Source organism: Ruegeria sp. C11, assembly GCF_056537725.1.
In genome coordinates this window covers 1-57,671 of record NZ_JBQFSB010000008.1, presented here as the reverse complement: position 1 = coordinate 57,671, position 57,671 = coordinate 1, and the positions used below count along the sequence as shown (strand labels likewise).

Below are 57,671 nucleotides of genomic sequence, written 5' to 3'. Positions count from 1 at the left end.
TTCGTTCGCCTGTGTCATGGGGTCCGCCTTTGCCCTAGATGTCCCGCAGCAGGTCAGCAACTGCCGAGCGATAGGCAGGGATGATCGTATCCCGCGCGATATGCCGTCCTTCCCGCACCATGTGACGGCCTGCGGCCCAGACGTCGGTGACAACAGTATCAGGCGCGGCAAAGGAAATCCCATCCAGAATCTGGTGATCAGCCAAAGCGCAAAGCGATGGGTGATCCCGGTCTATGGCCACAAGATCGGCCAGATTGCCCACCGATATCTCGCCTGCCCGCCGTCCCAACGCCTGCGCCCCGCCCTTTGCGGCACCAGTGTAAAGCGTGCGACCGACCGACCCTTCGCCGGGCACCAGAACGTTGCGCGCCTTGTCCCGCAGACGTTGCGAATACTCCAGTGTTCGCAGCTCTTCGGTAAGTGAAATTCGCACATTAGAGTCTGAGCCGACACCAAACGCTCCATTGTTTTCGACATAGATCGAACCGTTGAAGATGCCGTCGCCCAGATTGGCCTCGGTAATCGGACACAGGCCCGCAACGGCGCCCGAGTTGGCCATCGCAATTGTCTCATCATCGGTCATGTGGGTTGCATGAATCAGACACCATCTGGCGTTCACATCCGCGTTGTCCAACAGCCACGCCACCGGGCGCTGCCCGAGCTTGGCGTTGACATCGGCAACTTCTTTTACCTGTTCCGAAATGTGGATGTGAACCGGCCCGTCCGGAACCTGTGCCAGTACGTGCCTCAGATCGCCCGGAGATGTGGCGCGAAGGGAATGGGGCGCAATGCCAACAGCCGTATCCGTGTTCGAAGTGGACAGCGCAAAGCGGCATTCATCAACCAGCCGCAGGAACCGATCCACATCGTTGCTGAACCGTAGCTGCCCTCCTGCAAGCGGCTCCTGATTCACGCCACCATAGGTATAGAGCACCGGCAAATGGGTCAGCCCAATTCCGGTTGTTTCCGCCGCTCCAAAGATACGCTGGCTCAGTTCCGGCAGATGCGCGTAAGGCACACCACCCGGTTGGTGGTGGACATAGTGAAATTCACCAACCGAGGCATATCCGGCCTCAAGCATCTCCATATAGACCAGCGCAGCTATGGCCTGAATCTGGTCAGGGGTAAGGCGATCAAGAAACCGGTACATCAACGTTCGCCAGGTCCAGAAGCTTTCCTTACCTGCTGCACGAACCTCGGTCATTCCGGCCATGGCGCGCTGAAAGGAGTGACTGTGCAGGTTCGCCAGCGCAGGCAACAACACGTCAACACAGGTGTCATCAGGCTGGGCCGACACCCCGGTTTCAAGATCAGCGATGTGCCCGTCCACAACACTGACGCGCAGGTCCTTTACCCAAGCAGATCCTATCAGGCCGGTTTTTGCATAGATCGCCATCGCATTTCCATTTTGTGTAGACTTTAAATTTATACCCGTATACGAAAAAACCACACGCAGGGGGAGCCCAAAAGAATCGCCATGACAAAAAAAACTGTTCTTTGCGGTGCCCGCATCGCGACATTTTCCAGCACATCTCTGCCTTACGGGATGATCGAGGACGCAGCTATTGTGATGAACGACGGGCGAATCGTCTGGGTCGGTGCGCAGAACGAACTGCCAGAAGAATATGACCAGTGGGATCGCGAGGATGCGGGCGGGCGGCTGGTAACGCCGGCGCTTATTGATGCACATACACATGTCGTTTTCGGCGGTAATCGCGCGGTAGAATTTGAAATGCGTCTGAACGGCGCATCCTACGAGGAAATCGCCCGGGCAGGTGGCGGCATCCTTTCCACCGTCAATGGCACCCGCGCCGCCAGCGAGGACGAGTTGCTTGAAGACGCCCTGAGAAGGGTCGACGCCCTGCTGGCCGAAGGGGTGAGCTGTATCGAGGTCAAGTCGGGCTACGGGCTGGATCAAGAAACCGAACTGCGCATGCTGCGTGCCGCCCGGCGCATTCCCGCAGTTCGGCCTGTGCGTGTAAAAACCAGCTTTCTGGGCGCCCACGCTGTACCACCTGAATACAAGGGGCAGGCAGACGCCTATATCGATGCGGTTTGTATCCCCACCCTACGCGCCGCCCATGCCGAAGGACTGGTCGATGCGGTGGACGGGTTCTGCGAAGGGATCGCTTTTGATCCGACACAGATTGCGCGCGTTTTTGACGTGGCGAAAGAGCTCGGCCTGCCCGTCAAGCTTCATGCCGAGCAGCTATCGAACCTCGGCGGGGCAAAACTGGCGGCATCGTATGGTGCATTGTCTGCCGATCACATCGAATATCTGGACGAGGACGGCGTGCAGGCGATGGCCGATGCGGGCACCGTTGCGGTAATCCTGCCGGGCGCGTTCTACACGTTGCGCGAAACACAGATACCACCCGTTGATCTGCTGCGCCGCCACAAGGTGCCGATGGCGCTTGCGACCGATTGCAACCCGGGTTCGTCGCCTTTGACCTCGCTTTTGCTGACGATGAACATGGCCTGCACCCTGTTCCGCATGACACCCGAAGAAACGCTGGCCGGGGTAACCCGCGAAGCCGCCCGGGCGCTGGGCCTGACCGATACCGGGGTCATCGCCGCAGGCAAACGGGCCGATTTGGCGGTCTGGGATATCGAACACCCGGCCGAGCTGTCCTATCGCATCGGCTTTAACCCTCTGCACAAACGTATTTTTGGAGGCATGTAATGAGCCCTCTTTCGCTCACTCCGGGCAATGTCACTCTGCCACAGCTTGCCGGGATTTATTGGGACGAAACGCCGATCATCCTGGACGGCAGCTGCAAACCGCGCGTTAAGGCAGCAGCGGACCGGATCACCGAGGCCGCTGCAGGCGAAACAGCGGTTTATGGTGTGAACACCGGGTTCGGCAAACTTGCCAGTCACAAGATCGCACCCGAAGATACCTCGACCCTGCAACGTAACCTGATCCTCAGCCATTGCTGCGGCGTGGGCGAGGCCGTGCCCCGGCGGCTGGCCCGGTTGATGATGTCGCTGAAACTGCTGTCGTTCGGACGGGGTGCATCCGGCGTGCGCTGGGAGCTGATCGAACTGCTTCAGGACATGCTGGCACGTGGCGTGACTCCGGTGATCCCGGCACAGGGTTCCGTGGGCGCATCGGGCGATCTTGCCCCGCTTGCCCATATGACCGCTGTGGTCATCGGCGCTGGTGAGGCCGAGGTTGACGGCAAAGTCCTGCCCGGGGCAGAGGCATTGAAATCAGTTGGGTTAGAGCCGATTCCGCTGGGTCCGAAAGAAGGCCTGGCCTTTATCAACGGCACCCAGTTTTCGACCGCGTTTGCACTGGCCGGGTTGTTCGAAGCATGGCGCGCCGCCCAGAACGCGCTGGTCATTTCTGCAACGTCGACCGATGCCATCATGGGATCGACCGCGCCCCTGCAGCCCGAGATCCACTCCCTGCGCGGCCATCGCGGGCAGATCGAAGCCGCCGGCACCATGCGGGCGACACTGGACGGCTCGGTGATCCGTGAAAGCCACCGTGATGGCGACACACGGGTACAGGACCCTTATTGCATTCGCTGCCAGCCGCAGGTCACTGGCGCGGCGATGGATGTGATACGGCAGGCCGCAGCCACTTTGACTGTCGAGGCCAATGCCGCCACCGACAACCCCTTGGTTCTGACCGATCCCGAAGCCATCGTTTCGGGAGGCAATTTCCACGCAGAACCCGTTGGTTTTGCCGCCGACATGATCGCCCTTGCGGTGTCCGAGATCGGCGCAATTGCCCAGCGCCGCATCGCCCTGATGGTGGACCCGGCGCTGAGCTTTGATCTGCCGCCCTTCCTGACCCCCGATCCAGGGCTGAATTCGGGACTGATGATCGCGGAAGTGACCACCGCAGCCCTGATGAGCGAGAACAAGCATCTAGCCAATCCCTGTGTCACAGACAGCACACCGACTTCGGCCAATCAGGAAGATCATGTTTCCATGGCAGCCCATGGTGCGCGTCGGTTGTCGCGGATGGTGAATAATCTGAACTACATTCTTGGCATCGAACTGATGTGCGCCGCGCAAGGCGTAGAATTCCGTGCGCCATTGACCACCAGCGCACCGCTGCAACGGGTCATCGCCCGGTTGAGGGCCGATATCCCGACGCTGGCCGAAGACCGCTATCTGGCCCCTGAACTGGAAACCGCACGGCGTCTGGTCGGCGACGGCGCAATCCTGCAGGCCGCCGGAATTTCCATGCCGGAGCTTGCATGATGCAGGTGTTCGATGTTCTTCGCGGTGATAGCCCCATCGTGCTGGGGCAACCGCATGGCGGCACCTATGTGCCCGATGCAATCACCGCGCGCCTGAACGAAAACGGGCGCGGTCTGACGGATACAGACTGGCACATAAACAGGCTCTATCAAGGGCTTTTGCCGGATGTGACCGTAGTGCAGTCGCATATCCATCGCTACGTGATCGACGCCAACCGCGACCCGGCAGGCGTGTCGCTTTATCCCGGCCAAAATACCACGACACTGGTTCCGATCACCGATTTCGATGGAACGCCGATCTGGATCGAAGGTCAGGAGCCATCGGAAGATGAGATCGAGGAGCGTCGCGCGGCTTATCACTCACCCTATCACACCGCACTGGAACAGGAGCTGGAGCGGGTGCGATCAAGGCATGGTGTGGCGATCCTGTTCGATTGTCATTCGATCCGCTCGCTGATCCCTTTTCTCTTTGAAGGCGAGTTGCCGGTCTTCAACACCGGTACCAACAATGGCACGACCTGCAACCCGGCCATCGAACAGGTTGTGCACGGCGTAGCCGATAAAGCGGCAGACATGCCTTCAGTTCTCAATGGCCGTTTCAAGGGTGGCTGGACTACCCGCCACTATGGCCGCCCTGATCAAGGGGTACACGCGATCCAGATGGAGATCGCGCAACGCGCCTATATGGACGAAACCCCACCCTGGAATTGGCGAGAGGACCGCGCAACAGCCCTCCGCCCGCATTTGCAGACGATGCTTGAACGCCTTCGCGACCTGGCCCTGTCGGGCGCATTGACCGAAAAAGGAGCCCTGAAATGAGCGACCCGCGCAAAAACACCCGTGATGTCTTTCCGCCCACCGGCCCAGAGCTGAATGCCAAAAGCTGGGTGACCGAGGCGCCCTTGCGGATGATGATGAACAACCTGCACCCTGATGTGGCCGAGAACCCGCACGAGCTGGTGGTTTACGGTGGCATTGGCCGTGCAGCGCGCACGTGGAACGATTTTGACACCATCGTCGCCAGTCTGAAGGATCTGGAAGAAGACGAGACCCTCATTGTGCAGTCCGGCAAGCCGGTGGCGATCATTCGCACTCACAAAGATGCGCCGCGCGTGCTGATCGCCAATTCCAACATCGTGCCGCATTGGGCCAACTGGGATCATTTCAACGAGCTCGATAAAAAGGGCCTGATGATGTATGGCCAGATGACGGCCGGTTCTTGGATCTATATCGGGACACAGGGCATCGTTCAGGGTACCTACGAGACCTTCGCCGAAGCCGGGCGCCAGCATTATGACGGCAACCTGACCGGCAAATGGATTCTGACGGGTGGTCTGGGTGGCATGGGCGGAGCCCAGCCACTGGCCGCTGTGTTTGCCGGGGCGTGCTGTCTGGCCGTGGAATGTAACCCGGAGTCGATTGATTTCCGCCTGCGCACCAAGTACCTCGACGAAAAGGCCGAGACACTGGACGAAGCGCTTGAGATGATCGACCGCTGGACCAAGGCTGGCGAGGCCAAATCGGTTGGTCTGTTGGGTAATGCCGCCGAAATCTTCCCTGAAATTTACCGTCGCATGCAGGCCGGAGGTATGCGCCCGGACATCGTCACCGACCAGACCTCGGCCCATGATCCGGTCAATGGCTATTTGCCGCTGGGCTGGACCATGGGGGAATGGCGCGAGAAACGGGAAACAGACCCAAAGGCGGTAGAAAAGGCTGCGCGCGCGTCGATGAAACAGCACGTCGCGTCGATGGTCGATTTCTGGAATGCGGGCGTGCCCACGCTGGATTACGGTAACAATATTCGTCAGGTTGCGCTGGACGAAGGGTTGGAGAACGCGTTCGACTTTCCCGGTTTTGTGCCCGCATATATCCGTCCGCTCTTCTGTCAGGGTATCGGACCGTTCCGCTGGTGCGCCCTGTCGGGTGATCCCGAGGATATCTACAAGACTGACGCCAAGATGAAGGAATTGTTCCCCGAGAATGAACACCTGCATCGCTGGCTCGACATGGCACAGGAGCGTATCGCGTTCCAGGGCCTGCCTGCGCGCATTTGCTGGATCGGACTGGGCGACCGGCACCGTGCGGGTCTGGCCTTCAACGAAATGGTTGCCAATGGCGAGTTGAAAGCCCCGGTGGTGATCGGCCGCGACCATCTGGATTCGGGTTCGGTCGCAAGTCCAAACCGCGAGACCGAGGCAATGCTGGATGGTTCGGACGCTGTGTCGGACTGGCCGCTGTTGAACGCTCTGATCAACACCGCGTCGGGTGCGACATGGGTATCGCTGCATCACGGTGGCGGCGTCGGCATGGGATTCAGCCAGCACGCAGGCGTCGTGATCTGTGCCGATGGCACCGAAGATGCCGCACGACGGCTGGAACGCGTTCTGTGGAACGACCCGGCCTCGGGCGTATGGCGTCACGCGGATGCGGGATACGACATCGCCAAGGACTGTGCTCGTGCGAATGGCCTGCGCTTGCCGGGTATCTTGGGATAACGAAAAGGGGCAGAGTTCATACTCTGCCCGCCCCACACGTGACCGTTTTTGCCATCTTGGATGGAGTGTTTTGCTTTAGCCGGACGAGCGCGACCTGATCCGCGTAAACGACGCCAGCATGAAGATCGCAGAAAGGCCGCCAAGCAAAGACCAGAGGCCCGCCGGCAGCGGGACCGGAGCGATCGTGTTCACCACGATATTGTCCACGTCGAAATGCAGGTCCGGACCAAATCCCGTCGCCAACGTCGCCGGAATGTTCGTGCTGATCAACAGACGGTCGATCGCCGAAAACGCCGCCCCGAAATTCAGAGAGCCCGGCAACCCCGAACCACCGGTCAGAGAGGCAACGACAGAATTGTTGCGATAGCCGGTGAACGAAATGAAATGTTCATCCTGCGGGATAAAGCTTGCGCCCGAATAAAACAGCAGGTCCAGCGACGACAGGGAAAACAGACTTCCGGCGATATTGCTCAGGTTAATCCCGCTTGAAAAAGGGCCACAACAAACATCCATGTGCACCCCGTTCCCTACGAAGCTTCCGAAACTTGCCGACGTTGTCGGAGTCACTTCGTACCCGGATTCCTGATGGACCAGCGGTTGGCCGACTACCATATAAGGAAGGCTGTCAAAGGTAATCGTTGTTGCGGTCGCTTTCGAAGGTGCGGAAAAGACAAAAAGCGCCAAGGCAATAAGCGCGCAAGAAGCAGAACGAATTAATCTCATTTCACTACCTTTTTCTCAGGGTGAAAACTCACATCTCTCGATTGTACCACAATTCCTGAATTCCCCAAGCTTGATTTCCGCCACGCCCGTCAGTTCCAGTCCAGCACGACCTTTCCTGACAGCCCGGACTTCATTACCCTGAAGCCTTCCGCGAAGTCGTCAACGCCGAAACGATGCGTTATCACCCGGCTCACATCCAGACCGTTTTGCAGCATGGCAATCATTTTGTACCACGTCTCGAACATCTCGCGGCCATAGACACCTTTGATGGTGATTGCCTTGAAAACAATGCGGGACCAGTCCACCGGAGATTTGCCCGGCGGGATGCCGAGCAAGGCGATCTTGCCGCCCATCACCAGTGCCTCGACCATCTGATCAAGCGCGGCCTGCGAACCTGACATTTCCAGCCCGACGTCAAAACCTTGCGTCATTTCGAGCTCGGATATCACATCCTGCAGATCTTCGCGGGTCACGTCGACCGTGCGTGCCGTCGGCACCACGTGTTCAGCCAGTTTCAGGCGGTCTGCGTTGATATCGGTGATCACCACATGGCGGGCACCCGCATGGCGAACGACCGCGGCAGCCATGATACCGATAGGGCCCGCGCCCGTGATCAGAACATCCTCGCCCAGCAGATCAAAGCTGAGTGCAGTGTGAACGGCATTGCCCAATGGGTCGAGAATGGCGCCGATCTCGTCCGGGATATCATCCGGCAGGGGCACCACATTGAAGGCAGGCAGTTTCAGGTATTCAGCAAAAGCACCCTGTTCATTCACACCGATCCCGCGCGTGCCGGGGTCAAGATGGAACTTGCCCGCGCGGCTCTGACGGCTGTCAGTGGTGATCAGATGCCCTTCGCCCGAACACCGCTGGCCGATGTCCAGACCGGTCACATTGCGCCCGATCTCGACGATTTCACCGGCGAATTCATGGCCGGTAATCATCGGGACAGGAACGGTTGAGGCAGCCCAGTCATCCCAGTTCCAGATGTGGATATCCGTGCCGCAGATACCGGTCTTGTTGATACGGATCAGAACTTCATCCGGCCCGATTTCGGGGACCGGAGCCTGCACCATCCACAGGCCTTCCTGAGGTTTGGACTTTTCCAACGCCTTCATCGTGTTCGCACGCATCAGATCACTCCCAATTCCTTGCCGACCTTGCCAAAGGCTGCCAGCGCGCGGTCCAGTTCATCCTTTGTCAGGGCCGCATTCATCTGCGTTCTGATCCGCGCCTGACCGCGCGGGACAACGGGAAAGAAGAAGCCCGAAACATAGACGCCCTCGTCAAACAGGCGGCTGGCCATGTCTTGCGCCAGCGTGGCCTCGCCCAGCATGACCGGGATAATCGGATGCTCACCCGGCAGCAGGTCAAAACCAAGCTTCTCCAATCCGGCCCGCCAGTACTTTGCGTTACCGAACAGCTGGTTGCGCAGCATGTCACCTTCTTCGACCAGACGTATGGCCTCGAGACCAGCAGCAACGATTGAAGGCGGCAGCGAGTTCGAGAACAGATAGGGCCGCGCCCGCTGCCGCAGCAGGTCGATCACTGGCTGCGGCCCGGCGATGTAGCCGCCGATTGCCCCCCCAAGTGCCTTACCCAAGGTTCCCGTCAGAATGTCTACATCAACACCGAAGTGATCCGGTGTGCCTGCGCCATTTGGCCCCATGAAGCCGGTGGCGTGGCAGTCGTCGACCATTACGATGGCATCGTACTTGTCCGCCAGTTCCCGGATTTTCGGCAGGTTGGCCAAATAGCCGTCCATAGAAAACACGCCATCCGTCGCGATCATGATGTGCCGCGCGCCATCCTCGCGGGCCTGTTTCAACCAGGCTTCGAGGTCGTTCATGTCATTGTTCAGATAGCGATAGCGTTTTGCCTTGCACAGCCGCACCCCGTCGATGATCGAAGCGTGGTTCAGACTGTCAGAGATAATAGCGTCTTCCGGCCCCAGCAAAGGCTCAAACAACCCGCCATTGGCATCGAAACAGGCGGCGAACAGGATCGCGTCATCCTTGTTCAGGAAATTTGCCAATCGCTGCTCCAGTTCGCGGTGAATGTCCTGCGTGCCGCAGATGAACCGGACCGAAGCCATTCCAAACCCCTTAGGCTCCATCGCGCCTTTGGCGGCGTCGATCAGCGCCGGGTGATCCGCAAGCCCAAGATAATTGTTGGCGCACAGATTGATGACCCGCCTGCCGCCCACCGTGATCTCACCGCCCTGAGGCGAGGTGATCATTCGCTCACGCTTATAAAGACCTTCCGCTTCGATCTGCGCGAGGGTGTCCGTGATGTGGGACAGGAATGCATCTGCCATGACGATCTCCTTTGCTGAGTCGCACATCTAACATAACGGACAAGAATCCGAAATAGGAGATTTTCACTATATTGGAAAACCGTCCGTGGTGGCGGAAAATTGCTGACTGCGACTGTGTGTGTTTAATGGCAGATCGATTGCCAACAATGTTCCATACTGACCTTCTGAGGCCACGGCAGATGGTTCGGCGCCGGGCCACTCCCGAAAACTGAAACTCACGAGGTGGTCAGGCGTTTTTGACAATCAGAAAAACACGCGCAGGCCCGTCTGTGGCCTGAATTGCGTGTGGAATGTCCGCGGCATAGCGTGCCGTATCACCGACGTTCAGATTGCTGACGGCAGAGCCCGATCTGACCTGCACGGCACCCTCCAGAACAGTAAGCTGTTCGCGTGCACCACGGGCATGGGGCTGGCTGTTCAACGCGCCGTCTTTTTCAAAGCTGATGTCGTAAACCTCGTGTCCGCCAGCCTCTTCCGGAGGAGAAAGGATAAGGATTCGACACCCCTGCCCCATATTGTCGATGCCTGGCGCCTCGGAACTCCGCAAAACTTCGATCCGGTCGACCGCATCGCCATCTTCAAGAAGACCCGCAAAATCCACCTGCAATGCTCGGGTGAGGTTCCACAGGGTTGCGATGGTGGGGCTGCTTTCGCCCCTCTCGATCTGGCTGACCATCGATCGGGAAACGCCGCTGAGATTTGCCACCGCTTCCAGCGAAAGCCCCTGCGAACGGCGCGCCTCTTTCAGGCGGGCAGGCAGACGCGTCAGGATTTCATCAGAGCTATCCGTCATGACGGATTCTCTGCCTTTTAAGCGGAGGTTTGTCAATTCCGGGTGTGACGGTACGTCCCGAGAGACAGGTTTATGCCGCAGGTGCATAATGCACCCAACCTCAGGAGGAGTGAAATATGACCGATATCGTAATTCTGGACGGGGCACGTACCGCAATCGGTACCTTTGGCGGCGCTCTGGCATCCACCGCACCCATTGATCTGGCAACTGTGGCGACCGAAGCGGCCCTTGAACGTTCGGGCGTTGAAGGTGGTCAGATCGGCCATGTGGTCTTTGGGCATGTCATTAATACGGAACCGCGGGACATGTATCTGTCGCGCGTCGCTGCGATGCAGGCAGGCATCCCGAACGGAACCCCGGCGATGAATGTGAACCGTCTTTGCGGTTCCGGCGCGCAGGCCATTGTATCGGCAGTCCAGTCGCTGATGCTGGGTGACGCCGAGTTTGCTGTGGCTGGTGGCGCTGAAAGCATGTCGCGCAGCCCGTACATCATGACGCAGTCGCGTTGGGGTGCGAAGATGGGCGATGTGACCTCGCTGGACATGATGCTTGGCGCGCTGAATTGCCCGTTCGGTACAGGACACATGGGTGTCACGGCCGAAAACGTTGCCGACGAACACCAGATCAGCCGCGAGCAGATGGATGAGTTTGCCCTGACCAGCCAGACCCGCGCGGCAGCAGCGACCGAGGCAGGCTACTTTGACAGTCAGATCACGCCGGTTCAGGTAAAGGTCAAACGGGATATGGTTGATTTCAAGGTCGACGAACATCCCAAGGCAACGACTGCTCAGGCATTGGCTGGTCTGAGGCCGGTTTTCAAGAAAGACGGTCGGGTGACGGCAGGAAATGCATCGGGCATCAACGATGGTGCCGCCGCTATGGTTCTGGCGACAGCAGAAGCGGCGGAAAAGGCCGGTCTGAAACCCAAAGCGCGCGTTTTGGGATATGCCCATGCGGGCGTTCGCCCCGAGGTCATGGGCATCGGACCGGTTCCGGCGGTGCAGAACCTGTTGGCCAAAACAGGCATGGCCGTTGACGATTTCGACGTAATTGAAAGCAACGAGGCATTTGCTTCTCAGGCTCTGGCTGTAAATCAGGAGCTTGGGCTTGATCCGTCCAAAGTGAACCCGAATGGCGGCGCCATCGCACTGGGTCATCCGGTGGGGGCGACAGGCGCGATCATCACTCTCAAAGCGCTGTACGAACTGGAACGCACCGGTGGTTCAAAAGGTCTGATCACGATGTGCATAGGTGGCGGTCAGGGTATCGCGATTGCCATCGAACGGTTGTGAAACTTAATTCGCAAAGGGGGGCTGTCTGCCCCCCAACGCGCGGTTCGCGCGATTTCCACTGAGAGTATTTCTGGCCAGATGAAGGGGTGGATCAGAACGCCATTCCGACCAGCAGAACAATCCCCCCGCCAAACACTGCGCCGGCCAGAGCGGTCCAGACGCCCACCGGAATTTTGGAGGGGGTCTCTTCGGTTTTGTGCGTTTGCGCGATCAGGGCGTTCTCCACCAGACTGGGAAGGCGCGGACCAAAGCGGGCCAGAACCAGTGCGGTCTTGCTGAAATCCCGGATGGCGGCGCGGGGACCGATGGATTGCTTGATGTAATCCTCGACCACGGGCCGGGCGACTTCCCAGATATTGATATGTGAATCCAAGGATCTCGCCACGCCTTCGACGACAACCATTGTGCGTTGCAGCAGAATCAGCTCGGTCCGGGTTTCCATACCGAAGCGTTCGGTCACTTCGAACAGATAGTTCAACAGGCGACCCATCGAGATGTGTGAGGCATCCATACCAAAGATCGGTTCGCCCACAGCGCGCAGGGCACGGGCGAATTCATCCACATCTCTGTCGGCGGGTACGTATCCTGCCTCGAAATGCACCTCGGCTACGCGTTTGTAGTCGCGCCGGATAAAGCCAAACAGGATTTCCGCATAGACCCGGCGCGTGTATTCGTCGATATGCCCCATGATGCCAAAGTCGTAGGCAATAATGTCACCGTTGGCCGCAACCTTGAGGTTGCCCTGATGCATGTCAGCGTGGAAATACCCATCGCGCAGGGCGTGCAATAGGAACAGGCGCAGCACGCGCTCTCCCAGATCGCGGCGGTCATGGTTTGCAGCATCCAGGGCGGCGTTGTCACCCAGCGCAATTCCGTCAGCCCAGCTGAGCGTCATGACCCGGCGGGCGCAGAGCGGCCAGATCACCGGTGGCAGCCAGAACCCACTGTCATCCTTGGTGTTGGCGGCATATTCGGATGCTGCTGCACTTTCCAGACGCAGATCCAACTCGCCCCGTACAACGCCGTCGAAATGCTCGATCACGTCCATTGGACGCAGGCGGCGCGCGCCCGGAGCAAAGAGATCGACAATGCGGGCCGCAAAGTAGAAGGCGTCGACGTCCTTGCGAAAGGCGCGCTCGATCCCCGGGCGGAGAACCTTGACCGCAACGTATTCGCCGGTGCCTGACAGTTTTGCGCGGTGCACCTGAGCAATCGAGGCTGCTGCTATCGGGTCGCTGAATTCTTCGAACATGTCATCGACGGGCTGCCCGAGTTCCTTTTCGACCTCGGCCATGGCTTCCGCTTTGGAAAACGGCGGAAGCTTGTCCTGTAACACGCGCAACTGCTCGGCCAGTTCGTCACCAACCACATCGGGACGGGTGGACAGCACTTGCCCGAACTTGATGTATGCCGGGCCAAGGGCGGTCAGGGCGCGGGTTGCGGGCGGCATCTCCGGATCGCCCTTGTAGCCCAGCCACTGGAAAGGCTTGCCCAGCGCGTGGGCAAGGATACGAATGGCGCGCGGGGCTTCGAAAGCGTCGAGCACCACGTTCATGGCGCCCGTACGCTCCAGCGTGGCGCCCGTCCGGATCAGACGGATGATGTTGTGAGGTCCGCGCATCTGTCAGATCTTCCAACCAGAATGCAGGGCCGCGATGCCCATACTGAGGTTGCGGTATTTGGCGTTTTCGAAACCCGCCTGCCGGACCATGCCCAGGAACGTATCCTGATCTGGGAAATTGCGGATAGATTCCACGAGGTACTGATAACTGTCGCGATCCCCCGCAATCATCTGACCCATGCGCGGGATCACGTTGAAGCTGTAAAGGTCATAAAGTTTTTGCAGCCCGTCATTCGGCAACTGGCTGAACTCAAGCACCATCAGGCGGCCGCCGGGTTTGAGTACGCGGAACGCCTCGTTCAAAGCCTCTTGCGGGCGGGTTACGTTCCGGATGCCAAACGAGATCGTGTAGACGTCAAAGGTATTGTCTTCGAACGGCAGCGCCATCGCGTCGCCCACCACCCAGTCAAGACTGTCTGCGCGCTGTTCGGCATCCGCGCGTTTGCGGCCTTCGATCAGCATCGGCTCGGTCAGGTCCAGAACGGTGGCGTGGCCATGGCCCGCACGTTTCAGAAACCGGAACGAGATATCCCCGGTACCGCCCGCCACGTCCAGCAGGCGCTGACCGGGGCGCGGGGCCAGCCAGTCCATCATCGCATCCTTCCAGACCCGGTGGATGCCCATCGACATGACATCGTTCATCACATCGTATTTCGAGGCCACGGAATTGAAAACGCCCTGAACCCGGCCTGCCTTTTCGGCCTCGCGCACGGTTTCGAACCCGAAATGTGTGGTCTTGTCGTTGTTGTCGGACATTGGCCTTGCCGTTGCTTGAATTTCGCCTCTGTTATAGGGCGCTGGAACCGGGGCACAATGCGGCCCATTGGAATAGGAGCCGTGTAATGCCGGAATTGCCCGAGGTCGAGACAGTAAGACGCGGCCTGACCCCTGCCATGGAGGGCGTTTTGATCGAGCGGGCCGAAGTGAATCGCCCCGATCTGCGCTGGCCGTTTCCCGAACGGATGGCGGAGCGGCTGACCGGGCAGCGGGTCGAAAGGCTGCGCAGGCGGTCGAAATACATTCTGGCGGATCTGAGCAGCGGTGAAACGTTGCTGATCCATCTGGGCATGTCCGGGCGCATGACCGTGTCCGGAGACCCGCTGGGGCAATTCGTTCATGACCATCCGCAACCCGCCAAACACGACCACGTTGTGTTTCATATGGCCAACGGTGCCCGCGTGACATTTAACGACCCGCGCCGCTTTGGGGCGATGGATCTGCTGCAGACCGCGACAGCCGAGGCGCACCGGCTGCTGGCCGTTTTGGGGCCAGAGCCGTTGGGTAACGAATTTGACGAAAACCACCTGATTGATGCGTTCCGGGGCAGAAATACTCCGGTCAAATCTGCGCTTCTGGATCAGGGAATCGTTGCCGGTCTGGGCAATATCTACGTTTGCGAGGCCCTTTATCGCTCCGGAGTGTCGCCACGTCGCAAGGCTGGACAGATTTCCGAACACCGTGTCGCCAATATGGTTCCAATCATCCGGCAGGTGTTGCAGGACGCCATTAATGCAGGTGGTTCATCCCTGCGTGATTTCCGGCAAGCAGATGGAGAACTTGGATATTTTCAGCACAGCTTTGATGTTTATGGCCGCGAGGGAGAGCCCTGCCGCACCGCCGGGTGCACCGGAACGGTGAAGAGAATCACTCAGTCCGGTCGCTCATCCTTCTATTGCGCGCAATGCCAAAGATAGCTTGATCCAACTTTTTCCCGTGATAAGGAATCGTACCTGAACGGAACAACCGAAAGCTAAGACCCCATGGCCTTTGAGACGATCATCGTCAACATTGAAGACCACGTAGCCCTAATCAAACTGAACCGGCCGGATGCGTTGAACGCACTCAACACTCAGCTTCTGGGTGAACTGTGCACCGCACTGGAAGAGGCTGACCAAAACGACAAAGTGCGCTGCATCGTCATCACCGGATCGGACAAGGCTTTTGCTGCGGGCGCTGACATCAAAGAGATGTCCGAAAAGAGCTTTGTTGAGGTGTTCAATGAAAACCTCTTTGCGGATGTCAATGACCGGATCGCGGCGATCCGCAAGCCGATCATTGCTGCGGTAGGTGGCTATGCACTGGGTGGCGGATGCGAACTGGCGATGATGTGTGATTTCATCATTGCTGCCGACACTGCCAAATTCGGTCAGCCCGAAATCAATCTTGGCGTCATTGCCGGAATGGGCGGCAGTCAGCGATTGACCCGCTTTGTCGGCAAATCCAAGTCGATGGATATGAACCTGACCGGGCGCCACATGGACGCGGAAGAAGCGGAACGCTCGGGTCTGGTCAGCCGCGTCGTACCTGCCAAGAAGCTGGTGGACGAGGCAGTGGGTGAAGCTCAGAAGATTGCCGAAAAATCCCTGATTACTGCAATGGCCGCAAAAGAAGCCGTAAATCGCAGCTTTGAGCTGCCGCTGAGCGAAGGCATGCTGTTTGAGCGCCGCGTGTTTCATTCGATGTTCGCGACCGAGGACCAGAAAGAGGGCATGGCGGCCTTTCTGGAAAAACGGGCAGCCCAGTTCCGCGACAAGTAATCCGGATCGGATGGCTGGAAACAGGGCGGGGATTGGCCCGCCTTTTTCATGCCGTATCCGGGTTGGAAAAGAATCAGCTTGGCAATCTTCCCAAACTTGGCTAATCAGCGCCGCTATACATGCGCGTGCGGCCCGCTTTGGCCAGAATCACACCCGTGATCCCTGATCCGGTGCGGCCTTGTCCGTCACGCGAACCGAAGACAACCGAACCGAACATAAACAAAGGTCAGAGACACAATGGCAAATTCGCCCCAGGCAAAGAAGCGCGCCCGTCAGAACGAGAAGCGTTTCGCCGTCAACAAAGCACGTCGTTCGCGCATCCGTACCTTCCTGCGCAAAGTTGAAGAAGCAATCGAATCCGGCGACAAGGAAGCAGCAACCGCTGCCCTGCGTGCGGCACAGCCCGAACTGATGCGCGGCGTAACCAAGGGTGTGTTCCACAAGAACACGGCATCTCGCAAGGTGTCCCGTCTGGCAGCCCGCGTGAAAGCACTGGGTTGACCTAGGGTCAATTGACTCAAAACCGATTCTGAATAAAAAAGGCGTTGCATCAGGCAGCGCCTTTTTTGCTGTTGCCAGAATGCCGCGCCTTCACAAAGGCGAGAGATTCTTTCCCGGAAAGACCCGAGTCAACATCAGAGTTTCGTTGCCGCGCCGTGCCGGGTCTTGCTACCACTGTCTCAGCGATTCACTCGCTTGGGGGGACAGGCTGTCCTTGGATCATCCTGACGGGCATCGGGTAGTTCAGGGACGAATGTCGTCAGCCGGTACAAACCGGTTTGCCGATCTGCTGCGGGTTTCGGGATATCCCGATTACCTTGGCCCTGTCGAAAATTGAGATTGTCGTGTGCAACTCGGATTCCGGGTGCGCCCCGATTTTTTTCGGGGAATGCTATGGATTTCGGAATGCAGCACGAAACCAGAGATGACACCGCCAAAACCGCGTTTTGGTGAACCGTTATCTATGTGTGAGTGAATCCCAACCGGGTAACCGGAAGCCAGTAATAAGGCCAAAGGCCAAAATGAATGGGATGCGTGAGGCGCTAGATGACACAAGAGAAATGGGGACAGCTTCGTAACAAGTTGCTCAAGACCGTTGGTCGCAACAATTACACCACCTGGATTGAACCACTCGAATTTCAGGAACTTCAGGATGGTGTGGCCGTATTTTCGGTTCCGACCAATTTTATGGGCAACTATGTCAGTCAGAACTTCGCGGACCTGATTCTCTATGAACTGAATACAGCTGGTGAGGCGGTACAGCGCCTGGCGTTTCGGGTCGCGGCCAATTCTCCGGTACGTCCAGCCAAATCTGCAAACCCCACGCCAGTGGAAGAACCGGCAAATTCCGTTGCCGCGCCTGCCGAGGCTGCGAATGGAGCTCTTGAGTCGCTACAGGCTGCGCCTCTGGATTCGCGTTTTACATTCGAATCATTCGTCGTGGGCAAGCCCAACGAACTGGCGCATGCAGCCGCGCGGCGCGTATCCGAAGGCGGACCGGTCACTTTCAATCCGCTGGTTCTCTATGGTGGCGTAGGTCTGGGTAAAACTCACCTGATGCATGCGATTGCGTGGGAGCTGAAGACGAAGCGACCGGAGCTGAACGTCCTATACCTGTCGGCGGAACAATTCATGTACCGCTTTGTTCAGGCCCTGCGTGAACGTCGAATGATGGATTTCAAGCATCTGTTCCGTTCGGTCGACGTGTTGATGGTTGATGACGTTCAGTTCATCGCAGGCAAGGATTCGACGCAGGAAGAGTTCTTTCACACGTTCAATGCACTGGTTGACCAGAACAAGCAGATCATCATTTCGGCCGACCGCGCCCCGGGCGAGATCAAGGATCTGGAAGACCGCGTTAAGTCCCGCCTGCAATGCGGTCTGGTCGTGGACCTGCATCCGACGGACTACGAATTGCGGCTCGGCATCCTGCAAAACAAGGTGCAACAATATGGCAGCACCTATCCGGACCTGAAAATCGCCGATGGCGTGCTGGAATTTCTGGCCCACCGCATCTCAACCAATGTCCGCGTTCTGGAAGGTGCCCTGACCCGCCTGTTCGCTTTTGCGTCGCTGGTTGGTCGCGAGATCGACATGGAACTGACGCAGGATTGTCTGGCGGACGTGTTGCGCGCATCTGAGCGCAAGATCACCGTCGAAGAGATTCAGCGCAAGGTATCCGAATACTACAACATCCGTCTTTCCGACATCATTGGCCCCAAACGCCTGCGGTCCTACGCGCGTCCCCGGCAGGTCGCGATGTATCTGTGCAAGCAACTGACAAGCCGGTCCCTGCCGGAAATCGGCCGCCGATTTGGTGGGCGCGACCACACCACGGTCATGCATGGCGTCAAACGCATTGAGGAACTCAAGTTGACCGACGGCCAGATCGCCGAAGACGTAGAGATGCTGCGTCGCGCGCTGGAAGCCTGAGGGCACCGCATCGAACCCCAATCGCCCCGAGCCCTGCGTTCGGGGCTTTTTCATGTGCGCTAATGCCCACGGTTACATCAGAACTGTGCCCCATGGGCCACGTGCCCCTTGACGGTTTGTGCATTCCAACCCAGAAATCCGTAAAAAATCCTTGTGCCTCAGGGCTGAACCGCTAACTTGCCAGTCCCGCCCATGTAAGCACTCATGTCAGAGGAATTGAGGGTATGAAGATCAGCATCGAACGCGGCACCCTTCTCAAGGCCGTGTCGCAGGCCCAATCCGTTGTGGAGCGCCGCAACACGATCCCGATACTGGCCAATGTGCTTATTGAAGCCGAAGGCGATCAGGTGCAGTTCCGGGCGACCGATCTGGATATCGAAGTCGTCGACAAGGCTCCGGCCCAAGTCGAACGCGCTGGTGCCACGACGGTGGCGGCGACCACGCTGCATGAAATTGTGCGCAAACTGCCGGATGGTGCTTTGGTCACACTGAATGCAGACACTGCTGCGGGCCGGGTGACTGTTGAAGCAGGACGGTCGAATTTCTCTCTGGCGACTTTGCCGAAAGAGGATTTCCCGGTCATGGCGTCCTCGGAATATCAGTCGAACTTCACCGCTTCCGCAGCCCTGCTGCGGCGCCTGTTCGACAAATCGAAATTCGCTATCTCGACGGAAGAGACGCGGTATTACCTGAACGGCGTCTATATGCATGTGGCTGATGGTGCGGAAGGTGGCAAGGTTCTGCGCTGTGTCGCGACGGATGGGCACCGGCTGGCCCGGATCGATGCTGATCTTCCCGATGGCGCTGCAGATATGCCAGGCGTAATCGTTCCCCGCAAAACCGTGGGAGAGCTGCGCAAGCTGCTGGATGACGATGAAATGGACATCGCCGTTTCGGTCAGCGAAACAAAAGTACGCTTTGCTACCCCTGACATTACACTGACATCCAAGGTGATCGACGGAACCTTCCCCGACTACACGCGCGTCATCCCGCAGGGCAATACCCGTAAACTCGAGGTGGATGCGGCTGAATTCGCTCAGGCCGTGGATCGCGTTGCGACCGTTTCGTCCGAGCGGTCGCGGGCGGTCAAGCTGCAGCTGGAAGGTGACAAGCTGGTATTGTCGGTAAATGCGCCCGACAGCGGTGCGGCTGAGGAAGAGTTGGCCGTGGCCTATGGGGATGAGCGGCTGGAAATCGGTTTCAACGCCAAGTATCTGCTCGAGATCGCCTCGCAGGTGGACCGTGAGAACGCGGTATTCCTGTTCAATTCGGCCGGTGATCCGACCCTGATGCGTGAAGGTAACGACCAGAGCGCCGTCTATGTGGTCATGCCGATGCGCGTTTGATCGCCTGACGGCGATGCCTCCGGCAGGGATATTTCTGGCAAGAGGAAAAGAGGTATGTTGGCGCTTACCTCTTTGACCATCTCTCACTTTCGCTCGCACAAGCTGGCGCGGCTTTCTCTGGATCACCGTCCGGTGGCCATCCATGGCCCGAACGGGGCCGGTAAGACCAACATTCTGGAAGCGGTTTCTCTGTTTTCACCAGGTCGGGGTATGCGGCGGGCAAGTGCTGCCGAAATGACCCGGCGACCGGAGGCTGTGGGCTGGAAGCTGACTGGGTTGCTGAATGCGCAAGGCCAGTTATATGAAATCGAAACCTGGTCCGAGGGTGGTGCGGCGCGGCAGGTTCGAATCGATGGCAAAGCAGCAAGTCAGATCGAATTGGGCAAACTGGCCCGCGTTGTCTGGCTGATCCCGTCCATGGACAGGCTTTGGATCGAAGGGGCGGAAGGACGGCGGCGGTTTCTGGATAGAATCGCGCTGAGCTTTGATCCGGCCCATGCCGAGGCATCGCTGACTTATGAAAAGGCCATGCGTGAGCGTAACCGTTTGCTGAAGGAACAGGTGCGCGATGCGCATTGGTACAGCGCGCTGGAAAGCCAGATGGCTGAGGCAGGCAATCGAATCCACACATCCCGCGTAGCGGCGCTGACCCATCTGTGGGCCGCGCAGGATCAGGCCGAAACAGCGTTTCCCTCGGCTGAACTGGAATTGACGCAAACCGAAGGTACGATGCCCGAATCCGCGGACGATCTGCGGGAAGCGCTGGCAGAGAGCCGGTTTCGCGATCTTGCTGCCGGGCGGAGTCTGGTCGGGCCTCATCGTTCGGACCTTTATGGTGTGTTTGCCGCGAAGGGAATCCCTGCAAAGGACTGTTCGACCGGCGAGCAAAAAGCACTGTTGGTCTCGCTAATCCTGTCCAATGCTCGGGCTTTGGCGCAGATACAGGGCGCGCCGCCGATCGTGCTGCTGGATGAGGTCGCTGCCCATCTGGACGCAGGGCGACGGGCGGCGCTGTATGACGAAATCTGCGCATTGGGTGCGCAGGCCTGGATGACGGGAACCGGGCCCGAACTGTTTTCAGAATTAGCTGATCGGGCACAGGTTCTGGAGGTTACGGAAGCCTCTGGCACGTCGCAAGTTTCACCTATCTGAATTCCGTCTGAAATTGCACGCCTGAACACACAAAATCTGGGGGGATCGCGTGACAATCCCCACCAGAGAACGTATAAGTTACCAAAATAATATAGGTACTGACGGCATGTCCGACGACACACAGGCACACCAAGAATACGGTGCTGATTCTATTAAGGTTCTCAAAGGGTTGGAGGCGGTTCGCAAACGCCCCGGCATGTATATCGGAGATACCGACGATGGCTCGGGCCTGCACCACATGGTCTATGAGGTGGTCGATAACGGCATTGACGAGGCTCTGGCCGGCCATGCCGATCATGTGACCGTCAAAATTCACGCCGATTCCAGCGTATCCGTCAGCGACAACGGGCGCGGGATTCCGGTGGATATCCATGCCGAAGAGGGTGTCAGCGCCGCCGAAGTCATCATGACCCAGCTGCATGCTGGCGGAAAATTCGACAGCAACTCGTACAAGGTCTCGGGCGGCCTGCACGGTGTGGGTGTCTCGGTCGTCAATGCGCTGTCCGAATGGCTGGAATTGCGCATCTGGCGCAATGGTAATGAACATGTCGCACGGTTTGAACGCGGCGAGACCGCAGAACACCTCAAGATCGTCGGGGAATGCGGCACACGAACCGGCACCGAAGTACGGTTTCTTGCATCGACCGATACGTTCTCGAATCTGGAATATTCGTTCGATACACTCGAGAAACGTTTGCGGGAGCTAGCCTTCCTGAACTCGGGCGTCCGGATCATCCTGATTGATGAACGCCCTGCCGAACGGCTTGAGACCGAGCTGTTCTATGAGGGCGGGGTCAAGGAATTCGTCAAATATCTCGATCGTTCCAAAACCGCAGCGATGCCCGAGCCGATTTATATCAAGGGTGAACGCGACGACATCGGCGTTGAAATCGCCATGTGGTGGAATGACAGCTATCATGAGACGGTTCTGCCATTTACCAACAACATCCCTCAGCGCGATGGCGGAACACATGTGGCCGGATTCCGGGGCGCATTGACCCGAACTATCAACAATTATGCGCAATCAAGCGGCATCGCCAAGAAGGAAAAGGTGAATTTCACCGGCGACGACGCGCGCGAGGGCCTGACCTGTGTGCTGTCCGTCAAGGTACCTGATCCAAAGTTCTCGTCCCAGACCAAAGACAAGCTGGTTTCGTCCGAAGTACGCCCGGCGGTCGAGGGGTTGATGAACGAAAAGCTGGCTGAATGGTTCGAGGAAAATCCCAACGAAGCCAAGACAATCGTCGGCAAGATCATCGAAGCCGCACTGGCGCGCGAGGCTGCGCGTAAAGCCCGGGAACTGACACGCCGTAAAACGGCAATGGATGTGAATTATCTGGCGGGCAAACTTAAGGACTGTTCGGAAAAGGACCCCTCCAAAACCGAAGTCTTTCTGGTCGAGGGGGATTCGGCTGGCGGTTCAGCGCAAACGGGTCGTGACCGACGGACGCAGGCCGTTCTGCCGTTGCGGGGTAAAATCCTGAACGTGGAACGCGCCCGGTTTGACCGGATGCTGTCGAGCCAGGAGATCGGCAACCTGGTTATGGCGCTGGGCACCGGGATCGGACGCGACGAATTCAACATCGAAAAACTGCGCTACCACAAGATCGTCATCATGACCGATGCAGACGTGGATGGCGCGCATATCCGCACGCTGTTGTTGACGTTCTTCTACCGACAGATGCCGGAGCTGATCGAAGGCGGATACCTTTATATTGCGCAGCCGCCCCTGTACAAAGTTTCGCGCGGCAAGTCCGAAGTTTATCTGAAGGACCAGATGGCACTGGATGACTACCTGATTCATCAGGGGGTCGAGGGTGCCGTGCTAAAACTTGGTTCCGGCGAAGAGATCGTTGGTCAGGATCTGACACGTGTCGTAGAGGAAGCGCGGCAGCTCAAGCGCGTGCTGGACGCCTTCCCGACCCACTATCCGCGTCATATTCTGGAACAGGCGGCTGTTGCAGGTGCATTTGTGCCTGGCGCCGTGGATACGGACCTGCAGGGTGTGGCGGACAAAGTTGCCGCCCGGCTGGATTTGATTGCGCTGGAATATGAACGCGGATGGCAAGGCCGGATCACTCAGGATCACGGTATTCGGCTGGCGCGTATTCTGCGGGGCGTAGAAGAAGTCCGCACATTGGACGGACCTATGTTACGGTCCGGTGAGGCACGCAAGACAGGCAGCTTCACCCAAAGCTTGCAAGAGGTTTACAACACCCCGGCAACTCTGATCCGGCGGGACCGCACCCAGGTCATCCATGGCCCTCTGTCCCTGCTCAAATCGATCTTGGACGAAGGCGAAAAAGGCTTGTCCCTACAGCGCTACAAGGGGCTGGGCGAGATGAACCCCGACCAGCTGTGGGAGACCACACTGGACCCGGATGCGCGGACACTGCTTCAGGTGCGCGTGGACGATATGGTTGATGCCGATGACCTGTTCACCAAGCTGATGGGCGACGTGGTCGAACCTCGCCGTGAATTTATCCAGCAAAACGCTCTAAGTGTGGAAAATCTGGATTTTTAAGCAGGTGTAGGTGCGCGCACATCACGTCGCACACCCCATAAATTTGCGTAGTGCACCTATGGTTTTGCGCTACGCGATTGTCTGCCATACCGATGAATTTGATCAGTTTATGGCGTAGTCCATACGGTTAGCGAACGCGTTCATAATTCAGTGGTTCCTTGGATTTGGTTGAAGCACCGTATTTTGCGTCCGAGTTACAGAGCTGCCTCGGCAGATCTATGTTGGCTTAGCCCGCGTTTTGAAATCTGCAAAGTCTAGTTGTGAATGTCTGCTGATAACTGCTGCGGGTTTCCAAGCATAGTCTATAGATTGTGGAACGTTGGGCATAGTTTGACGATGATTGACCAGCGCTTTGCTGAGGTGTGATGGTCCTAAAATGATTGACCGAAGAAAATTCGCAACCGCGTCTCTGGCGTTTGTGGCAACAAGCCCAACTGTCTTGCGAGCTCGCCAACCCAAACGCGTAATTGTTGTAGGGGCTGGTGCCGCTGGGATGACGGCGGCATATCATCTGAAGAGCGCTGGTATCGATGTGCATATACTTGAAGCATCAGACCGCTGGGGAGGTAGAATCCGACGCCTCTCGAATTTTGCTGATGTCCCGTTGGACCTTGGTGCAGAATGGATCCACGATGAACCTACGGTCTTAGGTGAAATCATAGGCCGAGGCCCAGACACGCTTGGTGTTGGTACACTTGAGTATCGGCCCGAAACCTACCGATTCTGGCACAACGGGCGGTTGCGCGATTTTGACTTGCTTCGGCATGCCTACGCCGAGGTCAAGTTCTACGATACGACCTGGTATGGGTTCTTTGAACGCTTCGTATTAGCAAGGATCAAAAACAATATTCGATTGAACACGCCAGTTAGCTATGTCGATTTGAATGGCGACGGCATCAAAGTTCGGACACATCGTGGACAGACATTCCATGCAGATAAAGTGCTTGTCACAGCACCAATCTCCATGTTGCAACAGGGGCAAATCGTGACCTCCTCAGCCGACGTCAACGCAAGGCTCGAGAACTTGCGTGATTTTCAATTTGGCGTCGGGTTCAAGGTCTTCATGAAATTCCGCGAGCGGTTTTACCCTGACATACTGTTTGAAGGATCTCGAAGGAGCGTGCTTTCCAATGGTTGGTCCGAAAAAATCTACTACGACGCTGCTTTTGGAAAACCGACGGATGAGAACCTGCTGGGGTTGTTTACGGCTTGGGACACAGCAATTCCGCGCTCTGAAATGAACCACTCGGAATTGGTGCAAGACGTCCTGCGAGAATTGACTGAGATCTTTGGTAAAGCCGTACGCGACAGCTTCGTTTCGACACAAGCGCTCAACTGGTCCAAGGTGCCGTTCATTGGAGGTAGCTATTCTATGTCCAATCAAGGTACTTCGGACATAGATGAAATTCTCCGGCCTGTATCGAACAAACTCTTCTTTGCAGGAGAGGCACTTGGCGGGGATGCTCAGTCAACAGTTCACGGTGCAGCATTCTCCGCGATCAACGCCGTGTCGCTCCTTCTTCAGACATAGTAAGTTCTGCGGCCTTAGTTAAATTTCCATTTCATAGCGCGGCTTGGAAACTGGAATCTCCGGTTTGAGCTGGGATGCCTGCCAATCGAGTTGAACACCAAGAACGGTCACACCGAACGCTAAGCACGCAGTTCGTCACACTCGCAAGGCGTCAACACGGAACACCATACCCAGAATTTTTGCAAAGCAGGCGCAGCGGCATACGGAATGCAGTATAGTCTTATTACGTTATTCCAAGATGCTTGCCGGTGGCTGCCATGACCGAGAATGATATCGCGGTTAAACCCTCCACAGTTCAAATTGGTGATCTACGTTTCGATGTGCAATCTCACGATCTGTTGGACGCGTCCGGCAATCGGGTCAAACTTCGGAACAAGAGCTTGGAAGTTCTCGCGTGTCTTGCCAAAAGACGCGGCCACGTCCTGACGAAGTCAGAAATTCTCGAATCCGTGTGGCCGGATGTGACTGTATCGGACGAGAACCTTACGCAGTGTATTGCAGAAATCCGGCGCGCAATTCGGGATCGTGAACAAACTCTCCTGACAACACATATTGGAAGGGGATATTGCCTAGAAGCAGACCAGCCAACCTTTCGACAGCATCACTATCGGATACAGGTTGCAGCGGCGGGCACGGTGATTGTAGCCGCTATTGCGGTTGTAGTTTGGCTGATGTGGCCAACATCTCAGGCGGGTGGGCCTCCGAGGATCGCAGTGCTGGCATTTGATGATTTGAGCGCCAGTGAAGACAGCGGATATCTTGGAGATGGTGTTGCAGAAGGTCTCTTGACGGAGTTGTCGCGATACCGCGAGCTCGCGATCATTGCCAGAAACTCCAGTTTCAGTTTCCGCGACAGCGGGCTTGGAATTTCGGAAATAGCTGACAAGCTGCGCGCCGACTACGTGATCGAAGGCAGCAAGCAAAAGGCAGGCAATCGGCTCAAGATTACAGTCCAACTCATAAACGGAAACGATGGGACGCATGTCTGGGCTGAAGATTATGAATCGGACATCGGCGATCTGTTTGATGTGCAAAATCGGATTGTACGCGAAGTCACCAACAAAGTCGGACGCGAAGTAACCCGCAAGCCCCCATTGAGGGGGGGAAGCGAAGCGGTCGGGGCACTTCACAGCTACATCAAGGGCATGCAGCACTTTCAACAGGACACAGTTGCGGGAACATTGGCAGCGCGTGATCTGTTTGACGAAGCCGTCAAAAATGACCCAACTGCGCCATTTGGCTATATTGGCCTGACGTGGGTTCACTGGCGCGACCTCTGGTCAAATGAGGTTGATCCAGATTTGCCGAGGAGCGAAAAATTAGCACGAGCCGAGGCCCTTGCCGACAAGGCTCTGTCGCTCGACCCAGAATATCATTTGGCCCACGTTGCGCGGGCAGATGTGCACATCGCCGCAGGGGAACTGGAAGAAGCGGTTGTACGATATTCGGTCGCGGGTGAATTGAACCCAAACGACGTTCTAGTGATGGTTGGCGCGACGGATGCATTGGTGTTCTTAGGTCGGGAAGAAGAGGCCATCACGCTTCTTGAGAAAGCAATCAATCTCGATCCGGTTACGCCTGGTTGGTATTTCCACCAGCTCGGCTGGGCTCAGTGGAGTGCCGGGCAGTGTGATGATGGCTTGGAAACGATGACGCGGATGCCGAGCATATCGAATAACGCCCTCAGGGTCCTTGCAGCGCTTCAGATTTGCAGTGGGGATACCGAGGCTGCAAAAAAGACGATGCAACGTTTCAGGAAAGCAAACCCCGGACGGACGGTTGCAGAAGAGATAGAATTTTTTGGTGAGAGTTGGCGGGACCCGGCCAAGATGGAGCGGTGGGCTGACGCTATGCGTTTGGCTGGCATGCCCTACGGCTCTTGATCAGCTTAAAGAAACTAACCTGAAAGCGGTACTTCCGCCATTTCTCATACAAATTTCAGACCAATTTCACGCTGATCTCACGACACTCTCGATCGCCGAACCTATTGGTTGCGGGTATCCGCGATCATATACGCGACGTTGCTTCAGCATGGCGCAGTTTCATTGCAGGTCGCGAAAGCAGATGATCCGCGGGGTGGCTGTCATGGGTAGGTTTGGAAAGAAAGTTGTATTTCTGACAGCCATTTTGGTCGTGGTTTCGTTTATGCCTCATGGTGGCAAAGGTCAGTCAATATTGCCGCCCGATGTTGTTGAAGCACTGGAATCGTGGATTGACCGTGAAACAGATTTGCCAAGGCGCAAAAACGCACCGAATGTAATATTTGCTGACAGCCTGCCCGCTGTAGACGCGAATGAGCCAGCAATGGCCATAGGGCGCAAAACTCGTGGGCTCTATGATCCCGATACTGCAACGATCACTCTGATAAATCCATGGAGCGTCGAAAATCTAAACGACCAGTCTGTGCTACTGCATGAGATAATACACCACCGGCAGTCGGCAGCGAACTGGACGTGCCTAGGTGCAATGGAACATCCAGCATATCAGCTACAAGAAAAGTGGCTGAACCAGTTCAATCTAGCGCTGGATGTGAATTGGATCGCTATCGTGCTTGCGGCAAACTGCGCACCACGCGACTTCCATCCCGACTGACATCGCGTAACATCTTCTGCATTAAACGGGAAAATTGGAAGTCGACGAGCAGCCGATTTGTCAGCACTATGCCTCATCTAGGAAAATGGGGGCATCCATGGTCAAGACGCGCAAAATTGTCATAGTGCGAGAGCACATAACGTCTGATGCCTTCGGTGAGCCATGTGAGGCGGTGTGCCGCGTTGCGGCTGCGGCAGTTTTTCCGAATCCGATGGCGGGCCGTTTCGACGCTGACCTCACTCCGCTTTTTGAAATCGGGGCTGAGCTTGGGCAACAACTCGCTGAACAAGCAGTGTCGCAGCTTAACGGTCCGCCAGTATCTTATGGAAAGGCTGCGATTGTTGGGGTTTCAGGAGATATGGAGCACGGCGGCGCAGTCATACATCCCAGGCTCGGCGCTCCGATGCGGGCCGCAGCAGGTGGTGGCGAAGCAGTCATTCCATCCAACGTCAAAATTGGAGCGGCTGGGACTTCAATCGATTTGCCACTAGGTCACAAGGACAACCCCTGGTCCTTCGATCATTTCGATACAATGACACTTTGTGTGCCGGATGGGCCTCGTCCCGATGAAATAGTCATGCTTTTGGCATATGCTGATCGCGGCCGTCCTATCCCGAGATGCGGAAGCGGACCCGTCAAAACATAGTAGTTTTGCAGTCATACACTTCCGATGAGCGGCCTTCGAAGTATCGGTGGGGACGTGTGTAAACACTTTCCGGACTTAGATGAGAGGTATCAAAGTAATGCACCCCACAGAGAAAATAGTTCGGCAATTTCATGAGTCCTGGGATTTGCGTGACCCGGACCGAGGCGCAGCCGTAATTGCCGAGGATTGTGACTTTGAGGACATCGCGCGTGGCGAGAAACTTCTGGGAAAGGAAGCATACAAAGCAGACTACCACCGCTGGCGCGAGGCATTCCCCGATGGGCTGTGCAAGGTTGAGAATGTCGTGGTTAGCCAATGCGGCGAGTGGGCTACTGTTGAGTTCCGAAACACGGGCACCCACACCGGGACGCTGCGTTCAAGCCTCGGAGATTTCCCGCCAACAGGAAGGCGGGCCGAAGTCCGTTATTGCTCGGTGATGCGCGTTAAGGACGGGATGGTGGTCGAGGGCCGAGATTACTATGACAGCGCCACGATTGCGCGACAACTTGGTCTGGTTGAATAGCGCATTGGATCAAGCTGCGGTTAAATCCACACTCAAAGATCGCTTCGCTCAAATAACTACTTTGTCCGAATATCGGAATCTGCAAAGCTGTTATTGTAATGTCCGCTAATGGCAGACCTCGTTCACCTGGCAAGGGCATCCACTTCGGTTATTGACGGCTCGCGGGAAGCATCCAGTGAAACACGTAGAGGATCACAGGAGTGGGTTCGGCGCTTCGCCGATGCCCTGAACGTCGCGCAGCCTCAGTTTGTTGCGCTTGCAGAAGTAGCAGATGCGTACCGCGAGCCGCGCAAGCTTATGCGCAAATGCAGCGCAAGATTTCTAGCGAGCACACTGTGGAATTACTTAAGCAGAGACAACTCTGCCTGTTGTATGAGGATAGCTGAAAGGCATTACCCGCACGTTTCGAGGCAGGCGTGTTTTTTGAATCCAAGACGCTACTCAAACCGGTATATGCACGCATCGATATCGCTACTGGCAACAGTGACACTTCGCTGTTCCTCAAATTCGAAAGTTCTGGTCAACCGTGACGCAAAATCCTCCGAAACCTGAACTGTACCGGGAACGCCGGTACTTTCCATTCTCGCCGCTATATTTACCGTTTCGCCCCAAATATCATAAGCAAACTTTGCTTTTCCGATAACGCCAGCGACGGCAGGGCCGGAATGCAATCCGATCCGGACGACAAGAGGGTTGCCGGTGTCAGGTCGATCAAAGTTTTTTGCAGCGGCCAGTACGCCGCGCGCAAGATCCATGGCCCCGTCTTCCGGGTTGGGATGAGGTGTCGGCGCACCGACGGTGATCATAATCGCGTCACCGATAGTCTTAATCTTTTCGGCGTTGTGTAGTTCGATGAGATCATCAACCGCCACGAAGAACTTGTTCAGGAACTCGACGATCTTTGCCGGTGCCTGACCTCGGCTCATTTCAGTAAAGCCAACGATATCGACAAACATGACAGCCACACGCGAATGTTCGTCTGCGATCTGATCTTCTCCGGCCTTTAACCTGTCAGCGACAGTCACGGGCAGAATGTTGTGCAATAAGCGCTCGCTTTCGTCATGCGCAATCTCAAGCTCTTTTTCCGCCTTTGAGGCCGCTCGAATGAATGGCACTACCATCGCCAGCATCAACATTGGCCATGTCACGACCCGCATAGCGAGATCCCCGGGCGTGACCTGAAAATGGGGATAAAGGGGCGCATGGGTCAGCATGTACTCCTGTGTGAACACGGCTGCCGCCAAAACGAGCGCAGAAAGAACCAGGGATAATATCAGCGGATAAAAAGGCTGCACATAAAGCAGAACGAGAACCAGTAGAATTGCATCCAGAGCACCAAACTCGGTGCCGACAGAAATCGTCGCAACTATCGCGTGGGATACAAGCTCGGCCAGTGCGAACCAATAGGCCGAACGGAACCATCCCCGATACAAAAGCAGCATGCATGTTGTGAAAACGATGACGCTGCCAACGTTGAACCAGGCCATGAGCCAAACTTCCCGGTCCAGGAAAAACAGTATCGACAGACCGTGAGTGACACCCGCAAGGAAATAAAAAATGCGCCAGTAAACGAAATATCTGGCGACTTCCCTGGAAACCCAACCGGGAGCTATGGTTACTGCGTTAAGTCCGCGCTGGATTTTGGGAGTGCCCCGGCCAGCAAAGCTGGGGGCACTCTTTCTTAGCAGATTCGATTGCCCGTTTTCTTTCACAAACCGATCTGCTCTTTGATGCCACCGATGAAGGTAGCATCGTCAGCAGCCTTCCGATTGGTCAGCACGAAATCGGCATCCTGCCCTGCGCGATATCGCAGAGTTTTGGTGCCATCGGTCACTGCCGTCCAGATCACTTCTGCCACGACTTCAGGAGGGGACGGCGGGAACGCCTGATTTGCGAAAGACCCCATTACGGCGGTTACGACACCTTGATACTCCTCAATGGCTGGCTCATTGGCAAAATCAAAGCTACGCCCGGAGAAGTCCGTCGCAATCATGCCCGGTTCCACGATCTTCACTTTTACTCCGATGGCCTCCAGCTCATAGTGCAGAGCCTCAGAGATGCCTTCGACAGCAAACTTGGTTCCGTGATAGAGTGTGCCAAGCGGAAAGGTCATTTGCCCACCGATAGAGCTGATATTGACGATGGTGCCGGATTTTCGGGCGCGCATTTGAGGCAGAACCGCTTTGGTCACTTCCAGAAGGCCGATGACGTTTGTGTCGAACTGACGGTGGATACGGTCCATGTCGAAGTTTTCCAGCGGACCGTAAGCTCCGTAGCCCGCATTATTCAGAAGAACATCAACTCCGCCAAACTCGTCGAGGGTGACTGAAACCGCAGCTTCGATGGACGCCGTATCGGTTACGTCAAGACGCGTCACCAGAACGTTGTCCAAAGCGGCCAGCTCTGCACCATCTTCGGGTTTCCGCATAGTGGCGACGACATTCCAGCCCTGAGCTTGGAAGTGCCTTGCGGTTGCCTTGCCAATACCGGTTGAAGCCCCGGTAATCAAAATTGTCTGTGCCATTTTCGTTTCCGTTTGTTCACGCGAGTTGAGTTCTGTGCGTATGGGTGGTGCTTGGATTATGTGGGGAAGTGGGCGTTTGCGCCTGCCGCACCGTCAGTTTTGCCTTCAAAGTCTCGTAATTGAGAACCGGCTTCGTGCGCTTGTTCCTGGGTCGCGCCGGTCACAAAGGCGCGGCTTTACAGATTTGTATTACAGTTTCGTTGGGCACAACTTTCTCCTTCAGGCGCGAAGCCTGTTGTTTGGTTGGTAACTTCAGTGGGGAGCGGCTAGCGGGCTACAGGAGCCCGCTAGCTGGAGGCGAAATCAGACGAAGGATACTCCATTGGCTGACATGGGAAGGTGCGTTACGCGCGTTCCGGAAGCCGCCGCAATCGCATTGGCGAGCGCAGGAGCAGCGGGCGGGGTGCCGGGTTCACCGACGCCTGTTGGGGCTTCGGCGGAGGGAACGATATGCACCTCGATTGCTCCGATATCGCTGATGCGAAGCGGCTCGTAATCCGGGAAGTTGGATTGATCCACTGCACCACCGGTCAGGGTGATCTGGTCGCGCATAACGTGACCGATGCCATAGCCAGCGCCGCCCTGAATCTGAGCTTTTACGACATCCGGGTTTACCGCAATGCCGCAGTCTACGGCACAGGTGACCTTTTCGATCTTGATGCCACTGTCTGCATCGCCAGACACTTCAACCACTTCAGCTACGTACGAGCCAAAGGACTTGTGAACCGCGATACCCTGAGCGCGACCGGCAGGCGCATTACCCCAGTTGGCCTTCTCCATCGCCAGTTTCAGAACGCCCGCTTTACGCTTTTGATCAGCGTTGCTGTCATCGGCCAGATGGGCCAGACGAAACTCGATCGGATCGCGGCCAGCAGCTTCGGCGGCTTTGCTCATCATGGTTTCCATCACGTAGGCCGTGTGGGTGTGACCCACCGAACGCCACCATAGAACCGTGGTTGCCTTGGGCGTATCCGTCAAACCCAGCGCCATGCCAGGGATCGAATAGGGACTGTCTGCAATACCTTCGACCGAGCTGTGGTCGACGCCATCGTGTACAGAGAACGCTTCGAATGCGGTGCCCTTCATGATCGACTGACCGGCCACCTGATGCTGCCATCCAACGATGTTGCCCTGACCATCCAGGCCTACACGGACCTTGTGGCCAAAGGCTGGACGGTAGTAACCACTGCGGATGTCGTCTTCGCGAGTCCATACCAGTTTTACCGGGCGGCTCCGGTCGGTGATGACAAAGGCCAGCGCCGCCTCGACCTGATAGTCGGCTTCCGGAGTTGCACGGCGCCCAAACGACCCACCGGCCAGCAACGTGTTGATCTCGATCTGCTCGGCTGGAAGTTGGAATATCTGTTGCAGGGCGTAATGAACGCCAGTCGGTATCTGGCAGGCGTCGTGCATTACGATCTTGCCATCTGCCGTCTGCTCGATGGTGCAGTTCATCGGCTCCATCGGGGCGTGAGCCAACAGCGGGAAGTAGAAGTTCTCCTCCAAAATCGTGTCCGCACCGTCAATCTTCGCCGCGACCTCTGCTGCATCCGCTTTGTTCACATTGTACTGAGGCTCGGTGTCCAGAGCGGCGCGAATTTCAGCCTCGATCTGATCCGAGTCACGTGTCTCGGCCGCAGACAGATCCCATTGGACTTCCAGCGCCTCACGCGCCTGAATCGCTGCCCATGTGTTTTCGGCATAAACTGCCACACCGGCCTGATTGGGCAGCGTGGCTGCGTTGATGAAGCCCTTGACCTCCCTCGAGGCGCTGTCGTCGAATCCTACGACGACGCCGCCACGCGATTCCGGGCGTTTGATCATGACGACCATCTGGTTCGGCAGATGCATGTCCATACCGTATTTCGCCTGACCATTGCCCTTGATCGGAGAATCCTTGCGGCGCACAGATTCGTTGCCGATCAGGCGGAACTCAGACGGATCTTTAAGACGCGGCTCGGCAGGGGCATCAAGTTGGGCAGCCGCTGCAACGAATTCGGCGATCGGAGCCGACTGTTCGCCTGCTTTGACGACCCCTTCCTCAATGGTGATACCCGACGCGTCCACACCCCAGGTCTGAGCTGCCGCGGCGATCAGCATCTCGCGCGCAGCAGCGCCAGCCTGACGGTATTGTTGCCACGAGTTTGCCATGGCGGTCGACCCACCAGAGCCCTGGACCTGGCCGAAGAGCAGGTTGTTGTAGAGCTGTGGGTTCGATGGGGCGAATTCGTATTCTATCTGATCCATGTTTGCGCCGATTTCTTCGGCGACCAGAGTCGGCAAGCCGGTTGCGGGCCCCTGCCCCATCTCAAAGTGCTTGACGATCACGGTCACGGTGCCGCCGGCATCGATCTTCACGAACGGGTTGAATTGAGCGCTTTCGGAAGGCGCGGCAGCGAGTGCGCCATCAGGACGTGCGCCGACCAGAAGAACGGCACCAGCGGCGGCTGCGCCTTTCAGGAAACCACGGCGGGAGGTGTTGACGGTCATGAATCAGGCCTCCAGAATTTCAGATGCGCGCTGGATACCGGCGCGGATGCGTTGATAGGTGGCGCAACGGCAGGCATTGCCCCACATGTATTCGTCGATCTCTTCGACGCTCGGCTTGGGGTTTTCCGACAACAGGCCGACAGCAGACATGATCTGCCCTGACTGGCAATAGCCGCACTGGACCACGTCCAGCTCAACCCACGCTTGCTGAACGGCCGCCCCGATTTTATCTTCGTTCATCGCCTCGATTGTAGTAATCTCGGCACCTTCGACGTCTTCGACATAGGTCTGGCAGGAGCGTACCGGCTCACCGTCCAGATGCACGGTGCAGGCGCCACAAGACGCAACACCACACCCAAATTTGGTCCCGGTCAACTTCAACTCGTCTCGGATCACCCACAGAAGTGGTGTGCCCTCCGGCGCTTGGATGTCGCGCATTTGACCATTGATCTTCAAGCTAGTTGGCATGTGGGCTGTCTCCCTTTTGGATTCGCAAAGCATCGGCATTTCTAGGCTGGAATGGACAAGTAGACTCAAATACTACTTTTGTCAACTTGTGCTTTACAAGTAGACGTCTCGGGTCTAGATCGGTCACATGACGATGAACGAGAAGAACCTGAAAATCGTAGAGGCTGCGTTTGGTCTATTCGCCCATTATGGTGTGGCGAAAACGTCTATGACTGAGATCGCTGCCGCATCGAATGTGTCGCGCCAAACGCTGTACAAAGCATATGAAAGCAAAGAAGATTTGATCTTCGCAGCCCTTCTTCACTACGCTGAGAAAACAAAGGCTGAAATCGAAAGTGACTGCGCAACAGCAACTGATCTTGAAGATCGGCTCGACATACTCTTCAGGCATATGTGCGCCGCCCCTTTCGACGCCATGCAAAGGTTTCCTCACCTCGACGAAATAGTGGAAATTGGCGACAATCTCTCATCTGAGCGGGTGAAACAGATCAGGGGCAACTACCTTGGAGCAATCGGCGTTGTGTTGGCGCCCTTCGAAAAAGATCTGAACAACGCGGGTGTCGACCTGTCGCAGCTTCAGAACATGATCAAGAGCATGTTTACACAGATCAAGCGTGACGCAAGCGATGCTGAACATCTCAAGGATCTCTTTGATCCTTTACAAACAATGATAGTTTTCTGTGTTCGGGACAGGCCTTAACGGCACAATTGGGTTGCCAGAAGAACCAAATTGGCGCGGGTAGTATCAACTGCGTCAGCCTACGCTATCAATCTCTATGAAAGAGATCACAAGCTTAAGATTGGCCAATGGTCACTTATTAAGTGAAATTAGGATGAGGTGCCGCTGCCTCATACATCCGGCAGGGTCGGGAAGATGAATACATCACCGATCCGCACAAATCCCGACTATCGAGTCGTCGGGCGGCATCCCTGATACAAACGGCCGCTATGATTGCACTCTTTATCATCTCGCGCGAAGTACAGACTTTCTCTGCGGCGCCGAGATCATCGCCCACCAGATGACATAGCGGATTTTTCAGCTAACCGACCGAAAAAACCCTATTGCTGATTGCATTCCGGACCGACCATTCCAAAAAAGCCTTACCGGTGCCTTGAATTTCTGGACCAACCATTCCACATCTTGCTCATGAGCAATGAAACCCTCTCAGTTGGCGACATCAGATCACCTGCAGGCCCAGGTCGGCCTCGTGCCTTTGACGAAGCGGAGGCTTTGGAAAAAGCCTTGTGCGTTTTTTGGCACAAGGGCTACGAGACTGCGTCTGTCGACGATCTGACCAAGGCCATGGGTTTGAGCCGGTCCAGCTTCTATGGAGCGTTCGGCAACAAGCAGGCTTTGTTTCACAAAGCTCTAAGCCACTATTCAAGGCGCGCCTTGAAAAATCTGCGTGCTGTTGCAGACGCTGGTGGGAATGATCCCGTTGGAGCGATGATGGAAGCATTGGCCAACCCGCAGGGCGGTCGTGACGGCTGCATGTTGATCAACTGCCTTACGGAGCTTGCCCCGCATGATGATGAGGTGGCGGCTCTTGGGCGGCACCACTTGGAGAGCATTGACAAAATTATTGCGGGAGCGCTTGAGCCTTCAGATCCGGATCAGGCCCTCGACAAGGCGCGCGCCTATGCCTCCCTTGCAATCGGCACGCTGGCCCTGCGTAAGGCGGGCGTTCCTGCTGAGCAGGTATCGCAAACCCTGAAACAAGCCCGGCTGGTGATTTCGCCTTAACGCCCTCCCCTACCATAAGGACCTGAAACCCAACACAAACACCAGCAAGAAACGTAACCCTAATATTGGACTATTTAGTCCAAAACTTTCTGAACTAAGTTGACCAACGAAGGAAACAGCAATGGCTGATGAAAAACTATTCTCAGGCGCCAAAGCCGGTGCAATCGAGCTGAAAAACCGCGTTGTCATGGCGCCACTGACCCGCAACCGGGCAAGGGCAGAAGATGACAGCGTTCATGAATTGCAGGCCGAATACTACGCCCAGAGGGCGGGTGCTGGTCTGATCATCACAGAAGCTTCGCAAATCTCGCCTCAAGGCAAAGGCTATGCCTGGACGCCCGGCATTTATTCCGAAACACAGATAGAAGGCTGGAAAAAAGTGACCGAGGCCGTCCATGCAAAGGGTGGCAAGATCGTGATCCAGCTTTGGCATGTAGGCCGGATTTCCCATACCAGTTTGCAGCAGGACGGCGGTGCACCGGTTGCACCATCCGCAATTGGTGCCAAGGCGATGACTTTTGATGGCGATCAGTTTGTCGAAACGTCGGAGCCGCGGGCGCTGGGCATCGAAGAAATTGCAGGCATTGTCGCCGACTACCGGCAAGCCGCGGAAAACGCCAAAAAGGCGGGGTTCGACGGTATCGAGGTCCATGCAGCCAATGGATATCTGATCGATCAGTTCCTGCGGGACGAGTCCAACAAGCGTGAAGACGAGTACGGCGGCCCTGTTGAGAACAGAGCGCGATTCCTGAAAGAGGTCATGGACGCGGTTGTCGACGTGTGGGGCGCCGCCCACGTTGGTGTCCGCCTCAGCCCATTCTCGAGCGCCAATAACATCTCCGACAGCGACCCACAGACGACATTCTCCCACGCGGTCAAATTGCTGAATGGTTATGGTCTGGCTTATCTCCATCTCGTTGAAGGACAAACCGGTGGCCCGCGCGAAATTCCGGAAGGGGGCGATCTGAAGGCGCTCTATGACCTGTTTGACGGCGCGAAAATGGGCAACAACGCTTATGACCGGGAAATGGCGATTGAAGCGGTCGCGGTCGGAACCCTCGATCTGGTGGCCTTCGGTCGGCCGTTCATTTCCAACCCGGATCTAGTCAATCGGCTGGAGAAGGACACGACACTGAATGAGTTGGATTCTACCACCCTCTATGGCGGCAACGAAAAGGGGTACACCGATTATCCAGCACTGGAAGAGGAAACGGTTGCAGCGGAGTAAAACCACTGCTCTACCAGCCTGATTAACTCTGTTTTGACAGGCAATACCAAAATAGTGAGCGCGCCGGTTTGGGCGCGCTCACCTTGCGGTCCCGGCAATCTCTGTTGTTGAAGCGGGGAGAAAAATTTGTTTCTGGAGACGCTCAGAACCGCGTTTTTTTATTGCAAGAGCATGCCTTGCTTTAGGATGGCAACTCGCCGTCGACACCTTGCACAAACCAGTTCATTTCATGAACCTGCTTGTCGGTCAGCGCTTCTCCTTCGCCGATTACAAGTTCGCCACTTGCATTCGTGATAGGTCCGGCAAACGGGTTCAGTGTTCCATCGTGCAGCGCTTGCTCGACATTAGTTGCGGCTGATTTTACCTCATTCGGTAGCGCTTCGTTGTACGGAGCCATCATGACCAATCCACCACTGATGCCGTCCCAGGTGTGATCGGTTTCCCAAGAGCCATCCAAGACATCCTGAACGCGGCGTATGTAGTATGGCCCCCAATTGTTCACGATTCCTGTGAGGTGCGCCTTTTTAGCGAATTGAGACATGTCCGCATCCTGACCGAAGCAGTATACACCTGCCTCCTCGGCTCTTTGGCAGGGCGCCGGGCTGTTTGTGTGCTGGGTAATAAAGTCAGCACCTTGATCGAGCAATACCTGTGCGGCGTCTGCTTCCAGTGCAGGGTTATACCAGGTATTGACCCAGACCACTTTCACCTCAACATCCGGGTTTACCTTTTGTGCCGCCAGCGTAAAGGCGTTTATGCCCATGATGACTTCGGGGATTGGGAAGGAAGCGATATATCCCACGGTATTTGTTTCAGTCATCATCCCGGCGATTGTTCCAAAGACAACCCGGCCTTCGTGGAAACGCGCATTGTACACACTGACATTGGGTGCGGTCTTGAAGCCGGTATTGTTTTCGAAGTGGACGTTCGGAAACTTTTCGGCAACTTGCAGCGTCGGCTCCATAAAACCAAATGAAGCCGTAAAAATCAGCTCATGGCCAGTCAAGGCAAGCTGGGTGATGACGCGGGTGGCATCAGGGCCTTCGGCTACACTTTCAACGAATGTTGTTTCGATCTGATCGCCAAAATGAGCAATGACGTCCTGTCGCCCGACCTCATGTCGATAGGACCAGCCGTTGTCACCGATCGGAGTCGGATATACAAATCCAACTTTTAGTTTTTCTTCAGCAAAACTTGGTCCTGAACCCAAGACCATTAACGCGGCGGCGCAAATCCCGCTTGCAACAAGCGTTTTGAACTTGAGCTTGTTTTCCATCGAATATCCTCCCTGTTCATCCACCGGATGCAACGAACCGAGTTTGGCGTGGCACCGTTCTCGCGATTTGCTGCAAGGATCGGGTGACGACACGCATTGCGACGTTGCACGAAGCCTGACACCGTTTCGGCTTCCTGTTCGGATTTGGTTAGGGAAATTATTGATCAGCCACCGATACATTCAAGCGCATACATTCGCTTATTGCGTGCGCAAAATTAGAACGGCCTTGCGGGATTTTCTATCTTCGATCGAATATCAAACACAACCTTCAGGCTGTGTTTGACTGAAGCACACGGCTTGTCACTTGCCGCGGCAAGTAATCTGCAACCGAGCAAAATCCTGTCACGCAGCCGTGGTTTTTGCCCCGGCATCAATTTTCTCCAAGGTCTGCACCAATATTTGTGCCAGAGCTTGAGTTGTCTCGGACATTTGCGCGGGGTTACGACCACTGAGCGTCAGAATTTCGTATATGTTTTGGCCTTCGATCTGACAGAACAACAAGTCTCCTCTGGTCACTTCATCGCGCACATCCGCCCAGGTCAAAAAGCTGACGCCAGCACCCTGAATGACAAGCTGTTTTATCGCGCTTACCGAGTTGGATTTTGCTATGGCCTGCGAATTCAAGCCCATACGCTGGATCATGGATTTCACGGTTGCGTTTAATGACAATGAACGATCCGGAAGCACCAATTGCTGCCCTTGCAGTTCCTCTTTCCCAACCACACCCTTTGACCGAAGCTCTGGTGTAGGTTTCATTACAGCACCGATATCCAGCCTAGTTTCATAATGACAACGGAAACCGAGATCTCCTGGCATGTTAAAGGCAACAACCAAATCAAGCTCACCTGCAAGCATCTGCTGAACCAGTTGAGATGTCCCAGCCACGACGACATCAATGGCCACGGACCCGTGGTTTTGTCTCACCTCGTCATAAACTGTCGCCAGAAAGCCTTCGGCAAAGCATTCCATGATCCCCAGGCGCACATGACCAACACGCCCCTTCAGGACTTCGATTTCGCTTCTGAGAGTCTGATCCCGGATTTGAAAGTCCCGGATGTATTCGACGACCAGCTTTCCAGCTTCGGTCAAATTCATTCCTTTGGCATGGCGCAGGAACAACGGGGTCCCTAACTCCCGCTCCAGATTCAGAACGTGCCGATTTATCGCAGACGGAGCCAGATTGACTCTTTCCGACGCCTTCCGGATCGAGCCTGAGCTGGCAACAATTTCAAGAACGTGGGCAGCCTGGGTGAGCAGTGGCATCATAGCGTCCTAATTTTTAGTCCTGATTGTCCGATTTATTATCATAGATTGGAACACTGCTTCCTCCTAGCCTTAACAAAAATTCTTAAAGGGTAGAGAAGAAATGACACGTGATGTCCTGCTTTGCGCACCGCACGTACTGACAATGGATACGCAGAATACTGTCTTAATCGACGCCGCTGTTCTCGTGCGTGGAAATGAAATCGCTGCCGTCGGGTCGCGCGAGCAGCTGGTACGCGGAAACCCGCAAGCAAAAATTCAGGAATTTCGTGATAGCTTGCTCATGCCCGGACTCGTCAACGCACATTGCCATTCGGGCATTCTGCGTGGAACAGCCGAAGGATTGCCCGTCTGGGATTGGTTGCGCATGTATATCGATCCGATGCACCGGGTGCTCAATGCGCGTGAAGCAGAAGCAGCATCATGGCTTTGCTATGCGGAATCGGCTTTATCCGGGTCGACGACAATCGTTGACATGTGGCGGTACATGCATGGTAGCGCGAAGGCCGCGGATACAATCGGCACACGGGCTGTGCTTGTGCCTTATGTCGGTGAACACCCGGACTACAACTATTTTGAAACTTTGGCATCCAACGAACAGCTTCTGGATGACTGGCATCGCAAGTCGGAGGGTCGGATCAATGTTTGGGTGGGGCTTGAGCACTTGTTTTATGCGTCGCCCGAAAAGCACCGGGACTTCATTGATCTCGCGCTGAAATATGACACTGGCTTCCACACGCACAGCAACGAAGCCGAGATTGAATTGCGGGAAATGGACCGCCGCTATGGCAAGCGTTCTGTTCATGTTCTCAAGGATTTGGGTTTCTTCGAACCTCGAAATACTCTGCTGGCACATTGTGTCTGGTTGGACGATTCCGAGATCGAGATCATCGCCGAAAATGATGTTGGCGTCGCCCACAACCCGGTCAGCAATATGAAGCTGGCAAGTGGCATCGCGCCGGTGGAAAACCTGCTCAAGGCAGGGGTAGCAGTCGGTATCGGCACAGATGGGGAAAAAGAGAACAACAATCTCGATATGTTCGACGACATGAAGTGCACGTCTCTCCTTGGAAAGTTGAACAACCTGGACGCCAGCGCATTGGATGCGTGGGAGGTCCTGCGCATGGGCACAATCGACGGCGCAAGAAGCATCGGCATGGAGAATGAGATCGGTTCTTTGGAGGTCGGCAAGAAGGCCGACATCATTGCGATACGCACTGACACGCCGCGCATGACGCCATTGATCAGCGAAGGTGAATTCTTCAATCTCCACTATAATCTGGTGCATTCAGCGCGGGGCTCGGACGTCGTCATGACAATGGTGGACGGAAACCAGATCGTGAGTGATGGGCGACTTTTAACCGCTGCTATGTCTGATCTGATCGGTGAGGTTCACGACGTGCTTCCAGGACTGTTTAAGCGCCGTGCAGCTTTTCTTTCTGAAAACACCGATGGTGCGGTGAGCCCAGTTTGAAGGTCAGTACCGCTTCTGAAAAGCTACATAGTCATTAGGCAAACCTTTTGGCGGGCCTCAAATGGTAAAATAGGAAAATCTGATGTGCGATGATCTGAAATATCTGCGGCAAACCATTAAAATCGCAAAGGAGTGTCGAGAATCCGGCAACCATCCCTTCGGGGCCATTCTGGTCGGCCCACAAGGTGATATTTTGCTTAGCGCTGGAAACTCGTACTCGTATGAAAAAGGCGTTGGACACGCGGAGTTGAATGTTGCCCGTGCCGCAAGCCGAAAATACCAACCGGAGTACTTGGAGAAGTGTACACTATACACATCGGTAGAGCCGTGCTGCATGTGCGCCGGGGCTTGCTATTGGGCAGGGATTGGAACGGTTGTATACGGGATGACTGAAAAGCGACTGGCTGTACTAACCGGCGACAACGAGGAAAACCTCACATTGGACCTGCCGTGTGAAACCGTATTTGCAGCCGGCCAGCGGACCGTAGAAACCCGCGGGCCATTTGCCGAGATCGAAGAAGAAGTTGCCGAGGGTCATTTGGGTTTCTGGTAGTTTGATGCAAACCACGAGAGACTTTTGAAAAGCTGATCGTCGAAAAGGGGCTGCAAGCAACTTTGAAAGAGGCAAATGCCGGCTACGAAGGGTTGGACTGACCATGCAATCTGCCGGTTTCCTTGTGGATCGACTGGCTACTGCATTTGATACACCCTGCGCAGCCAGGAAGCCGATGAAAAGCCGCAACGCAGGGCGAATTCTTCAATGCTCAGTCTGGTGTGCGCGTTCAGATTGCGCGCACACGTCAGGCGCAGATATCAGATGCACACGCCCCCTTCGTGTTGCTTGAACGGGTTGCTCTCCGTAATTTAATCAGTCGCAAAAACGCCTGCTGTTCTAACCCTGACCAGCGATCCAATCGAGGAATTTGTCAGCTGAATTGCGGTCCGCTGCGCGGGGCATCAGGCAACCAAAATAGCCACGATGTGTCTTGATGCGCCGGTCGGTGATCGGTGTTAGCAACCCAAGATCGAAATGATCCTGGAGCAGTGTCTCCCAGCCAAGGATGACGCCATCACCGTTCAAGGCCGCCTGAAGATAGACCATGAAACTGGTAAATTTCCGTTCGGAGGCCGGGGCGGATGGAACAAGCTCTGTCCCGTCGAAGAACGTGGTCCAATCGTCGGTGTGAAGGCCCATTGTCAGATAGAGCAGCGCGTGCTCTGAAAGCGCTTTTAGGTCGTCCCCAATCGATGCGGCCACGTCCGGCCGGGCCACTGCGACCATACTCTCTTCAAAAACCAAAGCCTTTCGCATGCCCGGCAAACGGTCAGGATTGTCGAAAGCGACCACGATATCGCTCTCCAAATCGTAGGCGTCGTTCTGGTCCCGCGAGATCAGCTCAATTGAAATATCGGGATGCATGGCCCGAAATTCGGGCAGGCGCTTCATCAGATAGCAACTGGCAAAGCCTATGGTGGTGTTGACGGTCAAGCGCGCTCGGTTCGGGTGCTGGCGTACCATTTCCAGCGCACTGCGGACCTGCGTGATACCACCCGAGATTGCCCGATAAAGCACTTCGCCTTCCCGCGTGAGTGTCGCAAAGGGCCGTGTCCTGTTCAAAAGCTTCACGCCCAGCTCAGCCTCCAACTCGGCCACGCGGCGGCTGGCCGCCGGTTGCTGTACGTTTAATTCTTGCGCCGCTCGGGTGAAATTACGATGCCGGGCCACGGCCTCGAACGCGGTCAGACGTTTCCAGTTCAGTGCCGCCATACCATTCCTCCACGGAATGAAAGGTATAAGCGTTTCGGGCGTTCTAACAATGGTTAAGGCGAAATAGGGTTCCGTTGAAAGCAAATGCATTCAGAAAGGTGCACGACATGCCGCCTCGCAAATCGGGCCGGTCCGACGGATTTAACGGAACCTTCCTGTCATGAAGGCACAAGCCGCTGTGATGTACAGCACGAAAGAACCGCTTGTGTTGGAAGAGCTGGACCTCGATACGCCGCGTGCTGGGGAAGTTTTGATCCGCATGGGGGCAGCTGGCGTATGTCACTCCGACTATCATGTGATCTCGGGTCAGGCGGATCATGATCTACCCGTCGTGCTGGGCCATGAGGGCGCGGGCGAGGTGATCGGATTGGGCAAAGGCGTCACCGATCTGTCTATCGGAGATCATGTCGTCTTGAGCTGGATTCCCTATTGCGGCGACTGTTTCTTTTGCGCTCATGAGCAAACCCATTTGTGCCAGACCTACAAAACCCCACTTTGGGATGGCACCATGTTGGACGGGACGTGCCGGCTAGCCAACGCCAAGGGCCCCGTACGGCACTTGTCCATGCTGGCGTGTTGGGCCGATCACGCTGTGGTCCCGCAGGAAAGCTGCATTAGGATCAGCAAGGCCTTACCGTTCGATGTCGCCGCACTTTTAGGTTGCGCCGTGACCACTGGTGTTGGCGCAGTTCTGAACCGCGCCAAAGTGGCGCCAGGGTCAACCATTGTGGTGATCGGTGCAGGTGGTGTGGGTTTGTCTATCATCATGGGGGCAAAGCTGGCGGGTGCGCACAGGATCATCGCCATTGATGCGGCACCGGGAACGGAGGCCAAGGCACGTGAATTGGGAGCCACAGATTTTATTCCGGCGAACGAGGATGTCAGGGCTCGGATCCATGAGATGACTGAGCACGGCGCTGACCATGTGTTCGAAGCCGTCGGAAAACGCACCTTGCAGCGGGTGGCGATCGAGTACTGCCGCCCCGGGGGGCAGGTGACTTTTGTCGGGATGGACGGAAATGACGCTACGATAGACCTGCCCTCGACAGGAATTACACGCGCCGAGATTATTGTTACTGGATCGATCTTTGGATCAGCCTGCACATCTCGCGACTTTGTGGCCTATGCGCAGCACTACATGGAGGGCAACCTGCCCATCGACCAGCTGATAGGACGGCGCTACAGGCTTGACCAGATCAACGAAGCTCTGGATGACATGCTCGCTGGAAAACCTGGGCGCGGCGTGGTCCTGTTTGACGGGCCGGCTCTTTGACCCAATCGGCTCTGATCCGTCTGGCCCGCTTTGTTGCCGAAGACCCGCTGAATGCGGATGCCGCTGCACTGGCGGTTCTGCGCGACGGCGTGATCGACACACTTGGTTGTATTCACGCTGGCGCCTGCACTGATGTCGCGATCAGGTCGCGAGACGGCGTGCGGGCGATGGGTTCGGATGGCCCAGCACAGGTAATCGGCACCGAGATGAAAACCTCGCGTCCGCAAGCTGCGTTCCTGAACGCTGTCGCGGGTCATGCCCTGGACTTCGACGATTGGGAAATCCCGGGCAACACGCACCCAACCGTGGTGCTGTTGCCTGCCGTGCTGGCCGTTTCGGGGCCACAAACCCACGGCGCCGACGTCGCCTGCGCCTATCTCGCCGGATTTGAAGTGATCGCCCGATTGGGGGAGGCGATGAATTTCGAGCATTACGATGCAGGCTGGCATTCCACTGCCACGCTCGGTGCGTCCGCAGCCGCCGCGGCCTGCTCGAGGGTTATGGGGTTGTCCGCTGAAGAAACAGCGAATGCGATGTCCTTGGCGATCAGTACGGCAAGTGGGTATACCTGTCAGTTCGGGTCTCATGCCAAACCGATCCAAGCGGGATTTGCTGCGCGGGCCGGTGTCGAATCCGCCTGCTTGGCGCAAGCTGGGCTGACAGGCCAGGAGCATGTGCTCGACCATCCGCGAGGCATGTCCGAGTTGATGGGCGGGCCGGGCGCTCAACGTTTTGACGTGGCGTTGGGCAAGTTGGTCTTGGGGTATGCCTTGACGCAGCACGGGCTTGTTTTCAAACCATGGCCAAGCTGTGGATATACGCATCGGATCATGACCTGCGCGTTGCGCCTGCGTGATCGCATATCTCTGGGTGAAATTGCACGCATCGATCTGCATCTTCCCGATTTCCACGCCGCCGTGCTGCCCTTTTGTCAGCCAACGAACCGGCCCGAGGCCCTCTTCAGCCTGCCTTTCGTGGCCGCGATTGGGTTGATCCGTGGAGGACTGACGCTGCGCGACCTGGAGGCCGAGCAATGGAACTCGCCAGACGTGATGAACCTGATCACCAAGATACACGTACATCCATTCCCTCCTGCGCGACCGGACCTGAACTATGCAAATGAAGATCCCGACCGCATGGTTATCACCCGAACTGATGGGACAACTCTTGAGGAAAGCTGCACGTATCCCTTGGGCGCGCCTCAACACCCGATGAGCAATGAGCAGCTCTGGCAAAAGTTCAATGCAAATGTCGGGCCCGTCCCCGACGCTTGGGCCGCGAAGCTTCGTAACTGGCCTGAACAATCAGGCATTCTCGCCCTTTTGACACAGCAGGTATCCCACTAATGAGCAGAATACGATCTGGCCGCGCCGCACGGCGAGCGGGACGTCAGGGTGGTGCGGGCTCTGGCCCCAGCGCGGCAATCTGGCCCGGCATTGAGGGCGGTCAATACCGGGTGATCTCTCCCGAAGGCGTCCTTGGCATTCACCGGACGGTCCTGCGTATCCTTGCCGAAATCGGGCTCGTGGGTGCAACACCACGCTGTATAGAGACGGTCACGGCTGCGGGCGGGTCCGTCTCTGACACTGGCAGGCTGCTCTTTCCACCTCATATGGTGGAACGTGTACTTCAAACAGCAGGCCGAGGATTCATGCTTCATGGCCAGAAGCCTGAGTACGACCTTGATCCAAGCGGCACACGCATCCACCTTGGTACCTCTGGTGCGGCTGTACACATCGTGGACAGCGAGACCGGCGCAGTACGCGACAGCACCCTGGCCGATCTCCACGACATGGCGCGTCTGGCCCAGGCGCTGCCGAATATCCACATGTTCCAGCGCACGGTCGTGGCACGCGACATCAAAGACACTCATGCAATGGAGCTGAACACTGCCTATGCCTGCGCAGCGGGCACGGCTAAGCCTATCGGCACGTCATTTACCTCCGCAGTCACGATGCGGGATGCAGTCGAGATGTTCCACATGATCGCGGGCAGTGAAGAAGCCTGGCGCGCACGCCCGTTTTGTTGTGTCTCGACCTGTTTCGTCGTTCCACCCCTGACCTTCGCAGAAGAAGCGCTTGGCATCATCGAATGCGCTGCTGAGACCGGCACGCCCTTGAAACTCGTCTCTGCCGGGCAAGCCGGGGCCACCAGCCCGGCGCCGCTCGCCGGTGCGGTCGCACAGCAAACGGCCGAAGTGTTGGCGGGATTGGTCTATGTGAACCTTCTGAACCCCGGCCATCCGGCTCTGTTCGGTGCCCTGCCCTTTGTCAGCGATCTGCGCACCGGCGCGATGTCGGGCGGCAGCGCCGAGCAAGGCGTGCTGATGGCGGCCTGTGCCCAGATGGCGCAACACTACGGCATCCCCTGCGCTGTCAGCGCCGGTATGACAGACAGCAAGATGCCCGACTTTCAGGCCGGTTACGAGAAGGGCATCACCGAACTACTCAGTGCTCTGGCAGGCGCGAACCTGATCTATGAAGCTGCAGGCATGTACGGATCGCTTTTGGCCGCCAGCAAAGAAAGCTTTGTACTGGACAATGACCTAATCGGATCGGTCCTGCGCGCCACGCGCGGTTTTCAAATCAATGACGACGCTTTGGCCTTCGACGTTATCCGCGAGGTTTGCCTTGCAGGGCCGGGGCACTTCCTTGGCAGTGGACAGACGCTGCAACGAATGCAAAGCGACTATTACTATCCTGACCTCGCCGACCGCACCACACCGCAGGCCTGGGCAGATGCCGGGGCGCCATCGACCCTCCATGCAGCACGCACACGAGCCAAAGAGATCCTTGAGAGAGATGATGCTGCGGTCTTCGGGGCCGAGACTGCCGCCGCCATCTACCAACGCTTTCCCGAGATCGCGGCAAACTGGAAATGACCTGTTTCAGAGAAGCCAGCGATATTTATGGACGTTAATCGGCCGCGCAGCATTGGCTGCATTGGGTTCTCTCCAGCCAATCGCTGAGGTCCTCAACAACTGCGGTTGCGATGCCGAAATATATCCGGTCTCGCAAATGGTTCGACGGCTAGTCAATTTTTGTCCAACTTTGGCATCTAGTATCGACGGTGCACCCTCTTTTCAGTGATCACGTTCCGCTTTTTCTGACGCTCACGTAAAAAGACAAACATTCCCGATCCCAAAATCAGTGCGATACCAGTTGCGACAGGCAGGTTGGGCAATTCTCCCCAGATTACCCAGCCCCAGAAAATTGCCATTGGAAGGCCAACATATTCAAACGGTGCCACCGTAGCGGCATCCGCCATACGGTAAGCCTGACCAAGACAATAACCGATGATTGCAGAATTGAACCCGAGCCCAACAAACAGCCAGCGGTCAGTCCCTTCGGGCCAAACCCAAGCGCGTAGTAAGAAAATCAGGCTCTCGTTTTCAAACTCGTTCGCAAAGCGCCCGTCCCCTGCTATCGACCAGAACAGCAGACTTACGACGATAAAGCACGCCTGAATGTAAACGGCCATCGCCGACGCCTTGGACCTTGCGCCAAGAAAGCGGGTGAGCACGTTGTTAAGGGCATAGGTGAAGGCAGCAAGAACCGGCAGAGCATACATCAGCAGACCAACTTCACGCTCGCCACCGGCTTCCCACGGACGGGTCATTATCACCACGCCCAAGAAACCCACAAGCACTGCGCCAATCCGCATGGGGCCAACCTTTTCCCCAAGCAACGGTATACTCAGCAAAGTGATCATCAAGGGTGCGACGAAGAACACCGCGGTGGCTTCCGCCAGTGGCATAACTGCAAGAGCCGTAAAGAACGTCAGATTGGCAACAACAATAAGCAAACCACGCAGGAGGTGAAGCCCCGGCTGATCTGTTTTAAGGATACGCCAACCCCCTTCCATTTGCACCAAGGCAAAGCTGAACCCGATCCCGATCAACGATCTCGTAAAGACCATCTGATGCAAGGGATAACCGCCAGACAGGAATTTGATCAGCATATCATTGACAGAAATCGCCAATATTCCGATCAGTACGAACGCGATACCAGCTGTCGGGTTTTGCAGTTTTTGTTCCGCTGTCATGGAGTACCCTTTCCAAATGGCCACTAACACGGACCATTGAACAGGTCACCTCACTTGCGATGCCTTTTTGGAACAAGGCGATCGATCCCAAGCCGGTGTCGGGCTGAGTTTGAAGGCAAGGTTGTTTTGTTGATCTGGCAGCAAAAGCAAAACTGCCGGTCTATTTTGATCCAAGGCCGATAACTCTTGGCGTATCGGCTGCAACCACACGTTAGATTTACCTCTAACATCTGGGTGGGCGGACGTTTGGCTCGGACGCGCTGGAATAGTTCATGGGTTGCAAAAAAGATCACCCGCTATCACCAGGTCTATTCCGATCACTCATTGTTCAAGGTATCTCCTGAAAGCCAATCCAAGTCGGAAGCGAGGTTAACCAGATGTCGGATCTCTTCGATCTCAGCAAAGAACAAGGCAAACAGCCGCTTGCCGCAGCTTTGCGACCACGCTCACTTGACGAAGTTATTGGACAGGATGCACTCACGGCGAAAGGGTCGATCCTGCAGCGCAGGATTGCCGCAGATCAACTCGGCAGCATTGTTCTTTACGGTCCGCCAGGTATTGGAAAGACGTCCATCGCGCGCGCCGTGGGCAACATGCTCAATAAGGATTTCCGCCCGCTTCATGCGACGCGCGCCGGTGTGAAGGAAATACGTCAACTTGCGGACGAAGCGCGGATGCGCCCACTTCTTATTTTTGTCGATGAGGTTCACCGGTTCTCCGCCACACAGGCAGACGATCTTCTTGCGATCAGCGAAGACGGCACCGCTGATTTTATGGGGGCGACAACTCAGAATCCCTACACTGCGTTACCCAAGGCTCTTATTTCACGCTCAACGATCCTGAAACTTGAACCCATTTCTCTCAAGGACATGGAAAAGGTCGTTGCACGAGGCCTCGATCATCTGGAGAGCACCGGTATCAAGGTAGCCTTGTCCACCGAACAAATGCGGCTCATCGCGGGGCGCTCTGGCGGTGATGCACGCCGGGCTTTGACGACGCTCGAAAGTCTTGCTGTTGGTCATATGCCGGGTGAACCCGTTACCGTTACAGATGAAATGATCGAAGAAGCCTATATGGCCTCGCCAGTTAACCATGATCGTTCCGGTGACCAGCATTACGACATTATTTCCGCCTTTATCAAATCGATGCGCGGAGGAGCAGCAGCGGACGCCGTGCTTTACTGGCTTGCACGGCTCATCCATGCAGGTGAAGACCCGCGTTTCATCGCCCGCCGCATTATGATTCAGGCGTCCGAAGATGTGGGGCTTGCCGACAACAGTGCCCTGCAGACTGCTGTTGCCGCTGCTCAGGCCGTGGAATTGGTCGGATATCCCGAGGCAAGAATTATCCTTGCCCATGCCGCCCTTCATGTTGCACGTGCGCCCAAGTCCGGATCTGCCAATCATGGAATTTCGGCAGCCCTTGCGGCAGTTGCGAGCGAGCCGCCTTTGCCGGTTCCGTTGCATTTGCGCGATACGCATTACCAAGGCAGCGAAAAGCTTGGCCATGGCGGCTACCGGAGCCCACACAAGGATCCGCGAGGCTGGGTTGATCAACAATACGCACCAGGCATCGAGCCGGGACGCTTCTATAAAAGCGAAGCTCGGGACGCGCCTACATTTGAAAAGCGCGCTGATGAATACTGGGAGAGGATCACCGGCCGGCCGTCACCCAGACGGTTCGAATAGGGTGCTTTCGTCCCTACAAACTTCCACTCTCCAGACCGGCCCAACATCAGAAACTCGTAAACTTTGAAAACTACAATACCTCAAAGCTGCTGGGGCGCTTCTCCAAACTCCTGCTTCAGCGAAATCCCTCAGGTCGTTACGTCAGAATGCCATGTGCCGTGACGTTGCAGGTGACACTTTACCTACAGCAGCATTCCCTTAGGGCAAGAACATGCCGGGAGGGAAGTTTATGACCGTTGAAATCGAAAAAACCGAAGACGTCTGGACCATTGTGCACAACAGGCCAGAGGCGCGGAACGCCGTGGATACCGATCACGCGCGGGCGTTGGTTGATGCCTTTCTGGAATTTGAACAAGGACCGGCCAAGGTCGCGGTCTTCTGGGGAAAGGGCGACAATTTCTGCGCGGGCTGGGATCTGAAGCTAGCGGCGTCGTTGTCTGATCCTGAACTGCGTGAAGCATATTTTGACATGCTCGCATTTCCGGTTGGTTCGGCCCCTTCTCTGACTGGTCCTCTAGGCCCCTCGCGGCTGGAATTGTCGAAACCGGTCATCGGCGCGATAGAAGGCGCCGCCGTTGCCGGTGGAATGGAGCTTGCGCTGTGGTGCGACATCCGCGTGATGGCCGAGACCGCATATCTTGGCGTTTACTGCCGTCGCTGGGGGATAACTTTGATGGATGGTGGCTCGGTCCGTTTGCCAAGGCTGGTCGGTCAGGGCAAAGCGCTGGAGATTGCCCTGACCGGCCGCAAGGTCGAAGCAGAGGAATGTTATCGCATCGGCCTTGCGGAAAAGGTGGTACCACATGGCACGGCCCGAACTGCAGCCGAGGCTATGGCCCGGGAAATTGCTCGGTTCCCGCAGGAAGCCGTGCGCGCGGATCGCCGGTCGATCATCGAAACCCGTGGCATGCCCGTGCGCGAGGCGCTCAAAGTAGAATGGGCCAACGGTCTGGAGGCAATCCGCCGGGAAGGAACCGCCGGGGCCGGACGATTCCGGGATGGCGCTGGCCGGCATGGCGACTTTTCGAATATCTGAGCCATCGATCCGGATGTAGTCACTTGAAACGACTGTCGCGCCTTGACTCTGCTGGCGCTGCGCGCGACAGACGCCTCATGCTTTCTTGGAGTGTTGTGGATATGTGGCTCACGCGGGCGCGCCGTGAATTGATGGGGGTTTTCCCATGACTGGCGTGCAGATGATCACGGTTGAAAACGGCGACGGAGATCAGCGCCTGGACCGCTGGTTGCGGCGCCTGTTTCCGCATGTCAGTCAGGGTCGCATCGAAAAGATGTGCCGCAAGGGAGAGTTGCGTGTGGACGGTGGCCGGGTAAAGGCCTCGACCCGGCTCGAACCGGGTCAGGTCGTGCGTGTACCACCGCTGCCCGACGCAGATCACAAACCGGCCGAAATCAAACGCCGCGTGTCCGACGCGGATGCAAAGATGATCCAGTCCTGCGTGATCTACCGGGATGATCATGTTCTTGCCCTGAACAAGCCCGCAGGACTGCCGGTTCAGGGGGGAAGCGGCCAAACCCGCCATGTGGACGGATTGTCTGAAGCTCTGCGCTTTGGCTTTGATGAAAATCCGCGCCTTGTGCACCGATTGGACAAGGATACCTCGGGTGTATTGCTGCTGGCGCGGACCCGTGAAGCGGCCAAAGGACTGACGGCTGCATTCCGACACCGCAACACCCGTAAGATCTATTGGGCGCTGGTTGCCGGAGTTCCGACACCCTATCTGGGCGAGATCAAGACCGGGCTGGTCAAGGCACCCGGCCATGGCAAGCACGGCGAAGGCGAAAAAATGATCCCTGTCCATCTGAACGAGGTGGACAATACACCGGGCGCCAAGCGGGCGCACACCCAATACGCGACCCTTTATCGGGTGGCGGGGCGGGCCTCGTGGGTTGCGATGGAGCCGATTACCGGCCGTACGCATCAATTGCGAGCGCATATGGCCGCCATCGGGCACCCCATAATTGGCGACGGCAAATATGGCGGATCAGGGCAGGAGAATCTGGGCGATGGCTGGGGCGCGCAACTGGGCGGCATCATCAGCAAAAGGCTGCATCTGCATGCCCGGCGCTTGTCGTTCGAGCACCCCATGACGCGAAAACCCGTGACCGTTACCGCAGCGTTGCCGGATCATATGAAAGAGAGTTGGGACACCCTTGGCTGGACCGAAAACCTGGCCGCCGACGATCCCTTTGAGGACCTGCAATGAGCGCGCCCCTGCGGCTGGTTCTGTTCGACGTCGATGGCACTCTGGTTGATAGTCAGGGCAGCATCGTCTCGGCCATGACCGCATCTTTTCAGGCTGCATCGCTTCCGGTGCCCGCTCGGTCGGCGATTTTGTCCATTGTGGGCTTGTCCCTGCCGCACGCAATGGCGCGTCTGGCACCCGAACAAAGCGACAGCGTTCAGCATGATCTGGTCGAAGGGTACAAGGCGGCCTATCACGCCCAGCGGCTGGAACAGGGGGCGGCAAGCTCTCCGCTCTACCCCGGCGCACTTGAGATATTGCAGGTATTGCATGCAATTCCCGAAATACTGCTTGGGGTCGCTACCGGCAAGTCGCAGCGCGGTCTTGATGCGCTGCTTGAGGCCCACGCGCTGGAGAAGTTTTTCGTAACCCGGCAGGTTGCTGATCATCACCCGTCCAAACCGCATCCTTCGATGATTGATACCGCGCGATCCGATACCGGTGTTGCGGCGTCTGATACGGTGATGGTCGGGGATACCAGCTTTGACATGGAAATGGCCAAGGCCGCCGGTGTCGCGGGGATTGGGGTTTCATGGGGATATCATCACAGGAACGCCCTGAAGGATGCACATTGCGTGGTGGAAACCTTCGACCAGCTTCCGGGCGTGTTGACCAAAATCTGGGACTGAACGTATGAGCGATTGGAAACCGAAACGGTTCTGGACATCTAGCGCTGTGGTGCCAGTTGATGGGGCGTACACGGTTGAATTGGATGGCCGTCGGGTGAAAACCCCGGCCAAAGCCACCCTTATCCTGCCAACGCAGGCCATGGCGCAGGCCGTTGCAGCCGAATGGGACGCGCAAGAAAAAGAGGTCGATCCGGCCACGATGCCCTTCACCCGGTCTGCCAATGCGGCCATCGACAAGGTGCGCCATCAACATGCCGAAGTGGCCGACATGCTGGCCGCGTATGGTGATTCGGATTTGCTGTGCTATCGGGCAGAGCACCCCGAAGCACTTGTTCGGCGGCAGTCGGAACAATGGAATCCGGTGCTTGATTGGGCGGCAGATGCACTGGGAACCCGGTTGTTGCCAGTCACCGGCGTTGTTCACCAGCCACAGTCAGCATCGGTTCTGGAACTGCTGAAACAACAGGTGCGGGAACTGGACGAATTCCGTCTGGCAGCGTTCCACGATCTGGTTGGTCTGTCGGGATCTCTGATTCTTGGCTTTGCCGCAGCGCGTGATTGGCGCAAAGCGGACGAGATCTGGCGGATTTCGCGTCTGGATGAAATCTGGCAGGAAGAGCAGTGGGGCATCGACGAAGAAGCGCAGCGGGAAGCCGAGTTGAAAAAGGTCGCCTTCTTACACGCTAAACGGTTCTACGATCTATCGGTTTGAGCCTTTGTTTTAGGCGGCTGCGGGTGACCCAGGGTCACCCTGCACATGCCGTCCATCTATTTCCCTGATACGACCCTTGACGTTTTCTAATGAATGCGACCAAACTTGTGCCCACTAAAGGGGAGACACCTTTGGGGTAACCTTTCCGGTATCTTGATGCCGGACAAAACCGTTTCGTCTGGGGACGGAAAATCAGGAAGAGGTAAAAATGAAAAAATCCGTAATCTTGGGCGCGGCCACCGTTGCCGCTCTGGCAGCAGGTGCTGCTGCAGCGGGTACCGCGGACGACGTCAAGGCGCGCGGCAAGCTGAACTGCGGTGTTGCAACCGGCGTACCCGGCTTTGCGAGCCCGGATGCCAATGGCGAATGGCAGGGCTTTGACGTAGCCGTCTGCCGTGCAGTTGCAGCCGCCGTACTGGATGATCCGACCGCTGTTGAGTTCATTCCCACCACCGGCAAGACGCGCTTCACCGCGCTGGCTTCGGGTGAGATTGACATGCTGGCCCGTAACACCACATGGACCTTCAGCCGCGACGTCGACCTGAAGTTCGAATTCGTTGGCATCAACTACTATGATGGTCAGGGCTTCATGGTTCCAAAAGCGCTGGGCGTAAGCTCGGCCAAGGAACTGGATGGTGCAACCGTCTGCATCCAGACCGGCACCACCACCGAACTGAACCTGGCGGATTTCTTCCGTGTCAACAACATGAGCTACGAGCCGGTTCCGATCGAAACCAACGCCGAAGCGCAGCAGCAGTATCTGGCTGGCGCCTGTGACGTTTACACCACCGACGCTTCCGGTCTTGCCGCAACCCGCGCCACCTTCGAGAACGCGGCAGATCACGTGATCCTGCCCGAAATCATCTCGAAAGAGCCGCTGGGTCCGCTGGTCCGTCACGGCGACAATGAGTGGGGCGACATCGTCCGCTGGACTCTGAACGCGCTGATCGCGGCCGAAGAGCTGGGCATCACCTCGGCGAACATCGACGAGATGTCGGCCGGCACTGACAACCCCGAAGTGAACCGCCTGCTGGGTTCCGAAGGCACCCTGGGCGAGATGCTGGGTCTGGACGCAACCTGGGCACAGCGCGCGATCAAAGTGGGTGGCAACTATGGTGAAGTGTTTGCCAAGAACATCGGTGAAGAAACGCCGATTGGTCTGGCACGCGGCCTGAACGCACAGTGGACCGATGGCGGCCTGCTGTACGCACCGCCGTTCCGCTAATATCCACGGAAAAGGGCGCAGGGCAACCTGCGCCCTTTTTCCATCCACAAGAAACACGCCCGGACAGTTCCGAGCAGAGATCAACTCTGCCGACAGAAAACCGGGATTCACGGGGATATACATAGGTCATGACGACTCTCACTGACCCGCCGAAGGAGCAGTTCCGGCTGTCCATGCTCCTTTACGATACGCGGTACCGATCTGCGACCATTCAGGTCATTGCAATGATCGGTTTCATGCTTCTGGCAGCCTGGCTTATCAGCAATACGATTCAGAACCTTGAGGCATTGGGCAAAACGGTCGAGTTCTCGTTTTTCGGTGAACCGGCCAGTTATGATATCAACCAACGTCTGCTGGAATATGACTCGCGCGATACCCATCTGCGCGCCGCGCTGATTGGGCTGCTGAACACGCTGGTTGTTGCAGTACTGGGCTGTATCACTGCCACGATCGTTGGTGTTATGGTCGGCGTCCTGCGCCTGTCCAACAACTGGTTGGTCGCTCGGATCATGACTGTTTACGTCGAGATGTTCCGTAACGTGCCGGTGCTTCTTTGGATCGTACTGGCCATGGCCATCCTGATCGAGGGTCTGCCTGCACCGCGTGCATTCCGGGGTGAAGATCCCGAAGCAACGATGAAGCTGTTCGACTCGGTCGCCATTACCAACCGCGGCGTTTATATCCCCGAGTTCCTGTTCTCGCGCAGTTTGGGCGACATCCACCTGTTTGGCACATCGAGCCTGCGCTTTGATGTTTCTCTGGACCTGATCGCGTTCCTGATCGTGTTTGGCGGCAGCATCTTTGCCATGCGCAAAGTGGCGGCCTGGGCCAATGCCACGCAGGAAAAGACCGGCGACCGCCCGACCATCTGGCACATCCAGTTGGGCCTGCTGATCGTTCCATCGGCCATCCTGCTGGGCGCGCTGGGCTTCCATTTGGGTTTCCCTGAGCTGAAGGGGTTCAACTTCAGCGGCGGCACCCATCTGCGGAACTCACTGATTGCCCTGTGGCTGGCTCTGTCACTCTATACGGCGGCCTTCATCGCCGAGATCGTCCGTGCCGGTATTCTGGCCATTTCGAAAGGTCAGACCGAGGCCGCATCCGCGCTGGGTCTACGCCCGGGCCGCACGATGCGTCTGGTGATCCTGCCGCAGGCATTGCGGGTGATCATCCCGCCGATGATCTCGAACTATCTGAACCTGACCAAGAACTCGTCACTGGCGATTGCGGTCGGATATATGGACATCACGGGTACCCTTGGTGGCATCACCATGAACCAGACCGGGCGCGAGCTGGAATGTGTTCTGCTGCTGATGCTGATCTACCTGTCCATCTCGCTGAGCATTTCGGCGGTGATGAACTGGTACAACAACCGTGTCAAACTGGTGGAGCGGTAATATGAGTGATGTTTCATTTGTCCGCACGGAAATGTTGCCGGAACAGACACCACCCGCCTCAGAGGTGGGGGTGCTGGGCTGGATCAGACACAACCTGTTCTCAAGCTGGCTCAACGCTATCCTGACCATAATCTCACTGGTCTTCATCTACTACGTGCTGTCCAACGTTCTGACATGGACGTTCGAATCCGTCTGGAACGCGAATTCACTGTCAGAATGTCGTGAGATCATGATGGCAACGTGGGGCGATACTCATGGTCATGCCTGCTGGGGCGTGATCAAGGATCGCTGGTTGCAGCTACTTTACGGCTTCTACCCGCCGTATCCAGAGTACCCGAATGCAACCTGGTCAAACCCGCCAGAAGCTGGGGCATGGCCGGCCTATTTCCGACCAAACCTGGCCTTCATCCTGTTGCTCGTCGCGATTGCGCCTGTGTTGTTCACAAAAGTACCGCGCAAGCTTCTGATCGTCACAGCGGCCTACCCGTTTCTGCTGCCCTGGCTGATGTGGGGCGGTAGCATCTGGGGGCCACTGATGGTCGCCGCCGGATTTGCCATCGGGTATATCGCTTACAGGCTTGTGCTACCTGCCGCGGGTTCACTGACGGCCCTGATCCTTGCGATCGTGCTGCCCATTCTGTGGTGGTTGTTTGCAGCCGGCCCGGTTGCCGGGGCAATTGACTCAGCACTTCCCATCGGCATCGCCGCAGTGGAAAGTCGCGACTTTGGCGGCTTCATGTTGGCGATCCTTCTGGGTGTTGTGGCCATCGGTGTATCGCTGCCTATCGGCATCCTTCTGGCGCTGGGCCGTCAGTCCGACCTGCTGATCGTCAAATACATGTGCGTGGGCTTTATCGAGTTCATTCGCGGTGTGCCGCTGATTACCCTGCTGTTCGTGGCCTCACTGCTGCTGAACCTGTTCCTGCCGCCGGGCACCAATTTTGACATCATCCTGCGGGTGATGATCATGATGACCCTGTTCTCGGCTGCTTATATGGCCGAGGTGATCCGGGGTGGTCTGGCAGCCCTGCCAAGGGGTCAGTACGAAGGCGCCGACAGTCTGGGCCTGAATTACTGGCAGGCACAGCGGCTGATCATCATGCCACAAGCCCTGAAAATCTCGATCCCGGGCATCGTGAGCACTTTCATCGGTATCTTCAAGGACACGGTTCTGGTGTCGATCATCGGCCTGTTCGATGTAATCGGCCTGACCAACGCGATCCGCGCCGATACCGCCTGGAATGGCATCTACTGGGAACTGTTCGCCTTTATCGGCGCGCTTTTCTTCGTCGTCTGCTTCTCCATGTCCCGTTATTCCATGTATCTGGAGCGCAAGCTTCAGACTGGCCACCGTTAAGGAGTTCAACACATGTCTGAACTTGCAATTGAACGCGAAATCGACCGCTCCAAAATGCAGGTGAGCGACGAGGTCGCCATCGAAATCACCAACATGAACAAG

Annotated in this window: 49 protein-coding genes and 1 pseudogene (1 of these 50 running past the window's edge); 34 read left to right on the top strand and 16 right to left on the bottom strand. The window is 56.6% G+C overall.

Annotated features, from left to right (window positions below):
- Together ACR0NA_RS15060 and ACR0NA_RS15055 are read right to left on the bottom strand one after the other, a co-directional pair.
- Positions 1–18: the 5' portion of a UTRA domain-containing protein gene (locus tag ACR0NA_RS15060; protein WP_480730163.1), read on the bottom strand. It extends 687 nt beyond the left edge of the window; 18 of the gene's 705 nt are visible here — the first part of the coding sequence; it begins with the start codon at positions 16–18; its stop codon lies beyond the left edge, outside the window.
- A gap of 16 nt (positions 19–34) precedes the next feature.
- A complete protein-coding gene (locus tag ACR0NA_RS15055) occupies positions 35–1,396 on the bottom strand; it encodes a formimidoylglutamate deiminase (protein ID WP_480730161.1) in 1,362 nt (453 codons plus the stop codon).
- An 81-nt stretch (positions 1,397–1,477) separates the two neighbouring features.
- Between ACR0NA_RS15055 and hutI the strand changes: the two genes are divergently transcribed.
- Genes hutI through hutU form a run of 4 tightly spaced genes read left to right on the top strand, consistent with a single transcriptional unit; the run spans position 1,478 to position 6,715 of the window.
- Entirely contained in the window at positions 1,478–2,683 is a 1,206-nt protein-coding gene (gene hutI / locus ACR0NA_RS15050; protein ID WP_480730158.1) for an imidazolonepropionase, read from the top strand.
- On the top strand, positions 2,683–4,218 hold the full coding sequence (gene hutH / locus ACR0NA_RS15045; protein ID WP_480730156.1) for a histidine ammonia-lyase: 1,536 nt from the start codon (positions 2,683–2,685) through the stop codon (positions 4,216–4,218). Before hutI ends, hutH begins: the two co-directional genes overlap by 1 nt.
- Positions 4,218–5,036 (top strand): N-formylglutamate deformylase, encoded by an 819-nt coding sequence (hutG, locus tag ACR0NA_RS15040; RefSeq protein ID WP_480730154.1) that lies wholly within the window; start codon positions 4,218–4,220, stop codon positions 5,034–5,036. Before hutH ends, hutG begins: the two co-directional genes overlap by 1 nt.
- The gene (gene hutU, locus ACR0NA_RS15035; protein WP_480452819.1) at positions 5,033–6,715 is read left to right on the top strand and encodes a urocanate hydratase; all 1,683 of its coding nucleotides are present in this window, start codon (positions 5,033–5,035) and stop codon (positions 6,713–6,715) included. The genes hutG and hutU overlap by 4 nt, the downstream gene beginning before the upstream one ends.
- Before the next feature lie 75 nt (positions 6,716–6,790).
- Here the strand turns inward: hutU and ACR0NA_RS15030 are convergent, their stop codons facing one another.
- The 4 genes from ACR0NA_RS15030 to ACR0NA_RS15015 form a co-directional block, all read right to left on the bottom strand.
- Positions 6,791–7,438, bottom strand: coding sequence for a hypothetical protein (locus ACR0NA_RS15030; protein ID WP_480730152.1), 648 nt, complete (start codon positions 7,436–7,438; stop codon positions 6,791–6,793).
- A gap of 89 nt (positions 7,439–7,527) precedes the next feature.
- On the bottom strand, positions 7,528–8,556 hold the full coding sequence (gene tdh, locus ACR0NA_RS15025; RefSeq protein ID WP_480730535.1) for an L-threonine 3-dehydrogenase: 1,029 nt from the start codon (positions 8,554–8,556) through the stop codon (positions 7,528–7,530).
- A 14-nt stretch (positions 8,557–8,570) separates the two neighbouring features.
- On the bottom strand, positions 8,571–9,755 hold the full coding sequence (locus ACR0NA_RS15020) for a glycine C-acetyltransferase (RefSeq protein WP_480730150.1): 1,185 nt from the start codon (positions 9,753–9,755) through the stop codon (positions 8,571–8,573).
- Positions 9,756–9,981: 226 nt separating this feature from the next.
- Positions 9,982–10,548, bottom strand: a complete 567-nt coding sequence (locus ACR0NA_RS15015; protein ID WP_480730147.1) for a helix-turn-helix domain-containing protein — start codon at positions 10,546–10,548, stop codon at positions 9,982–9,984.
- A 116-nt stretch (positions 10,549–10,664) separates the two neighbouring features.
- Here ACR0NA_RS15015 and ACR0NA_RS15010 point away from each other — a divergent pair, with 116 nt between their 5' ends.
- Entirely contained in the window at positions 10,665–11,840 is a 1,176-nt protein-coding gene (locus ACR0NA_RS15010; protein WP_480730145.1) for an acetyl-CoA C-acyltransferase family protein, read from the top strand.
- Positions 11,841–11,931: 91 nt separating this feature from the next.
- Here ACR0NA_RS15010 and ubiB read toward each other — a convergent pair whose 3' ends face one another.
- Positions 11,932–13,461: a 2-polyprenylphenol 6-hydroxylase gene (gene ubiB, locus ACR0NA_RS15005; RefSeq protein ID WP_480730141.1), complete on the bottom strand. Its 1,530-nt coding sequence runs from the start codon at positions 13,459–13,461 to the stop codon at positions 11,932–11,934.
- Positions 13,462–13,464: 3 nt separating this feature from the next.
- Entirely contained in the window at positions 13,465–14,217 is a 753-nt protein-coding gene (gene ubiE, locus ACR0NA_RS15000; RefSeq protein ID WP_170656727.1) for a bifunctional demethylmenaquinone methyltransferase/2-methoxy-6-polyprenyl-1,4-benzoquinol methylase UbiE, read from the bottom strand.
- An 86-nt stretch (positions 14,218–14,303) separates the two neighbouring features.
- Between ubiE and mutM the strand changes: the two genes are divergently transcribed.
- The 12 genes from mutM to ACR0NA_RS14940 all read left to right on the top strand — a co-directional run bounded on the left by mutM (position 14,304) and on the right by ACR0NA_RS14940 (position 28,745).
- Positions 14,304–15,155: a bifunctional DNA-formamidopyrimidine glycosylase/DNA-(apurinic or apyrimidinic site) lyase gene (gene mutM, locus ACR0NA_RS14995; protein WP_480730138.1), complete on the top strand. Its 852-nt coding sequence runs from the start codon at positions 14,304–14,306 to the stop codon at positions 15,153–15,155.
- 66 nt (positions 15,156–15,221) lie between these two features.
- The gene (locus ACR0NA_RS14990) at positions 15,222–15,998 is read left to right on the top strand and encodes an enoyl-CoA hydratase (RefSeq protein ID WP_170656723.1); all 777 of its coding nucleotides are present in this window, start codon (positions 15,222–15,224) and stop codon (positions 15,996–15,998) included.
- Positions 15,999–16,235: 237 nt separating this feature from the next.
- Positions 16,236–16,499 carry a 30S ribosomal protein S20 gene (rpsT, locus tag ACR0NA_RS14985; protein WP_170656721.1) on the top strand — a complete coding sequence of 88 codons (264 nt, stop codon included), beginning with the start codon at positions 16,236–16,238 and terminating at the stop codon, positions 16,497–16,499.
- Between the two features lie 546 nt (positions 16,500–17,045).
- A complete protein-coding gene (gene dnaA, locus ACR0NA_RS14980) occupies positions 17,046–18,431 on the top strand; it encodes a chromosomal replication initiator protein DnaA (RefSeq protein WP_480452808.1) in 1,386 nt (461 codons plus the stop codon).
- Positions 18,432–18,655: 224 nt separating this feature from the next.
- Positions 18,656–19,777 (top strand): DNA polymerase III subunit beta, encoded by a 1,122-nt coding sequence (dnaN, locus tag ACR0NA_RS14975; RefSeq protein ID WP_480730131.1) that lies wholly within the window; start codon positions 18,656–18,658, stop codon positions 19,775–19,777.
- A 54-nt stretch (positions 19,778–19,831) separates the two neighbouring features.
- The gene (gene recF, locus ACR0NA_RS14970; protein WP_480730129.1) at positions 19,832–20,929 is read left to right on the top strand and encodes a DNA replication/repair protein RecF; all 1,098 of its coding nucleotides are present in this window, start codon (positions 19,832–19,834) and stop codon (positions 20,927–20,929) included.
- A 106-nt stretch (positions 20,930–21,035) separates the two neighbouring features.
- On the top strand, positions 21,036–23,453 hold the full coding sequence (gene gyrB / locus ACR0NA_RS14965; RefSeq protein ID WP_480730127.1) for a DNA topoisomerase (ATP-hydrolyzing) subunit B: 2,418 nt from the start codon (positions 21,036–21,038) through the stop codon (positions 23,451–23,453).
- Between the two features lie 376 nt (positions 23,454–23,829).
- Complete coding sequence (locus ACR0NA_RS14960; protein WP_480730125.1) at positions 23,830–24,984, top strand: flavin monoamine oxidase family protein; 1,155 nt, start codon at positions 23,830–23,832, stop codon at positions 24,982–24,984.
- A gap of 257 nt (positions 24,985–25,241) precedes the next feature.
- Positions 25,242–26,867 carry a winged helix-turn-helix domain-containing tetratricopeptide repeat protein gene (locus ACR0NA_RS14955; protein WP_480730123.1) on the top strand — a complete coding sequence of 542 codons (1,626 nt, stop codon included), beginning with the start codon at positions 25,242–25,244 and terminating at the stop codon, positions 26,865–26,867.
- A 181-nt stretch (positions 26,868–27,048) separates the two neighbouring features.
- Positions 27,049–27,576 (top strand): DUF6647 family protein, encoded by a 528-nt coding sequence (locus ACR0NA_RS14950; RefSeq protein ID WP_480730121.1) that lies wholly within the window; start codon positions 27,049–27,051, stop codon positions 27,574–27,576.
- A gap of 34 nt (positions 27,577–27,610) precedes the next feature.
- Positions 27,611–28,222 carry an amino acid synthesis family protein gene (locus ACR0NA_RS14945; RefSeq protein ID WP_480730119.1) on the top strand — a complete coding sequence of 204 codons (612 nt, stop codon included), beginning with the start codon at positions 27,611–27,613 and terminating at the stop codon, positions 28,220–28,222.
- Between the two features lie 79 nt (positions 28,223–28,301).
- Positions 28,302–28,745, top strand: coding sequence for an ester cyclase (locus tag ACR0NA_RS14940; RefSeq protein ID WP_480730117.1), 444 nt, complete (start codon positions 28,302–28,304; stop codon positions 28,743–28,745).
- A gap of 437 nt (positions 28,746–29,182) precedes the next feature.
- On the opposite strand, the gene ACR0NA_RS14935 is transcribed toward ACR0NA_RS14940, so the two are convergent.
- The 4 genes from ACR0NA_RS14935 to ACR0NA_RS14920 all read right to left on the bottom strand — a co-directional run bounded on the left by ACR0NA_RS14935 (position 29,183) and on the right by ACR0NA_RS14920 (position 34,227).
- Positions 29,183–30,232 (bottom strand): adenylate/guanylate cyclase domain-containing protein, encoded by a 1,050-nt coding sequence (locus ACR0NA_RS14935; protein ID WP_480730114.1) that lies wholly within the window; start codon positions 30,230–30,232, stop codon positions 29,183–29,185.
- Between the two features lie 221 nt (positions 30,233–30,453).
- Positions 30,454–31,269 carry an SDR family oxidoreductase gene (locus ACR0NA_RS14930; RefSeq protein WP_480730112.1) on the bottom strand — a complete coding sequence of 272 codons (816 nt, stop codon included), beginning with the start codon at positions 31,267–31,269 and terminating at the stop codon, positions 30,454–30,456.
- Between the two features lie 303 nt (positions 31,270–31,572).
- Positions 31,573–33,759, bottom strand: a complete 2,187-nt coding sequence (locus ACR0NA_RS14925) for a xanthine dehydrogenase family protein molybdopterin-binding subunit (protein ID WP_480730110.1) — start codon at positions 33,757–33,759, stop codon at positions 31,573–31,575.
- Positions 33,760–33,762: 3 nt separating this feature from the next.
- Complete coding sequence (locus tag ACR0NA_RS14920) at positions 33,763–34,227, bottom strand: (2Fe-2S)-binding protein (protein ID WP_480730108.1); 465 nt, start codon at positions 34,225–34,227, stop codon at positions 33,763–33,765.
- A 133-nt stretch (positions 34,228–34,360) separates the two neighbouring features.
- Here ACR0NA_RS14920 and ACR0NA_RS14915 point away from each other — a divergent pair, with 133 nt between their 5' ends.
- The 3 genes from ACR0NA_RS14915 (at position 34,361) to ACR0NA_RS14905 (ending at position 37,199) form a co-directional block, all read left to right on the top strand.
- A complete protein-coding gene (locus ACR0NA_RS14915) occupies positions 34,361–34,927 on the top strand; it encodes a TetR/AcrR family transcriptional regulator (RefSeq protein WP_480730106.1) in 567 nt (188 codons plus the stop codon).
- 447 nt (positions 34,928–35,374) lie between these two features.
- Positions 35,375–35,971 carry a TetR/AcrR family transcriptional regulator gene (locus tag ACR0NA_RS14910; protein ID WP_480730104.1) on the top strand — a complete coding sequence of 199 codons (597 nt, stop codon included), beginning with the start codon at positions 35,375–35,377 and terminating at the stop codon, positions 35,969–35,971.
- A gap of 121 nt (positions 35,972–36,092) precedes the next feature.
- Positions 36,093–37,199, top strand: a complete 1,107-nt coding sequence (locus tag ACR0NA_RS14905; protein ID WP_480730102.1) for an alkene reductase — start codon at positions 36,093–36,095, stop codon at positions 37,197–37,199.
- 181 nt (positions 37,200–37,380) lie between these two features.
- Here ACR0NA_RS14905 and ACR0NA_RS14900 read toward each other — a convergent pair whose 3' ends face one another.
- Positions 37,381–38,475 carry a BMP family ABC transporter substrate-binding protein gene (locus tag ACR0NA_RS14900; protein ID WP_480730099.1) on the bottom strand — a complete coding sequence of 365 codons (1,095 nt, stop codon included), beginning with the start codon at positions 38,473–38,475 and terminating at the stop codon, positions 37,381–37,383.
- A 342-nt stretch (positions 38,476–38,817) separates the two neighbouring features.
- On the bottom strand, positions 38,818–39,738 hold the full coding sequence (locus ACR0NA_RS14895) for a LysR family transcriptional regulator (RefSeq protein WP_480730097.1): 921 nt from the start codon (positions 39,736–39,738) through the stop codon (positions 38,818–38,820).
- Positions 39,739–39,841: 103 nt separating this feature from the next.
- Between ACR0NA_RS14895 and ACR0NA_RS14890 the strand changes: the two genes are divergently transcribed.
- Both ACR0NA_RS14890 and ACR0NA_RS14885 read left to right on the top strand, forming a co-directional pair.
- Positions 39,842–41,212, top strand: coding sequence for an amidohydrolase family protein (locus ACR0NA_RS14890; protein WP_480730095.1), 1,371 nt, complete (start codon positions 39,842–39,844; stop codon positions 41,210–41,212).
- An 82-nt stretch (positions 41,213–41,294) separates the two neighbouring features.
- Complete coding sequence (locus tag ACR0NA_RS14885; RefSeq protein ID WP_170656681.1) at positions 41,295–41,765, top strand: nucleoside deaminase; 471 nt, start codon at positions 41,295–41,297, stop codon at positions 41,763–41,765.
- A 339-nt stretch (positions 41,766–42,104) separates the two neighbouring features.
- On the opposite strand, the gene ACR0NA_RS14880 is transcribed toward ACR0NA_RS14885, so the two are convergent.
- Entirely contained in the window at positions 42,105–42,980 is an 876-nt protein-coding gene (locus ACR0NA_RS14880; protein ID WP_480730092.1) for a LysR family transcriptional regulator, read from the bottom strand.
- Positions 42,981–43,140: 160 nt separating this feature from the next.
- Here ACR0NA_RS14880 and ACR0NA_RS14875 point away from each other — a divergent pair, with 160 nt between their 5' ends.
- The 3 genes from ACR0NA_RS14875 to ACR0NA_RS14865 are packed head-to-tail and all read left to right on the top strand — an operon-like array spanning position 43,141 to position 47,134.
- Positions 43,141–44,253, top strand: a complete 1,113-nt coding sequence (locus ACR0NA_RS14875; protein WP_480730090.1) for a zinc-binding dehydrogenase — start codon at positions 43,141–43,143, stop codon at positions 44,251–44,253.
- The gene (locus tag ACR0NA_RS14870) at positions 44,250–45,599 is read left to right on the top strand and encodes an MmgE/PrpD family protein (RefSeq protein WP_480730088.1); all 1,350 of its coding nucleotides are present in this window, start codon (positions 44,250–44,252) and stop codon (positions 45,597–45,599) included. The genes ACR0NA_RS14875 and ACR0NA_RS14870 overlap by 4 nt, the downstream gene beginning before the upstream one ends.
- Entirely contained in the window at positions 45,599–47,134 is a 1,536-nt protein-coding gene (locus ACR0NA_RS14865; RefSeq protein WP_480730086.1) for a trimethylamine methyltransferase family protein, read from the top strand. Before ACR0NA_RS14870 ends, ACR0NA_RS14865 begins: the two co-directional genes overlap by 1 nt.
- Before the next feature lie 176 nt (positions 47,135–47,310).
- On the opposite strand, the gene ACR0NA_RS14860 is transcribed toward ACR0NA_RS14865, so the two are convergent.
- Positions 47,311–48,297, bottom strand: coding sequence for a DMT family transporter (locus ACR0NA_RS14860; RefSeq protein ID WP_480730084.1), 987 nt, complete (start codon positions 48,295–48,297; stop codon positions 47,311–47,313).
- A gap of 377 nt (positions 48,298–48,674) precedes the next feature.
- Here ACR0NA_RS14860 and ACR0NA_RS14855 point away from each other — a divergent pair, with 377 nt between their 5' ends.
- The 9 genes and pseudogenes from ACR0NA_RS14855 to ACR0NA_RS14815 all read left to right on the top strand — a co-directional run.
- Positions 48,675–49,985 carry a replication-associated recombination protein A gene (locus ACR0NA_RS14855; protein ID WP_480730082.1) on the top strand — a complete coding sequence of 437 codons (1,311 nt, stop codon included), beginning with the start codon at positions 48,675–48,677 and terminating at the stop codon, positions 49,983–49,985.
- A 229-nt stretch (positions 49,986–50,214) separates the two neighbouring features.
- On the top strand, positions 50,215–51,021 hold the full coding sequence (locus ACR0NA_RS14850; protein ID WP_480730079.1) for a crotonase/enoyl-CoA hydratase family protein: 807 nt from the start codon (positions 50,215–50,217) through the stop codon (positions 51,019–51,021).
- A 145-nt stretch (positions 51,022–51,166) separates the two neighbouring features.
- On the top strand, positions 51,167–52,210 hold the full coding sequence (locus ACR0NA_RS14845; protein ID WP_480730077.1) for an RluA family pseudouridine synthase: 1,044 nt from the start codon (positions 51,167–51,169) through the stop codon (positions 52,208–52,210).
- Entirely contained in the window at positions 52,207–52,878 is a 672-nt protein-coding gene (locus ACR0NA_RS14840) for an HAD-IA family hydrolase (RefSeq protein WP_480730075.1), read from the top strand. Before ACR0NA_RS14845 ends, ACR0NA_RS14840 begins: the two co-directional genes overlap by 4 nt.
- A 4-nt stretch (positions 52,879–52,882) precedes the next feature.
- Positions 52,883–53,590, top strand: a complete 708-nt coding sequence (locus tag ACR0NA_RS14835) for an ATP12 family chaperone protein (protein ID WP_480730073.1) — start codon at positions 52,883–52,885, stop codon at positions 53,588–53,590.
- 208 nt (positions 53,591–53,798) lie between these two features.
- Positions 53,799–54,815 carry an amino acid ABC transporter substrate-binding protein gene (locus ACR0NA_RS14830; RefSeq protein WP_170656656.1) on the top strand — a complete coding sequence of 339 codons (1,017 nt, stop codon included), beginning with the start codon at positions 53,799–53,801 and terminating at the stop codon, positions 54,813–54,815.
- 128 nt (positions 54,816–54,943) lie between these two features.
- Positions 54,944–56,212 (top strand): amino acid ABC transporter permease, encoded by a 1,269-nt coding sequence (locus ACR0NA_RS14825; RefSeq protein WP_480730068.1) that lies wholly within the window; start codon positions 54,944–54,946, stop codon positions 56,210–56,212.
- A 1-nt stretch (position 56,213) separates the two neighbouring features.
- The gene (locus ACR0NA_RS14820) at positions 56,214–57,569 is read left to right on the top strand and encodes an amino acid ABC transporter permease (protein WP_480730066.1); all 1,356 of its coding nucleotides are present in this window, start codon (positions 56,214–56,216) and stop codon (positions 57,567–57,569) included.
- Positions 57,570–57,581: 12 nt separating this feature from the next.
- Positions 57,582–57,671 (top strand): annotated as a pseudogene (locus ACR0NA_RS14815) (amino acid ABC transporter ATP-binding protein); the annotation flags it as partial.

Excerpts from the sequence above, each read along its gene's own strand:
- ACR0NA_RS15055 (WP_480730161.1), bottom strand. The coding sequence starts at position 1,396 with ATGGCGATCTATGCAAAAACCGGCCTGATAGGATCTGCTTGGGTAAAG.
- hutI (WP_480730158.1), top strand. The coding sequence starts at position 1,478 with ATGACAAAAAAAACTGTTCTTTGCGGTGCCCGCATCGCGACATTTTCC.
- hutH (WP_480730156.1), top strand. The coding sequence starts at position 2,683 with ATGAGCCCTCTTTCGCTCACTCCGGGCAATGTCACTCTGCCACAGCTT.
- hutG (WP_480730154.1), top strand. The coding sequence starts at position 4,218 with ATGCAGGTGTTCGATGTTCTTCGCGGTGATAGCCCCATCGTGCTGGGG.
- hutU (WP_480452819.1), top strand. The coding sequence starts at position 5,033 with ATGAGCGACCCGCGCAAAAACACCCGTGATGTCTTTCCGCCCACCGGC.
- ACR0NA_RS15030 (WP_480730152.1), bottom strand. The coding sequence starts at position 7,438 with ATGAGATTAATTCGTTCTGCTTCTTGCGCGCTTATTGCCTTGGCGCTT.
- tdh (WP_480730535.1), bottom strand. The coding sequence starts at position 8,556 with ATGAAGGCGTTGGAAAAGTCCAAACCTCAGGAAGGCCTGTGGATGGTG.
- ACR0NA_RS15020 (WP_480730150.1), bottom strand. The coding sequence starts at position 9,755 with ATGGCAGATGCATTCCTGTCCCACATCACGGACACCCTCGCGCAGATC.
- ACR0NA_RS15015 (WP_480730147.1), bottom strand. The coding sequence starts at position 10,548 with ATGACGGATAGCTCTGATGAAATCCTGACGCGTCTGCCTGCCCGCCTG.
- ACR0NA_RS15010 (WP_480730145.1), top strand. The coding sequence starts at position 10,665 with ATGACCGATATCGTAATTCTGGACGGGGCACGTACCGCAATCGGTACC.
- ubiB (WP_480730141.1), bottom strand. The coding sequence starts at position 13,461 with ATGCGCGGACCTCACAACATCATCCGTCTGATCCGGACGGGCGCCACG.
- ubiE (WP_170656727.1), bottom strand. The coding sequence starts at position 14,217 with ATGTCCGACAACAACGACAAGACCACACATTTCGGGTTCGAAACCGTG.
- mutM (WP_480730138.1), top strand. The coding sequence starts at position 14,304 with ATGCCGGAATTGCCCGAGGTCGAGACAGTAAGACGCGGCCTGACCCCT.
- ACR0NA_RS14990 (WP_170656723.1), top strand. The coding sequence starts at position 15,222 with ATGGCCTTTGAGACGATCATCGTCAACATTGAAGACCACGTAGCCCTA.
- rpsT (WP_170656721.1), top strand. The coding sequence starts at position 16,236 with ATGGCAAATTCGCCCCAGGCAAAGAAGCGCGCCCGTCAGAACGAGAAG.
- dnaA (WP_480452808.1), top strand. The coding sequence starts at position 17,046 with ATGACACAAGAGAAATGGGGACAGCTTCGTAACAAGTTGCTCAAGACC.
- dnaN (WP_480730131.1), top strand. The coding sequence starts at position 18,656 with ATGAAGATCAGCATCGAACGCGGCACCCTTCTCAAGGCCGTGTCGCAG.
- recF (WP_480730129.1), top strand. The coding sequence starts at position 19,832 with ATGTTGGCGCTTACCTCTTTGACCATCTCTCACTTTCGCTCGCACAAG.
- gyrB (WP_480730127.1), top strand. The coding sequence starts at position 21,036 with ATGTCCGACGACACACAGGCACACCAAGAATACGGTGCTGATTCTATT.
- ACR0NA_RS14960 (WP_480730125.1), top strand. The coding sequence starts at position 23,830 with ATGATTGACCGAAGAAAATTCGCAACCGCGTCTCTGGCGTTTGTGGCA.
- ACR0NA_RS14955 (WP_480730123.1), top strand. The coding sequence starts at position 25,242 with ATGACCGAGAATGATATCGCGGTTAAACCCTCCACAGTTCAAATTGGT.
- ACR0NA_RS14950 (WP_480730121.1), top strand. The coding sequence starts at position 27,049 with ATGATCCGCGGGGTGGCTGTCATGGGTAGGTTTGGAAAGAAAGTTGTA.
- ACR0NA_RS14940 (WP_480730117.1), top strand. The coding sequence starts at position 28,302 with ATGAGAGGTATCAAAGTAATGCACCCCACAGAGAAAATAGTTCGGCAA.
- ACR0NA_RS14935 (WP_480730114.1), bottom strand. The coding sequence starts at position 30,232 with ATGGCCTGGTTCAACGTTGGCAGCGTCATCGTTTTCACAACATGCATG.
- ACR0NA_RS14930 (WP_480730112.1), bottom strand. The coding sequence starts at position 31,269 with ATGGCACAGACAATTTTGATTACCGGGGCTTCAACCGGTATTGGCAAG.
- ACR0NA_RS14925 (WP_480730110.1), bottom strand. The coding sequence starts at position 33,759 with ATGACCGTCAACACCTCCCGCCGTGGTTTCCTGAAAGGCGCAGCCGCC.
- ACR0NA_RS14920 (WP_480730108.1), bottom strand. The coding sequence starts at position 34,227 with ATGCCAACTAGCTTGAAGATCAATGGTCAAATGCGCGACATCCAAGCG.
- ACR0NA_RS14915 (WP_480730106.1), top strand. The coding sequence starts at position 34,361 with ATGAACGAGAAGAACCTGAAAATCGTAGAGGCTGCGTTTGGTCTATTC.
- ACR0NA_RS14910 (WP_480730104.1), top strand. The coding sequence starts at position 35,375 with ATGAGCAATGAAACCCTCTCAGTTGGCGACATCAGATCACCTGCAGGC.
- ACR0NA_RS14905 (WP_480730102.1), top strand. The coding sequence starts at position 36,093 with ATGGCTGATGAAAAACTATTCTCAGGCGCCAAAGCCGGTGCAATCGAG.
- ACR0NA_RS14900 (WP_480730099.1), bottom strand. The coding sequence starts at position 38,475 with ATGGAAAACAAGCTCAAGTTCAAAACGCTTGTTGCAAGCGGGATTTGC.
- ACR0NA_RS14895 (WP_480730097.1), bottom strand. The coding sequence starts at position 39,738 with ATGCCACTGCTCACCCAGGCTGCCCACGTTCTTGAAATTGTTGCCAGC.
- ACR0NA_RS14890 (WP_480730095.1), top strand. The coding sequence starts at position 39,842 with ATGACACGTGATGTCCTGCTTTGCGCACCGCACGTACTGACAATGGAT.
- ACR0NA_RS14885 (WP_170656681.1), top strand. The coding sequence starts at position 41,295 with ATGTGCGATGATCTGAAATATCTGCGGCAAACCATTAAAATCGCAAAG.
- ACR0NA_RS14880 (WP_480730092.1), bottom strand. The coding sequence starts at position 42,980 with ATGGCGGCACTGAACTGGAAACGTCTGACCGCGTTCGAGGCCGTGGCC.
- ACR0NA_RS14875 (WP_480730090.1), top strand. The coding sequence starts at position 43,141 with ATGAAGGCACAAGCCGCTGTGATGTACAGCACGAAAGAACCGCTTGTG.
- ACR0NA_RS14865 (WP_480730086.1), top strand. The coding sequence starts at position 45,599 with ATGAGCAGAATACGATCTGGCCGCGCCGCACGGCGAGCGGGACGTCAG.
- ACR0NA_RS14860 (WP_480730084.1), bottom strand. The coding sequence starts at position 48,297 with ATGACAGCGGAACAAAAACTGCAAAACCCGACAGCTGGTATCGCGTTC.
- ACR0NA_RS14855 (WP_480730082.1), top strand. The coding sequence starts at position 48,675 with ATGTCGGATCTCTTCGATCTCAGCAAAGAACAAGGCAAACAGCCGCTT.
- ACR0NA_RS14850 (WP_480730079.1), top strand. The coding sequence starts at position 50,215 with ATGACCGTTGAAATCGAAAAAACCGAAGACGTCTGGACCATTGTGCAC.
- ACR0NA_RS14845 (WP_480730077.1), top strand. The coding sequence starts at position 51,167 with ATGACTGGCGTGCAGATGATCACGGTTGAAAACGGCGACGGAGATCAG.
- ACR0NA_RS14840 (WP_480730075.1), top strand. The coding sequence starts at position 52,207 with ATGAGCGCGCCCCTGCGGCTGGTTCTGTTCGACGTCGATGGCACTCTG.
- ACR0NA_RS14835 (WP_480730073.1), top strand. The coding sequence starts at position 52,883 with ATGAGCGATTGGAAACCGAAACGGTTCTGGACATCTAGCGCTGTGGTG.
- ACR0NA_RS14830 (WP_170656656.1), top strand. The coding sequence starts at position 53,799 with ATGAAAAAATCCGTAATCTTGGGCGCGGCCACCGTTGCCGCTCTGGCA.
- ACR0NA_RS14825 (WP_480730068.1), top strand. The coding sequence starts at position 54,944 with ATGACGACTCTCACTGACCCGCCGAAGGAGCAGTTCCGGCTGTCCATG.
- ACR0NA_RS14820 (WP_480730066.1), top strand. The coding sequence starts at position 56,214 with ATGAGTGATGTTTCATTTGTCCGCACGGAAATGTTGCCGGAACAGACA.